Source organism: Streptomyces sp. NPDC006711 (genome assembly GCF_042869775.1).
Classification (GTDB): Bacteria; Actinomycetota; Actinomycetes; order Streptomycetales; family Streptomycetaceae; genus Streptomyces.
The window spans coordinates 171037-213499 of the sequence record NZ_JBIAGO010000014.1; the positions used below are offsets into that span (position 1 = coordinate 171037).

General features: G+C 69.7%; 36 protein-coding genes and 4 pseudogenes (1 of these 40 cut by a window edge). 24 read left to right on the top strand and 16 right to left on the bottom strand.

The features are described 5' to 3' along the window. The 11 genes from ACFYM2_RS25375 to ACFYM2_RS25425 all read left to right on the top strand — a co-directional run. Window positions 1-585: the end of a class I adenylate-forming enzyme family protein gene (locus tag ACFYM2_RS25375; protein WP_388839361.1), read on the top strand. Its footprint begins 960 nt before the window's first position; the window shows 585 of its 1545 coding nt (coding positions 961-1545); its start codon lies beyond the left edge, outside the window; the stop codon is at window positions 583-585. Continuing rightward, window positions 582-1724 carry a beta-ketoacyl-[acyl-carrier-protein] synthase family protein gene (locus tag ACFYM2_RS25380; RefSeq protein WP_388839364.1) on the top strand — a complete coding sequence of 381 codons (1143 nt, stop codon included), beginning with the start codon at window positions 582-584 and terminating at the stop codon, window positions 1722-1724. Before ACFYM2_RS25375 ends, ACFYM2_RS25380 begins: the two co-directional genes overlap by 4 nt. Beyond that, window positions 1721-2695 (top strand): beta-ketoacyl synthase N-terminal-like domain-containing protein, encoded by a 975-nt coding sequence (locus ACFYM2_RS25385; RefSeq protein ID WP_388839367.1) that lies wholly within the window; start codon window positions 1721-1723, stop codon window positions 2693-2695. The genes ACFYM2_RS25380 and ACFYM2_RS25385 overlap by 4 nt, the downstream gene beginning before the upstream one ends. Beyond that, window positions 2692-3984, top strand: a complete 1293-nt coding sequence (locus tag ACFYM2_RS25390; RefSeq protein ID WP_358996910.1) for a beta-ketoacyl-[acyl-carrier-protein] synthase family protein — start codon at window positions 2692-2694, stop codon at window positions 3982-3984. The genes ACFYM2_RS25385 and ACFYM2_RS25390 overlap by 4 nt, the downstream gene beginning before the upstream one ends. After that, the gene (locus ACFYM2_RS25395) at window positions 3981-5003 is read left to right on the top strand and encodes a beta-ketoacyl synthase N-terminal-like domain-containing protein (RefSeq protein ID WP_388839371.1); all 1023 of its coding nucleotides are present in this window, start codon (window positions 3981-3983) and stop codon (window positions 5001-5003) included. Before ACFYM2_RS25390 ends, ACFYM2_RS25395 begins: the two co-directional genes overlap by 4 nt. Beyond that, entirely contained in the window at window positions 5000-5806 is an 807-nt protein-coding gene (locus ACFYM2_RS25400; protein ID WP_358996904.1) for an SDR family oxidoreductase, read from the top strand. Before ACFYM2_RS25395 ends, ACFYM2_RS25400 begins: the two co-directional genes overlap by 4 nt. A gap of 68 nt (window positions 5807-5874) precedes the next feature. Then, the gene (locus tag ACFYM2_RS25405; protein WP_350228281.1) at window positions 5875-6129 is read left to right on the top strand and encodes an acyl carrier protein; all 255 of its coding nucleotides are present in this window, start codon (window positions 5875-5877) and stop codon (window positions 6127-6129) included. Between the two features lie 138 nt (window positions 6130-6267). Beyond that, a complete protein-coding gene (fabG, locus tag ACFYM2_RS25410; RefSeq protein WP_388839374.1) occupies window positions 6268-7014 on the top strand; it encodes a 3-oxoacyl-[acyl-carrier-protein] reductase in 747 nt (248 codons plus the stop codon). Window positions 7015-7093: 79 nt separating this feature from the next. Next, entirely contained in the window at window positions 7094-8092 is a 999-nt protein-coding gene (locus tag ACFYM2_RS25415; RefSeq protein WP_388461698.1) for an alpha/beta hydrolase, read from the top strand. Then, window positions 8089-9147 (top strand): LLM class F420-dependent oxidoreductase, encoded by a 1059-nt coding sequence (locus tag ACFYM2_RS25420; protein WP_388839377.1) that lies wholly within the window; start codon window positions 8089-8091, stop codon window positions 9145-9147. Before ACFYM2_RS25415 ends, ACFYM2_RS25420 begins: the two co-directional genes overlap by 4 nt. A gap of 136 nt (window positions 9148-9283) precedes the next feature. Further along, window positions 9284-10465 carry an NAD(P)/FAD-dependent oxidoreductase gene (locus ACFYM2_RS25425; RefSeq protein WP_358996892.1) on the top strand — a complete coding sequence of 394 codons (1182 nt, stop codon included), beginning with the start codon at window positions 9284-9286 and terminating at the stop codon, window positions 10463-10465. Window positions 10466-10535: 70 nt separating this feature from the next. Here ACFYM2_RS25425 and ACFYM2_RS25430 read toward each other — a convergent pair whose 3' ends face one another. The 4 genes from ACFYM2_RS25430 to ACFYM2_RS25445 all read right to left on the bottom strand — a co-directional run bounded on the left by ACFYM2_RS25430 (window position 10536) and on the right by ACFYM2_RS25445 (window position 15881). After that, window positions 10536-10958 carry an acyl-CoA thioesterase gene (locus ACFYM2_RS25430; protein WP_350228276.1) on the bottom strand — a complete coding sequence of 141 codons (423 nt, stop codon included), beginning with the start codon at window positions 10956-10958 and terminating at the stop codon, window positions 10536-10538. A 29-nt stretch (window positions 10959-10987) separates the two neighbouring features. Further along, window positions 10988-13480: a LuxR C-terminal-related transcriptional regulator gene (locus tag ACFYM2_RS25435; protein WP_388839380.1), complete on the bottom strand. Its 2493-nt coding sequence runs from the start codon at window positions 13478-13480 to the stop codon at window positions 10988-10990. 1298 nt (window positions 13481-14778) lie between these two features. Then, the gene (locus ACFYM2_RS25440; RefSeq protein WP_358996886.1) at window positions 14779-15195 is read right to left on the bottom strand and encodes a hypothetical protein; all 417 of its coding nucleotides are present in this window, start codon (window positions 15193-15195) and stop codon (window positions 14779-14781) included. 92 nt (window positions 15196-15287) lie between these two features. Continuing rightward, window positions 15288-15881: a TetR/AcrR family transcriptional regulator gene (locus tag ACFYM2_RS25445; RefSeq protein WP_388839383.1), complete on the bottom strand. Its 594-nt coding sequence runs from the start codon at window positions 15879-15881 to the stop codon at window positions 15288-15290. A 161-nt stretch (window positions 15882-16042) separates the two neighbouring features. Here ACFYM2_RS25445 and ACFYM2_RS25450 point away from each other — a divergent pair, with 161 nt between their 5' ends. Further along, the gene (locus ACFYM2_RS25450) at window positions 16043-16723 is read left to right on the top strand and encodes a nitroreductase (protein WP_388461779.1); all 681 of its coding nucleotides are present in this window, start codon (window positions 16043-16045) and stop codon (window positions 16721-16723) included. A gap of 21 nt (window positions 16724-16744) precedes the next feature. Here the strand turns inward: ACFYM2_RS25450 and ACFYM2_RS25455 are convergent. After that, window positions 16745-17629 (bottom strand): annotated as a pseudogene (locus tag ACFYM2_RS25455) (IS5 family transposase). Between the two features lie 222 nt (window positions 17630-17851). Continuing rightward, complete coding sequence (locus ACFYM2_RS25460; RefSeq protein ID WP_358996882.1) at window positions 17852-19018, bottom strand: serine hydrolase domain-containing protein; 1167 nt, start codon at window positions 19016-19018, stop codon at window positions 17852-17854. 334 nt (window positions 19019-19352) lie between these two features. Between ACFYM2_RS25460 and ACFYM2_RS25465 the strand changes: the two genes are divergently transcribed. Further along, complete coding sequence (locus ACFYM2_RS25465; RefSeq protein WP_388839386.1) at window positions 19353-20015, top strand: restriction endonuclease; 663 nt, start codon at window positions 19353-19355, stop codon at window positions 20013-20015. 20 nt (window positions 20016-20035) lie between these two features. Further along, window positions 20036-20269 (top strand): hypothetical protein, encoded by a 234-nt coding sequence (locus ACFYM2_RS25470; protein WP_388839388.1) that lies wholly within the window; start codon window positions 20036-20038, stop codon window positions 20267-20269. Between the two features lie 88 nt (window positions 20270-20357). Here ACFYM2_RS25470 and ACFYM2_RS25475 read toward each other — a convergent pair. Further along, window positions 20358-21013: pseudogene (locus ACFYM2_RS25475) on the bottom strand (TetR/AcrR family transcriptional regulator). A gap of 138 nt (window positions 21014-21151) precedes the next feature. On the opposite strand from ACFYM2_RS25475, the gene ACFYM2_RS25480 reads away from it, so the two are divergent. After that, on the top strand, window positions 21152-21991 hold the full coding sequence (locus tag ACFYM2_RS25480; RefSeq protein ID WP_388839391.1) for a patatin-like phospholipase family protein: 840 nt from the start codon (window positions 21152-21154) through the stop codon (window positions 21989-21991). Window positions 21992-22119: 128 nt separating this feature from the next. Continuing rightward, window positions 22120-22413, top strand: a pseudogene (locus tag ACFYM2_RS25485) (transposase family protein); the annotation flags it as partial. 408 nt (window positions 22414-22821) lie between these two features. On the opposite strand, the gene ACFYM2_RS25490 reads toward ACFYM2_RS25485, so the two are convergent. Beyond that, window positions 22822-23373: an EF-hand domain-containing protein gene (locus tag ACFYM2_RS25490; protein ID WP_358996877.1), complete on the bottom strand. Its 552-nt coding sequence runs from the start codon at window positions 23371-23373 to the stop codon at window positions 22822-22824. A 134-nt stretch (window positions 23374-23507) separates the two neighbouring features. Further along, window positions 23508-25820: a molybdopterin-dependent oxidoreductase gene (locus ACFYM2_RS25495; protein ID WP_388839394.1), complete on the bottom strand. Its 2313-nt coding sequence runs from the start codon at window positions 25818-25820 to the stop codon at window positions 23508-23510. A 746-nt stretch (window positions 25821-26566) separates the two neighbouring features. Here ACFYM2_RS25495 and ACFYM2_RS25500 point away from each other — a divergent pair. Beyond that, a complete protein-coding gene (locus ACFYM2_RS25500; RefSeq protein ID WP_358996875.1) occupies window positions 26567-26761 on the top strand; it encodes a hypothetical protein in 195 nt (64 codons plus the stop codon). Between the two features lie 597 nt (window positions 26762-27358). Here the strand turns inward: ACFYM2_RS25500 and ACFYM2_RS25505 are convergent. Beyond that, entirely contained in the window at window positions 27359-28657 is a 1299-nt protein-coding gene (locus ACFYM2_RS25505) for an amidohydrolase family protein (RefSeq protein WP_358996872.1), read from the bottom strand. Between the two features lie 139 nt (window positions 28658-28796). On the opposite strand from ACFYM2_RS25505, the gene ACFYM2_RS25510 reads away from it, so the two are divergent. Then, complete coding sequence (locus tag ACFYM2_RS25510; RefSeq protein ID WP_358996869.1) at window positions 28797-29237, top strand: MarR family transcriptional regulator; 441 nt, start codon at window positions 28797-28799, stop codon at window positions 29235-29237. Window positions 29238-29658: 421 nt separating this feature from the next. Here the strand turns inward: ACFYM2_RS25510 and ACFYM2_RS25515 are convergent, their stop codons facing one another. Further along, a complete protein-coding gene (locus tag ACFYM2_RS25515; protein ID WP_388839399.1) occupies window positions 29659-30219 on the bottom strand; it encodes a TetR/AcrR family transcriptional regulator in 561 nt (186 codons plus the stop codon). 37 nt (window positions 30220-30256) lie between these two features. On the opposite strand from ACFYM2_RS25515, the gene ACFYM2_RS25520 reads away from it, so the two are divergent. Together ACFYM2_RS25520 and ACFYM2_RS25525 are read left to right on the top strand one after the other, a co-directional pair. Beyond that, a complete protein-coding gene (locus tag ACFYM2_RS25520) occupies window positions 30257-31288 on the top strand; it encodes an epoxide hydrolase family protein (protein WP_388839402.1) in 1032 nt (343 codons plus the stop codon). Window positions 31289-33246: 1958 nt separating this feature from the next. Next, entirely contained in the window at window positions 33247-33882 is a 636-nt protein-coding gene (locus ACFYM2_RS25525; protein WP_388461674.1) for an FMN-dependent NADH-azoreductase, read from the top strand. 89 nt (window positions 33883-33971) lie between these two features. Here ACFYM2_RS25525 and ACFYM2_RS25530 read toward each other — a convergent pair whose 3' ends face one another. The 3 genes and pseudogenes from ACFYM2_RS25530 to ACFYM2_RS25540 all read right to left on the bottom strand — a co-directional run bounded on the left by ACFYM2_RS25530 (window position 33972) and on the right by ACFYM2_RS25540 (window position 36071). After that, window positions 33972-34568, bottom strand: coding sequence for a TetR/AcrR family transcriptional regulator (locus ACFYM2_RS25530; protein WP_388839405.1), 597 nt, complete (start codon window positions 34566-34568; stop codon window positions 33972-33974). 108 nt (window positions 34569-34676) lie between these two features. After that, window positions 34677-35015: pseudogene (locus ACFYM2_RS25535) on the bottom strand (alkaline phosphatase); the annotation flags it as partial. A gap of 609 nt (window positions 35016-35624) precedes the next feature. After that, a complete protein-coding gene (locus ACFYM2_RS25540; protein ID WP_358996842.1) occupies window positions 35625-36071 on the bottom strand; it encodes a helix-turn-helix domain-containing protein in 447 nt (148 codons plus the stop codon). Between the two features lie 130 nt (window positions 36072-36201). Here ACFYM2_RS25540 and ACFYM2_RS25545 point away from each other — a divergent pair, with 130 nt between their 5' ends. From ACFYM2_RS25545 to ACFYM2_RS25560, 4 genes are all read left to right on the top strand, one after another. Then, window positions 36202-37074 (top strand): aldo/keto reductase family oxidoreductase, encoded by an 873-nt coding sequence (locus ACFYM2_RS25545; protein ID WP_388839408.1) that lies wholly within the window; start codon window positions 36202-36204, stop codon window positions 37072-37074. Window positions 37075-37302: 228 nt separating this feature from the next. After that, on the top strand, window positions 37303-38193 hold the full coding sequence (gene sigJ, locus ACFYM2_RS25550; RefSeq protein ID WP_358997075.1) for an RNA polymerase sigma factor SigJ: 891 nt from the start codon (window positions 37303-37305) through the stop codon (window positions 38191-38193). A gap of 70 nt (window positions 38194-38263) precedes the next feature. Then, complete coding sequence (locus ACFYM2_RS25555; protein WP_388839411.1) at window positions 38264-38722, top strand: carboxymuconolactone decarboxylase family protein; 459 nt, start codon at window positions 38264-38266, stop codon at window positions 38720-38722. A 104-nt stretch (window positions 38723-38826) separates the two neighbouring features. Further along, a complete protein-coding gene (locus ACFYM2_RS25560) occupies window positions 38827-39453 on the top strand; it encodes a flavodoxin family protein (protein WP_358996833.1) in 627 nt (208 codons plus the stop codon). Window positions 39454-40284: 831 nt separating this feature from the next. Here ACFYM2_RS25560 and ACFYM2_RS25565 read toward each other — a convergent pair. Continuing rightward, a complete protein-coding gene (locus ACFYM2_RS25565) occupies window positions 40285-40425 on the bottom strand; it encodes a hypothetical protein (protein ID WP_388839415.1) in 141 nt (46 codons plus the stop codon). Between the two features lie 920 nt (window positions 40426-41345). Beyond that, the gene (locus tag ACFYM2_RS25570; protein ID WP_388839418.1) at window positions 41346-41810 is read right to left on the bottom strand and encodes a hypothetical protein; all 465 of its coding nucleotides are present in this window, start codon (window positions 41808-41810) and stop codon (window positions 41346-41348) included. Between the last annotated feature and the right edge of the window lie 653 nt (window positions 41811-42463).

Here is a 42463-nt window from a genome sequence, read left to right on the forward strand (position 1 = left end):
CCGCCCGCAGCCGCCACCGCGGGAGCGACGGGCCGTCCGGTCACGGGCGTCAGCGCGACCGTCAGGGACAAGGACGGCGCACCGCTCCCGGACGGCGCCGAAGGCGTGCTGCACGTGGCCGGGCCCTGCGTGGCGCTCGGTTACCTCAACCGGACCGAGGCCACCCGCCGCACCTTCGCCGACGGCGGCGCGTACACTGGCGACATCGTGCGACGCGACGAGGCGGGCGACTTCTGGTACCTGTGCCGCGCGGACGACCTGCTGAACATGGGCGGCTACAAGGTGGCTCCCAGCGAGATAGAGGCGGTCGTGCGCGAGGCCGTCGAGGTGGCGGAGTGCGCGGTCGTGGCCGTGAGCGACGAGAACGGACTCGACCAGGCGGTGGCCTACGCCGTTCCCGCGCCGGGCGTCGACCCCAGCGTCGTCCGCAAGGCGATCCTCACCCTCCTGCGCTCCCGCCTCGCGCCCTTCAAGCGCCCGGCCAGGGTCGAGGTGATCGACGTCCTGCCCACCACGTCCACCGGAAAGCTCGCCCGCAACCGTTTGCGGGAGTCCGCGGGCCGGGCGGCGGGGGAGGGACGATGAGCTGGGACATCACGGGCCTGGGCGCCGTGGCGAGCATCGGCGACAACCCGCGCGCCGTCTACGACGCGCTGTGCGCGGGCCGCAGCGGCCTCGCCGGCCTGCGCGCCTTCGACCGGGAGAAGTACCGGGCGAAGCAGGCGTACGAGATCGACGACCGCGGCCGGGACGGCGCCGACCGTCCGCTGCGTGCCACCCGATGGCTGGAGACCGCGGTCGAACAGGCCCTCACCGACGCTGGCCTGGACTCCGTGGACGGCGACATTCCCGTCCTCGTGGGGACGACCCTGAGGGAACAGCGCTCGGCGGAACTGTGGTGGCGCGACGGGGCACCGCTGACCATGCGGGACCTGCACTTCGGCAGCGCGCTGCGGGACCGGTTCGCCACCGTGCGCAGCTACACGTTCGCCAACGCCTGCGCGGCCACGCTGTACACACTCGGCATGGCCACCGACATGATCGAGCTCGGGCAGGCGGACACCGTCGTGGTGGCGGGCAGCGACTCGATCGCGGAGAGCGCCTTCGGGACGCTCGACCGGGTGCAGAACGAGACGCCGCGCGCCCTGCGGCCGTTCGACCGGGCTCGGGCGGGCATGCTGATGGGTGAGGGCTCGGCCGCCGTGGTCGTGCAACGAACGGGCTTGTCCCGCAAGGGAGTTCACGCCGTCGTGCGCGGGGTCAGCATGAACTGCGACGCCTCGCACCCCACCGCGCCCGACGCGACGGCCATCTCCTGGGCCATCAAGGACGCGCACCGCAGGGCCGGACTCAAGGCGGACGAGATCGACCTGGTCATGCTGCACGGCAGCGGCACCCAGCTCAACGACTCGGCCGAGGCGACCGCGCTGTCGCGGGTTTTCGAAGGCGCCGGCGCAGGTCCCCTGCTGACCGCCGTCAAATCCATGACCGGGCACACCCTGGGCGGCTCCGGGCTCCTCAGCCTGATCACCGCGGCCTTCGCCCTGCGCGAGGGCGTGGTCCCGGCCGTGCTGGGACTGACCGACCCGATCGAGGAGGCGGCCGGCCTGCGGCTGGTCCGCGACACGGCCGCCACCGCCCGGATGTCCACCGCACAGATCAACGCGTTCGGCTTCGGCGGCATCAACGCCGTGGCCGTCCTGGAGAAGGGGGACCGCCCGTGACCGCGCGCCATGAAGTGGGCGGGGTGAAATCCGTCGTGATCACCGGCGTGGGCACCGCCATCCCAGGTGTGCGGGAAGCCGCCGACCTCCTCGCTCCCGGCGCCCACGACGGGGGATTCGACCCCGACACCGGCCTCAAAGGCCGGGAGATGCGGCACAAGGACCGTGCCTCGCGCCTCGCCCTTCGGGCCGTCGCCCCCGCGCTGCGCCAGGCCGGCCTGCTGTCCGACGACGGCGAGAGGTACACCGGGCCCGGTGACACCACAGCCGTGGTGATCTCCACCAACCTCGGCAACCTCGACAGCGTCTGCGACTTCGTCGACACCATTGCCGCGCACACGGTCACCGGACTGAGCCCGCTCGGCCTGCCGCACACGTCGTCCAACGTGATCGCGGGATGGATCGCCATCCGGTACGGGATGCGCGGGCCCAACCTCACCGTCTGCAACGGGGCCACCAGCGGGGCCGACGCCCTGCACTGGGCGCACAACCTGCTCGCCGCGCGCAGGGCCGACACGGTCGTCGTCATCGGCGTCGAGCCGCACACCGAACCCGCCGCCAGGCTGCTGGACGACGGCTCCGGGCGCAGTCCGCTCGACGGGGCGGTGGCGCTCGTCCTGGAGTCCTCCGAACGCGTCGCGGCACGCGGCGCCCGCCCGCTGGCCGTACTGGAGCGCAGCGTACGAGCCGCGGACTCCGCCACCGCCCGCGCCCACGCGCTGCACGGCGAGAGCGCCCTCGCGGCAGGACTGTGGCTGGGGTTGGCCGAGGACGCCGCGACGGCCTCCGCGGTCGACCTCACCGCACGGCTCGGCCACTGCTCGGGGGCGCTCGGCGTCCTCCAAGCCGCTGCCGGCGTCGCCCATCTCGCCGCGGGAGGCCCCGGACCCGTACTGGCCACCAGCGGCGGAGGAGCCACGGACGATGCGGCTGCCGCACTGGTGCTCACCGGAGCCGGTGAGGTGCCGTGAGCCGGCGTGCAGGGTCGGGCCGCCGAGTGGTCGTCACCGGCCTCGGAGCGATCTCCCCTCTGGGCTCGGGCGTGTCCGCCTTCTGGAAGGGGCTCGCCTCCAAAGGCGCCGCGCCGAGGCCCGTTGTGGACCCGGACGCCCGGATGGCCAACCGGCTGATGTACCTGGTGCCCGCGGCCGACGTGCCCGAAGGTCCCGAGCGGCACGCTCACGTCGAGCTCGCCGCGGGCCCCCGCATGGCGATCGCCGCCGCTCGCGAAGCGGTGGCGGACGCCGGCCTCGACGAGGCGCAGCGCGAACGTCTCAGCGTGGTGCTCGGCGTGGAGATGGGCAACGCAGGACAGCACGAGGCCCGGCGGTCCGCCGAGCGGGGCGCGCCGTCGCGCCGGGCCGCCGGCAGGTGGTCGCCGATGACGGTGACCTGCGCCGCCGTATCGGCCGCGATCGGTGCCACCGGCGGCAGCACCAGCTTCGGCAATGCCTGCGCGGCCAGCGGCTACGCGGCGGCCGTCGCCGCGGACATGATCCGCGCGGGCGAGGCGGACGTGGTCCTGACCGGCGGCGCCGAAGGCCCGACCCGGGTGGGCATGGGCGTCTTCAACCGCATCGGCGCGGCCGACCCGGTCGCCTGCCGGCCCTTCGCGACGGACCGGCAGGGAACCCTCTTCGGTGACGGCGCGGCGATGCTGGTGCTCGAAGCGGCCGAGCACGCCGAGGCCCGGGGGGCGAAGGTGTACGCGGAACTGTCGGCCGCCGCGTTCAGCTGCGACGCCCACCACCCCACCGCACCCGACCCCGGCGGAGTCCAGGCCGTGCGCGGCATGCGCGGGGCCCTCGCCGAGGCGGGCCTGCGGCCCGACCAGGTAGGGGGAGTGGTACCGCACGGAACGGGGACACCGCTCAACGACGTCGTGGAGAGCGAGGCACTGCGCGAGGTGTTCGGTGCGCACTGCGACGAACTCCCCCTGTTCAGCCTCAAGGCGATGATCGGGCACACGGCGGGAGTCGCGGGCGCGTTCGGTGTGCTGACGGCGGCACTGATGCTGCACCACGGGCAGGTCCCGGCCAACGCGCCCGTCTCCGCGCAGGATCCGCGCTGCGCGGTATGGCTGCCGCAGGACGGGCCGGTGCCGTTGAGCGCGCCCTCGGTGCTGGTCAACGCCTACGCCTTCGGCGGCAACAACGTGTCGCTTGTCCTGTCGGCCGCGCCGGGAGCGGACGCGGGGCACCGGGACCGAGAGGTCAGGGCCCTACGGGAGAGGCCTGCGGAAGGGATGGTCCTGTCATGAGCACCTTGAACGTGCTCGGAGTGGGCGTCTGCCTGCCGGGCACCGACAAACCCACCGAGGCGCTGTCCTCCGTCATCACTGGCGGTCCCGGCCCCGGCTGGCTCGACGTGGCCGCCGCGCTGCCGGGCCGAGGCTACAAGCGGCTGCCCCCGGGCTGCCAGTACCTGCTCGCGGCCACCGCCAACGCGCAGGCGGACGCCGACGGGGCGCTGTTCGCCGTGCCCGCCGACCGCCGTGGGATCGTCGTGGGCACGAACAACGCGGGCATGGCGCTGCTGGACGAGCAAGACCGGACGATCATCGACGCGGGGGCGGACGCCATCGCCCCGCTGAGCGCGCCGTACTTCGCGATGAGTCTGTTCGCGTCCCGGCTCGCCACGGAGCACCAGGTCAACGGCTTCACACTCACCGTCAACTCGCCGCGCACCGCGGCCCTGGACGCGCTCGCCGCCGGCGCGAGGGCGCTGGCCGCCGGCCGGGCCGACGCCCTGGTCGTCGGCGCGACCGAGGAGACGCTGCCGGACTGCGAACCGGGCGCCGACAGCAGTGACACCGGAGCCGTCGCGTTGATCTGCGCCCGCCCGGACGCGCGGTCCCCAGCACCCTCGTACGGGACCGTGCGGGTCCGCACCGCCTTCCTGGCACCCGGCGCCACCGCGCACCGCGCACTGGAGAACGCGTGGCGCGACCTCACCGCGGACACCGACGGGCCCCCGAGGGTCGATGCGATCGTCGACGATTCGCCCGTGGGGGAAGCCGTCCTGGCCTGGCTCGGCAACCGGTGCGCGGACCTCGCGTCCTTCCCGGCGGGCGTCGGAGCGCTCACCCCGATGCGCCACCTCGTTGCGGCGCTCGCCGCCCGCGAGGGACGACACAGGATCCTCGTGACGGCCGCGGCGGAGGGCAACGTGGCATTCGCCCGGCTGGACGCCCCCCTGCCCACAACCCCCCTCCACCCCCAGCAGAACCCCCAGCAGAACCCCCAGCAGAACCCCCAGCAGAAAGGGAACCGGACATGATCACGGATATCCAGGGATCCTGGTCCCTCGTCCTGGGCGTCTCCAGCGGCTTCGGCCGGGCCGTCGCCGCAGCGCTCGCGGAACGCGGCGGCAACGTCATAGGTGTCCACTTCGACACCGCCGACGGTGCGGAGGCCGCCGCCAAATTCGAGGCCGAACTGCGCGAAACCGGAGTGTCCGCGCACTTCTTCAACCTCAACGCGGCGAGCGCGAGTACCCGCAGGGAGGTGGTCGCGCGGGCCGTCGAACTCACCGGCGGCAAGGGCATCCGCATCCTGCTGCACTCGCTGGCGTTCGGCTCGCTGCTACCGTTCGCGACCGCTCCGGACGGTCCGCAGGACCAGGAGACGGTCAACTCGCGGCAGTTGGCGATGACCCTCGACGTCATGGCCAACAGCCTCGTCTACTGGACCCAGGACCTGCTCGCCGCGGACCTGCTCGGCCGAGGCGCGAAGATCTACGGCATGACCAGCGCGGGCAGCACCCGGGTCCTGGACAGCTACGGTCCGGTGTCCGCGGCCAAGGCGGCCCTGGAAGCCCATCTGCGTCAGCTGGCCGTGGAACTGGCACCACGTGGCATCGCGGCCAACGCCCTGCGTGCGGGCACCACGCTCACGCCGGCTCTGGAGAAGATCCCCGGCAGCGCCGCGTACGCCGAGGTGTGCCGCACCCGCAACCCGCACCAGCGGCTGACGGAGCCCGAGGACGTCGCCGAGGCGATCGTCTTGCTCTCGATGTCCGACTCGTCGTGGCTCACCGGCAACGTCATCGGCATCGACGGCGGAGAAATCCTCACCGCCTGACCATCCGTCACCCATCCCTCAGCGACACCCCCAGCATCCAGTACATCCCTACGTAAGGAAGTCACCACATGTCCGAGAACACCGCTGTCGCCGTCGACACCGAGGAACTGCGTTCGCTCGTCGCCGACGCCCTGGAGCTCCCCGCCGAAGAGGTGACCGACGAGGCTCATTTCGTCGAGGACCTTCAGGTCGACTCGCTGATGGCCCTGGAGATCGTCGTCAACCTGGAGAAGAAGTACGGCATCAAGGTGGACGAGTCCGACTTCAAGCAGGTCTCCAATTTGCTCCAGGTGCGCGCGCTGGTCGACTCCAAGCGCAAGTAGCCGTCGCAGGCCCGTGCTCGTGGGGCCCCGCGCCTTTCCGCGAGGCCCCACGAGCACGGCCCGCACCCTTCGTCTCCGACTGCCCCGCAGAGGCACCCGGGAGACCGATCCGCAAGTCCATCGAAAGGCAGCAGCATCATGACTGACGGCGCACGACCGGTCGCTCTCGTCACCGGAGGCTCCCGCGGCATAGGACGAGCGGTGGCCACCCGGCTCGCCCGCGACGGCTTCGACGTGGCCCTGTGCTACCGCTTTGACACCGACGCGGCCGAGCAGGTCGCCAAGGAGGTCACCGAACTGGGCGCACGGGTCCTGACCGGGGCGCTCGACGTCGCCGACCCGGCCGCGGCCCGCGCGTTCGTCACCCGGGCCGAGGAAGAGCTCGGCCCGTTGGACGCGGTGGTCACCAGCGCCGGCATCGTGCGCGACAACCCGCTGGTCCTCATGGAGGACGATCAATGGCGTGACGTCATCGGCACCAACCTGGACGGCACGTACAGCATCTGCCGCGCCTCGGTCTTCTCCTTCATGAAGCGGCGCACCGGCACCATCGTGACGATGTCCTCCGTGGCGGGGGTGTACGGCAACGCCACCCAGACCAACTACGCGGCGTCCAAGGCCGGCATCATCGGCTTCTCGCGCTCGCTCGCCAAGGAGGTGGGCCGGTACGGGATCCGGGTCAACTCCGTCGCTCCCGGCCTCATCGAGACCGACATGACCGCCGACATGTCCGACGCCGCCAAGAAGCAGATCCTGGACAGGATTCCGCTGCGTCGCTTCGGGACGGCCGACGAGGTCGCCGACCTGGTCTCCTTCCTGGTGTCGCCGCGGGCCGCGTACATCAGCGGCCAGGTGTTCGGCATCGACGGAGGGCTGGTGGTGTGAGCGGCAGCAGCGTTACGAACCCCCGCGACGCGGCCCACCGAGGGCCCGTGGCGTGCGACCGGGCGCCACGCGCGGGGACATGGAGTCCAAGGACGCCCCGATCGGCGCCGTGGCGCTCAGGGACGTGGGCATGAGCGACCGGACGGGCGCGGTGCTCGCCGCCCCCCTCGACGCCCTGCGCGCCGCGTACACCGCGTTCCACCCGCCCCGAACCGAACGCCGCCGCCGCCCCGAACAGTTCGGACTGAAGGCGCGGGAGGTGGCCATCCCCGCGGGCAGGGGCGGCCGGACCCTCGCGGGCTGGTACTGCCCGGGAGAGCGCACGGACCGGGTGGCGCTGCTCGGCCACGGGCTCGGTCTGGACAAGTCCCGCAGCCTGCCCTACGCACGGGCCCTGCACCAGTCCGGTCATTCGGTGCTGCTGTTCGACTACCGCAACCACGGCGACAGCTTCCGGGACCGCGGATTCACCGGCTTCGACCGGAAGTTCGCCCAGGACACCGTCGCCGCCGCCCGCTGCACCGCTGCCCTGACCGGCGGCGCCCGCCCCCGGCTCATCCTGTACGGCTTCTCGCTGTCCTCGTTCGCCATGTTGCGCGCGCTGCGGACGCTGCACCGGGACGTCGACGCGGTGGTCTGCGACAGCGGCCCCGCCTGCGACCCCCCGGCGATCTCTCCCAACCTGCTGCGCGAGGGCCTGCTGACGCTGCCGGAGCGTTCCCGTGACGGAAGGGCGGCCACCGTCGCCGAACGGTCCTTCGAACTGTTCAACCACCTCACCATCGGCGGCACCCAGTGGCCGCCCGCGCCGACCGCGCCCGGGTACGCCACCACCCCGATGCTGTTCATCGGTGGCGGCGCGGACACCGTGGTACCCGCCGGTGAGATCCTGGCTCTCGCGCGCCGATACCCGCACGCCCGGACTCTCGTGCTCCCCGAGGCCCGTCATCTGCGCGGCCTGTGGACCGACAAGGAGCGCTACACCTCGACCGTCCTGGAATTCCTGGACAGCGCACGCGCCCGGACCGGGAGCTCCCCGCAGGCGGTCACCGAACCCACCAGGACGGTGCACCGATGAGACTCGGACTGAACCTGCGCTACCTAGGCCCCCTCGGCGCGGGCGCCGACCCCAGGACCTCCGCCCGCTACGTACAGGAGGCGGAACGACTCGACTACGCGGTGGCCTGGACGGCCGAGGCCTTCAGCTCGGACGCCGTGTCCCTGCTCGGCTACCTCGCCGCGCAGACCAGCCGCATCGGCCTCGGCACGGCCGCCATGCAGATTCCGGCCCGCAGCCCCGCCATGACCGCGATGACCGCGACCACCCTCGACATCCTCTCCGAGGGCCGCTTCCGGCTCGGCCTCGGCGTTTCGGGACCCCAGGTCGCCGAGGGCTGGCACGGCGCCCGCTTCGACAGGCCGCTGGCGCGCACCCGCGAGTACCTGGACATCGTCCGCATGGCGCTGCGCAGGGAGGACGTCGTGTACGACGGCGCCCATTACCAGCTCCCGCTGCCCGACGGGCCGGGCAAACCGCTGCGCCTGGGCACCCGGCCGCGCCGCAAGGACGTGCCGCTCTACCTGGCGGCCGTCGGCCCGCGCAACGTAGAGCTGGCAGGAGAGGTCGCCGACGGCTGGCTCTCGGTCTTCTTCCAGCCCGAGACCATCGCCGAGCATCTGCCGCTGCTCCGGGCGGGGGGTGCGCGGGCGGGCCGGGATCTGACGGGGTTCGACGTCGTGTCCTCGATGCCCGCCGTGGTCGGCGACGACGTCGCCGACTGCGCCGACCGGGTCCGCATGTACACCGCGCACTATCTGGGCGGCATGGGCTCGCGCAAGGAGAACTTCTACAACCGTCTTGCCGCCCGCATGGGTTACCCGGATGCCGCGCGCCGCGTCCAGGAGCTGTACCTGGAGGGCCGTCCGCGCGAGGCCGCCGCTGCGATACCCCAGGAGTTCCTGGAACGCACGTGTCTGCTGGGCCCCGTCGAGCGGATAGCCGATCTCCTGCGGGAGCACGCCGAGGCGGGAGTCACCACGCTCTCCGCGATGATCTTCCCCACGGACCCGGAGGACGGCCTGCGGACCCTGCGCTCACTCGCCGACGCCCTGAGCAAGGCAGGCGTCGGCTGACCCCGTACGGCCGGCGCCCCGTGCCGCCGGACACCGTACGCCGCGCTTCCCCGCGCGGACTCCCGACGTCCGACCCGGACCTCCGCCGGACCCCGGCCCCCGTACCTCCGACCCTCAGGAAAGGCATGGTCGTCCCGTGTACGACGTCATAGTGGTGGGAGCGCGGGCCGCGGGCTCCCCGACCGCGATGCTCTTCGCCCGTGCCGGATACCGCGTGCTGCTGCTGGACCGCATCCGCCATCCCCGCGACACCCTCTCGACCCTCTACATCCATCAACCAGGTGTCGCCCATCTGAAGCGCTGGGGGCTGTTGGAGTCCGTCGCGGCCACCGGCTGCCCGCCGATCGAACGCATCCGTCACCAGGTCAAGGACGTGGCCCTCGAAGGCTGTTCGTGGCCTGCCGACGGTGTCACCGCCGCGTACGCCCCGCGCCGCTACCTCCTGGACCGCATCCTCACCGAAGGGGCGGTCGCCTCGGGGGCGGAGTTCCGTGAGCAGTCGGCGGTCGACGAGCTGGTGTTCGAGAAAGGCCGGGTGGTCGGCGTCCGCTACCGCTCGGGCGGGAAGCAGTTCGAGGAGCGGGCTCATCTGGTGGTGGGAGCGGACGGCATGCGCTCGAAGGTCGCCGGCCTCGCGGGCGCCCGCACCGAGCTGGAGGACCCCATGCTGACCTGCGTGTACTACTCGTTCTGGTCGGGCATCGACGCCGGCTTCGAAGTGTACGAGAGCTCCCGCAGATGGGCGGGGTTCGTTCCGACCAACGACGGCCTGACCCTGGTCGCCACCTACTTCCCGATGGCGCAGTACGAGCGGGTGCGCGCCGACGCCCGTACCGCCTACCTGGAGAACATCTCCGCCATCACACCCGCGCTCGCCGACCGGATGGCGGGTGCGACGCAGGAGGACCGGCTCTTCGGCACCGGGGACCAGCGCAACTTCTTCCGCCAGGCCGCCGGCCCCGGCTGGGCGCTGGTGGGTGACGCGGGCCACCACAAGGACTCGCTCACCGGAAAAGGCATCACCGACGCCTTCCGGCAGGCCGTCGCGCTAGTCGAGTCGGTCAGCGACGGGCTGCGGGACGATTCGAGGCTGGACAAGTCGCTGCGCCAGTACGCTGAGCGACGCGACGACCTGGTCATGGACGGCTACCGGGACACCCTGGCGGCGGCGGAGCTGCGGCCGGGCCGTCGACTGCCGCTGATGCGCGCCATCGTGGGCCATCCGCAGCTGACCGCGCGGTTCTTCTCCACGATCTCCGGCGTACTGCCCTCCGAGGAACTGATGACGCCGGAGCTGCGGGAACGTGTCGGCGTGTGACGCGCGTCGGCCCTCCCCAGCCGACGAGGAGCGGGGGAGGGCCGATGCCGTCCGTGTCCGTACGGTGCGGTCAGAGACCGGCCACCTCGGGATTGGCCGCCACCGAGCGGAAGTACTCGCGGGGATCGGAGACGAGTTTGCGCGCGTCCAGGTCGAGGATGCCGCCCACGTTGAAGACCTCCGCCACGAGGGTGCCGTCGGCCTTGGTCATGGTCTGCTCCACCCGGAAGCTCTTGCCCTCGCCGAAGACGAAGGCGCAGCTGATGTCCACCTCGTCGCCGGCGACCACCTCGCGGTGGTACCGGATGGTCGTCTCCAGGTTGACCGGACTGACCCGCTTCTTGAGCAGATCCCCCTGGTTGATCCCGGCCGCGTTCAACAGCTCCCAGCGTGCGTGCTCGGCGTGCTGGAGGTAGACGTTTCCGTTGAGGTGTCCTTGCGCGTCGGTCTCGTACACGCGGACGGTGACCCGGACGCTGAAGGGCTCGGCCATAACTGATCTTCCTTTCGACGGTGCGCGTTTCAAGCGCCGTGCGTGATGTGACGGGCGACTTCCACCCGGGAACTGATGTCAAGCTTCCGGAAGATCGCTCTGAGGTGGTAATTGACGGTGTGCGGGGACAGGCTGACCCGTCGCGCCACCTGACGGTTGGTCAGCCCGTCGCTGACCAGCAGGGCGATGGACCGCTCGGTCTCCGAAAGCGCCTCCCAGCCCGTGGTTGCGGCCTCGGCCTGGCGAGGAGCGTTCGTGAGGGGTGCCTGTCGTTCCTCGATGAAGGCACGGATGCGCGCGATGTCGCCCTGCGAGCCGATCTGCGCGAAGCGCCCCTCCGCGGACCGCAGTGCCGATGCGCCAAGAGCGCCGGTCTCCTCCTGCGCGCTCAGGAGCATCCCCAGGTCCTCCTCGGCGAGCGCGCCCGCGCAGGGGCTGACGTGCTCACGTGCGGCTTGGCGCAGTGCTTCGGAGTTCCGTTCCAGCAACCCCCTGGCATGCAGCGCGCCGACCGCCAGGGTGGGGTGCCCGGCGTTGGCTGCCGCGAACCTCTCGGCGGCCGTCACGACGGTCGAGGCGAGCGGGATGTCGTCCGCGGCCAGAGCGAGCCTGACGAGCCAGGCAGCCGCGGCCGCCTCCTCCACGAACAGCTGGGGGGAGGTGAGGAGATGGGCGTACGTCGTCGTCAGGACTTCAGCCGTACGCTGCGGGCCGAGTTGCACCGTGGCCACCAGGCACTCGCCCCAGTCGAAGTGGATGGAGGGGAAGACCGTGCTGTCGGCGCCCACGGCCGCCCGGCACCGCCATACGTAGTCGGAGGCCGACGCCAGGTCGCCGCGGCGCAGGGCGACCAGGATCAGCACCGCCTGCCCCACCGGTACGACCCAGCCGCCGCCGGTCCGCGCCGCGATCTCAAGCCCGGACTGGGCGCACGCCTGCGCCTCCTGGAGCCGACTGGACTGGAGCAGCACCCTGGCCCGGGCGATCAACGGAGTGGCCGTGTGCGGGTGTCCAAGTGCCTCGGCCTCCGCGCGCGCGGTGTCGATCAGTTCCTCGGCCTCCTCGAACCGGCCGGTGTCGGACAGTTTGGTGGCCAGCGCCATTTTGACGTACGGGGACCACATGGGCGGGGTGGCCGGACCCAGGCTCTCGACGGCGCGCTGTGCCCACTTGAGCCCTTCGGCCAGGTTTCCCTGCGCCCACTCCAGGTTGGACACGACCACGGTGGCCGCCACCACGTCCGCCTCGTCCGGTCGGCCCTGATGGCCGGCGAGCACGGCCCGCGCACGAGCGGCGGTGCGGTCCGTGCCGTTGGAGAAGAGCGAGACCGTGTTCCGGGTGATCCGGTCGGTGCGCTCGGTGAGCGGGGGGTGGGCCGTGGTGGGTTCCACGAGGGCGTAATGAGCCTCCAGTACGGCGGTCAGGCCGCTGCGCAGGGCCTCGGTGAGTCCCAGCGGCAGAGGCTCCGTGCGGGTGCTGCGGGCCATCAGCAGGGCGGGCAGCAGCCGGTGGACCACTCCGGGCCCGTCGGACGGTAGCGGGGGAGGGGCCGATACCGGCGGCGGGGAGGGCGTGTCCGTGGACGCGGGCAGGCGGGCGGGGGGAGAGGCGGCCACCGGGCCGCCGGTGACCAGGAACTCCGGCGGTATCGGCACCTGGAGGCAGCGCTGGCTGCTCAAGGCGGCGATGTCCTGGCGCAGCGCCTGCCGGACCGCGGCGGGGAGCGCGTCGGCGATGGCGCGCCGTATCAACTCGTGCTGGAACAGGGTCTGTTCGCCGGGGCATATCAACAGGCCCGAATCTAGGGCCTCATTCAGAGCGGGAAGCATCGATGCGGTGGTCTCCCGCAGCATCGACGCGACTTCGACGACCATGAAGGATCCACCGACGGCCGCGGCCACCTGGACGAGTTGGCGGGTCTTGTCCGACAGGGAGCCCAGCCAGTGCTGTGCGAGGTCGCGCACGCGTCGCGGAACGCGCTCGTCCAGCAGTCGGGCTCGGTCGCGGGAGATCTCCACCAAGCCCTCTTCGCGCAATCCGTGGATCAGCTCCACGGTCAGTAGGGGGTTCCCTCCCGCGCCCGAGATCGCGGCGGCGAGCCGTGGGTCGGGTGTCGCGCCCAGGAGGCCGGCGGCAAGTTCCGTGGAGGTGGCGTCGGAGAGTCTGCCGAGTTCTATCCGGTTGTCTCCGGTGAACTCATGGGAAAGGCGGCGCATCGAGGGGTCTTGCAATCCGGTGCGGATTCCGATTATCCGCACCAGCGGGGCTTCGCGGGAATGCTCCGGGAGCCTGTAACGGGCAAGTGACGCCACGGCCTCCGTCAATTCCCTGGGCGCGTCGTGCAGGTGGTCCACGATGACAAGGCGTGGTTTGGCGCTCGGAGCAGCGGGCGCAAGCATGGCTCGCAGGGATGCGGTCTCCTCGCGTCCCGCCGTCCTCCCCGCGGCAAGCGTCAGGAAGGAGGAGACGGTGTAGCCGCCCTGTTCGGCGGCCTGTTGGGCTTCCAGGAGCAGCCTCGTCATGCCGATCCCAGGAGGTCCCTGGACGGTGAGGGTGCCGCTGTACCCGGCCCTCCCGTCGGCAAGTAACTGCTCTATTCGCTCGATTTCTGCCGTCCGGCCTAAAGGCGGAAGTAATCCAGTGCGATCCGTCATGTCGTCTTAGGGGTTGCGGTTCCAGTCAGGGCCCGGGCGTCAGGTCGGACAAACGCCGGATATGCCGGACATGTGGACAGGCCGACGTATTCTGCCCAAGTCCGTCGTAGGTTCGCCATGGTGTCCTCATTCCCTTCGCGGCGGGTCAAGTGCCGGCCCGCCCCTCATTAAGACTGTCATAATCGCAATCCGTTCAAGATGTGACCTTCGTCTCGGTTTCGAGTTTTCTTGACACAAAATTGACACGCCGGACAGGTCGCTCCCGCGACCGTCGCGGCAGCTGGAGTTCTTGATCGGTGGATATCTTCACCGGTCAAGTCGTTGCGGCGGCGGTGACGTTGTTCCAGCGGCGCTGGGCTTCGGCGGCCTGGTGCCGACGGCGGCGGCGCGGCGGCGCCAGGCGGACCAGCGCCGAGGGTGCTCGATTACGGGCGGCGCGGCTGACATTCCAAAAGGGGAGTCGGACGATCCGGATCCGCCGACGAGTTGGGGCCGTTGTTCGCGGACGAGGAATTTCGCGAATTTGTTCCCGCCATGGGGCAAGCCTGCCTAATTGCCGGGCGGCTCGCGATGGTGGTGGTCTCACAGTCCGTCGATGCCTGACCGGCCGGAAGGCCACGGGGGCGGTGCGGGGCAGGATCGACTGGTGAAAGCGGAGTCGACTTCCTCGACGGAGGCGAAGGACCGTCCGGCCAGGACGTTGTCGCGAACGATCAGGACCTGCTGCCGGCCCGGCACCTCCCGGTGGGCGGTAGGCGGCCAGGACGGCGCCGGGACCGAGCGGGCAAGTTCACAAGCCAACTGGTTCCGTGCCGGTCAGCCCCGGCAGACCAATCGCCGCAACGGGCCGCAGGGTCGAAACAGACCGCCAGTCACGGTGTGGCCGGACTGCGTACGCAGGGGTTCGGGACGGCCGGGTGATGGCGAGGAGGTGGCTGGGGTCAGAGGGAGCGCAGAGCGTCAGTCGGCCGCCAGCAGGCGGGGCCGTGGATTGTCATGATTCCCCCGCGGGTTGGCGCGAAGGGAGTTCGCTGGATGTGGGATTGGAACGTAAGGGATCCAGGGTACGGGGATTCCTGGTCTTCAATCCAGGGCGCCGCAATGGCTCGCCGCCCAGCCCCGCCGGCCCATGGCCCCTGGCACCGCGCGGCGGAACGCTCGCACCCTTACCGAGCAGGTGCCCACGGTTGCGGTAGAGGTTCCGGGCCCTTGAGTGAGCTGCGGAACTTCTCCTTCATGCTCTTGGGCGGCGCTTCCGTCTCCGTCCGCGCGTGCATGAGCCGAGCGGCGGTCACCCGGAAATGGCACTCACGCAGACGCTGCCTCACCAGGACGACCCATGTACCGTCCGGCGCGAGAAACGCCTCGCGGCCCGGCTCGTCCCCCGGCCGGGCGTGCCGGGCCAGTACGGACGGTATGTGACGCAGGGCCGCGTCCTCGGCCGCGGCGACAGCCTGCTCCCGGTCCTGGCCGATGCGGTGCTTACCCACCAGCATCCACCGGTGCAGCCTCAGCTCCACACCGTCGGCGCGCTTGGTCGTCCGGGTGTCCTCCTCGATGAGGACATACCAATCGTCGGTCACAGCCACTGCCTTCCTTGTTTGTCCGCCCCGCACGCCCATACTCGACCACGCCCCCGCGCCGACGCGGCTTCCGGGCAACCCGGCGGGGCCGGTCAGATCGTGGTCGGCAGCGCGTTGTCCAGGAGGATCTTCGCCGCTGTCCGCGCGTGCCGACCGTAGTTCGGGTCGCCCAGCACCATGGCGCGGCTGGCGGCGCCGTCCGCGAGGGTCACGAGTTGCTCGGCGAGGACGGAGGGCTCGCGGCAGCCCAGTTCCGTCACCAGGTCGGCGACCAGGCGGACCATCAGCAGTTTCTGTTCGCGGGCATAGGAGTGGACCGCGTTCTGCGGGTCAGGAAACTCCACGGCGGCATCGATGAACGGGCATCCGCGAACCGGATCCGTGCCGACCGGGGGCGGTTCGAACAGTGCGAGGATTCGCTCTCTGGGCGGGATGTCCTTCCGTGCCAGCGAGCCCTCCAGCGTGCGCCCCGTCGAGGCGAGGTCCTTGAGGTGGGCGAGGACCAGCTCGTCCTTGGTCCTGAAGTGCGCGTAGAGGGTGCGCTTGGACACCGGCGCCCGCTCGGCGATCTGCTCCATGCCGGTCGCGTTGATCCCCTGGGCTGCGAACAGTCCGGCTGCGGCGGCCAGGATGCGCTCCCGTCCTCCGCGTCCCTGCCGTCGAGACGCTGTCGTCACCGTGGTCATGACGTAAGTATACGTTCTCGTTTACTTGGGAGGGGTGGCTGGCTATAGTGGGTTTCCATGTAAACGCTCCCGTTTACTTTGTTGGATCGAAGGAGAGTTCCATGAGCGGACCGGTCTGCACCCGGACGCGCACGAGCGAGGCGCCCACCGGCGGAACACGGATGGGCGGGACACGAGCGTGGGAGTACGCCGAGCAGTTGATCCGCGGGCGCCACGCGACTCGCGCCTTCCGTCCCGACCCGGTGCCCGAGGACACTCTGCGCGGGATCTTCTCCCTGGCCGGCGCCGCGCCGTCCAACTCCAACGCGCAGCCGTGGCGGGTGGAGGTAGTCGGCGGCGCGCGGCGAGACCGGCTGGCCGACGCCCTGCGAACGGCTCATACCGAGCACCGCGTCACGGCCGACTACCCGTACTCCGAGGACATGTACGCGCCCGTACACCAGGAGCGGCGGGCCGCCTTCGGCGCCGATCTGTACGGAGCGCTGGGCATCGGCCCCGAGGACCACACGGCCCGCGCGGCCTACGACGCGGAGAGCCTGGGCTTCTACGGGGCGCCCCATGCCGCGTTCCTGTTCGTCACCGGCGACGGCGGGCCGCGACTGGCCGCCGACGCCGGCGCCTACCTGCAGACGCTGCTGCTGGCCATGACCGCCTATGGCGTGGCCAGTTGCCCGCAGGGTCTGCTCGGCTTCTACGCCGACACCGTCCGCGACCAACTTGGAGTGGACGAGGGGAAGCTGCTCGTGGGGATCTCTTTCGGTTACGCCGATGAGAACGCGCCGGTGAACCGGGTCACGACCGGCCGGGCGGCTCTGGAGGCAACCACCACATTCCACATCTAGAGCCGGTCGCGAAGGTACTGGTCACCGCCACTCGTTGAGGCAGGCAACCAGCACGGTCGCCGCGTATCGGACGGCGAGCTTGTCGTATCTCGCGGCCACTGCGCGGTGCCGTTTCAGCCGGTTGATCCGGCACTCCACCGCGTGGCGTTCCTTGTAGTCGTCCTCGTAGTCGTCCTTGTCGAAGGCGGGTGGCCGACCGCCCCGGGACCCGAGCTTCTCGCGGTTGCGGACCTGGTCGGCCATCTCCGGGATGGTGCACCCGGTCCTGCGCCCGCGCAGGTAGGAGCGGTCCAAGCGGGATCCATAGGCTTTGTCGGCACGGCCCCTGTCCGGCGTGGTGCGTGACCGTCCGGGACCGGTGCGAGGCACGCGGATGCGTTCGAGGACGGGCTGGAACTGCGGGCCGGGTGGCGATGGCCCGCAGTAATCAGCAGGGACAGTGCCTTCTGCCCCTGCTCGGCCGCGAGGTGGCTCTTTGTCGTCAGGCCGCCGCGGGAGCGTCCGAGCCCGTGGCCGTCCGGCTCGGTGTCGACCCCGCCGGGCGGCTCGCGCTGCAGATCCCCCTTTTGCGTGCGCCAGCGGCGTGCTGGTGGGCACGGCGGACGGTCGAGTCCACACTTACGTCCCACGTGATCAGGCCCCGCTCATCGGCTTGGACCTGCAATTGCTCCAGCCGCCGCGTCCACGTGCCGTCACGCTGCCAGCAGGGAACAGGTCGCAGACCTGGCCCCACGGGCCGTACCGCTCGGGAACGTCCCGCCAGGGCGCGCCCGCCCCGGTTCGCCCCCGTATCCCGTCGATCAACTGCCGACGTGTCCACGTCCGCGGCCACCCCGGCCTCTTCCCCGCCGGCAGCAGCGGCTCCAGTCGAGCCCACTGCCAGTCCGTCAAGTCCCCTCGCGCCACACCACGATCACCACAACTCAAGATCCACTTTCGTAACAGGCCTTAGCAGCCGGACTTCCAACGCACCCCATGCGCCGAGAGGGCCGTGCTGATGAGGTCGCGCCCGCGATCCTCATCCTGGCCCGCGGCGACCAGGACCAGTACCGATCATCGGCACGACGTCTACCATCGAGCCCCCGCTCGCCGGGTGGCATCGCGGCGGGAAGCGGGGCCCACGGTGGCTCAAGAGCGGCCTTCGCAGAGTGCTGTCTGGACGGCGGATGCCATGTCGTTGTTCTGGGCGTCGGTGCCGCCGAGGTAGAGGTTCACCATGGCCGTGGCCTGGCTGCCGTCGTCCGTGGCGGCGCCCGTGGTCTGGAAGCCGGGGATGCCTCCGTCGTGACCCCAGGCGAGGCCGCCACAGGGCAGCGGGTGGCTCTCCAGGCCGAGGCCGTAGGCTCCGCCGTCACGGTTGCCCGTCGGACGGGTCTTCATCATCTGTTGGAGCTGGACGGGAGCGAGCAGTTCACCGCCGAGGAGTGCGTCCAGGAAGCGGTTGAAGTCGGCGCCGCTGGAGATCATGGAACCACTCGCGCCCGCGACCGTGGGGTTGAGCGCGGTGATGTCCTGGAGCTGGGCGTCCTTGCCCGGCCGGGCATATCCGCGCGGGTGTGGCCCGCGGATCTGCGAGGCGTCGTCGGGGACGGACGTCTGGCGCAGGGCGAGCGGCTCGATGATGCGCCGGCGGATCTCCTCGCCGTAAGGGTGGCCGGTCACCCGCTCGATGAGCATGCCGGCCAGCAGATAACCCGTGTTGGAGTATTGCCAGCCTGCGCCGGGATCGAAGACCCGGGGCCGGGCGAGCGCTAGCTTCACGAGGTCGTGGGCGTCGTAGTGCGCCAGCGGATTGTCGAGCACGTCCTGCGGCTTGAGGAAGTCCAGATAGTCGGGGATCCCGCTGGTGTGCTGGAGGAGCTGACGCACCGTGATCCTGCGCCCGTCGTTGCCGCCGCCGCGGACGACGCCGGGAAGGTAGCGCTCCACTGGCGCATCCAGGAGCACCCGGCGCTCGCCCACCAGTTGGAGCACGACAGTGGCCACGAACGGCTTGGTCATGCTGCCGATCCGGAACCGGTTGTCCGCGCGCATCGGTGCGTGGCTCTTCACGTCCGCGACGCCGCTGGTCAGTACCGCGCCGCCGGCCCGGCCCCGGAGCGCGACGAGCGCTCCGGGACCCCCGTCCTTCGTCGTCAGCTGGTGCAGGAGTACGCGCACCCCGGAGTGGTCGGAGGTGCCGGCGTTCGCGGTCGTCTGCCACGCCGAGGCGGCGTCGCCCGGGGCACACGCCGTGCCGCCGGCCACAGCGACCAGGGCGAGGAGACCGCCCAAAGCGCGGTGATATCGGATCATGTGTGCATCCTCGGAGATGAGAGCCGTCAGGCCGCTATGGTCGGCGCCACGCACCCAACCCGGGTGTACGCGTCACCCTGTGCCACTCCACCATGTCCGGGCCTGTCGGACAGCACCATGGGGCAACCGCCCGGGTCGGGGTGGGGACAACCTCAGGGCCGAAACCCGCGTCGACGCCGACGGTCCCGTACCTGATCCGGTTCGCGACCCGATGAACACAGCGGACCCCGGGCCGGGCGGGGCCCTCTTGCCGGGGCCGACCGGGGCTTTCACACTGCGATGACGAGCCTAGGGGGATGGGGGAGTGATGGCGGCACGACGACGGCGCCGGCGGATGAGGAAGCAGACGCGTCAGCAGTTACAGGGCTGGGGCGCGGTGGCAGCCCTGGTCGCTGGAGTGTGGGTGGCCGGGAACTGGGCGGTGGTGTGGCCCGTCCTGGGGGCGGCGCTCGCCGTCGCCGTAGTGGGCGGGGCGGGGTGGGGGCTGTGGCGGGCGCACCGGTCAGCGGTCGACCGGGACCGGGAGTGGCGCGTGCGGGAGGAGGCGAAGGCACGGGAGCTGTCGATGGCCGAGGTCGACGCGCTGTCGTGGCAGGACTTCGAGAAGTACGTCGCCGACCTGTGCCGCCGGGACGGCTGCCGAGACGTCATGGTCAGCGGCAGGAGCGGTGACCTGGGCGCGGACGTCGTCGGCTACCTCGCGGACGGCCGCAAGCTCGTGGTCCAGGTGAAGAAGTACGCGCCCGAGCGCAGCGTGTCCTCCCAGGACATGCAGAAGTTCGTCGGCACCGCACGCCTCGAACACGGAGCGGACGTCGCCCTGTTCGTCACCACCTGCCGCACCTTCACCAAGGCCGCGATGGGTCTCGCACTGCGCCAGGACATCGTGGCGCTCCATCGCGACCTGCTGGGGTCCTGGGTCAAGGGCGCGCACCTGGAGACCCTGCTCCCGCTGAACGGCAGCGGCGGAGGCGCAAGGCGGCGACCGCCGGCCTGACCGCCATCACCCCATGCCGCGTGGAACGACAAGTCCTCCTGCACCACCGGACCGTCAACGTGGGCGGCATGTTCTTCAGCGGTCTGCTCGTCCTGGTACATCGTGACCGTTTCCTACCGGCAACCATGCGTAGAGTCCGGCCTCCTTACGAACACGTTTGCACCCGACTCGGACAGGGACGGGCGCGCGTCGGCTTCGAGCCGTACAGCAACGGCACCTGGATCGTGGACCCCGGGACGACGGCACTCACCTGAGCCTTTTTCACCTGGTCGCGATGCCGAGGTGGAGAAGTTTCGGGTGAAGAGTTGGGACACCAGGGCGGCCGTGTGAGTCAGGACCCTCTCAACGCCGCCTGTGCGGGCCCAGATTGCCCAGCACGTTGCCGAGTTGGTCGGAGGTGAGGGCTGGCGCGGGTAGAAGGGGCATGGTCGGGTTGGTGCGAAGTCCGTCGAGGAGCAAGGTGAGCGGACGCAACCAGGCATCCGGGGTGACCGTGGTGAGCGCGGGAACAGCCCTGCCCAGTGCTGCCAGGGTGAAAAGCAGGTCCTCGGTGGTGAGGTCCGGACGGATGACGCCCTGTTCCTGACCGCGCGGGATTAACTCGTTGATGGTTTCGCGGTTGTGGGCGTGGATCGCCGTGAGGGCGGTGACGCCTTCCAGGTTTGTGGTCATGAGGTCGTTGGTGCCGCGGTCTGTGGCCAGGCCCTCGAACACTGTTCGCAGGTAGTGCGTCAGTCCGGTCCATGCGTCCTCGGTCGTTCGTGCCCGTTCGCCTGCCGCAGTGGTCTCCGTGAGCGCATCCCGGAAGACCTCGTCGACAGTGCGGCACGCGTCGGGAAGTGGCGGTAGAGGGTGGCGTTGCCCACGCCCGCTCGCTGGGCGATTTCATCGAGTGGGGCGTCCAGGCCCTGTTCGGCGAAGACCTCACGGGCCTTGTCCGTGAGCCGTTTCCGGTTGCATAGGGCATCGCGGCGCCCTGCCGGCGAGCGGTCGCCCACTGTGTCTCCCTCTGCTTGCCCCGTACCGGGGAGCGCTCCCCGGTTGGGATGTTATCGTCTGCCGAGTAAACGGGGGCTAATCCCCGCTTTGCTTCACGCGGGCGGGATGCCAGCGGTCGTGCACGGAGGGGGAGAAGGATGCCTGGCACTGCGCTCGTGCTCGGGGGCGGCGGACCGGTGGGCGGAGCCTGGTTGGCCGGGGTGCTCGCCGGGCTGACGGAGGCCGGGGTCGACCTCGGCAGCGCCGACGTCGTGATCGGCACTTCCGCCGGTGCGGTGTTCGGATCCCGGCTCCGGTCCGGTGTTTCGGCCGCGGACCTCTACGAGCGTCAGCTTTCTGGAGCGGACTCGGGCCGTCTGCCGGTGACAGTGCGTCAGACGGCGTGCTTCCTCTGGGCGGCGCTGGGGTCCCGCGATCCTCAGCGGTCCATCGAACGCCTTGCCCGGGCAGCGTTGCACGCCCGGACTGGCCCGGAGTCAGATGTTTTCGACACGGTCGGCGCGCTCCTGGGCGACGTGCGCGGCTGGCCCGAGCGGGAGCTGCGGATCGCCGCGGTCGACGCGCAGAGCGGACAGACCGAGGTGTTCGACTCGCGCTCTGGAGTGACACTCTTCGAAGCCGTCGCGGCGAGCTGCGCCGTACCCGTCGTGTGGCCGCCGGTCACCGTAGCGGGCCGGCGCTGGATGGACGGCGGCAGCCGTTCGACCGCCAACCTCCAGCTCGCACGTGGGTGCCGCCGGGTATTGGCGATCGCGCCGGTTCCCCGCGCGGTCGGGCCCCACCCCAGTGCCTCGCAGCAGGCTGCGGAACTGTCTGACGATGGGGCACGTGTCATCCTGCTGTCCCCGGACCGCGCCGCGCGCCGCATGATGGGTCGCAATTTGGCGGACGACACACGCAGGCCGGCTGCCGCCCGCGCGGGCCACGCCCAGGCCAGGGCACTGGCCCCCGCAGTGGCCGACGTCTGGCAGGGGTGAGGTACGTCAAGCGCACATTGCCAAACTCTCCCTGCCCGCGGGCAGCTGAAACCGTCTGCCGCAGGAGACGGCATAGCACTTGGCACGTGGGCTTTCGACGCGAGAACCACCTCTGCCGGAGGCTGCGCATGTTCCTTTATCCGTCGGGCGTTGATGTATCCGGCTCCGCCCTTCGCTTCCTGCCCGCGCGCCTGCGCGTGCGTCGCCGCGTTCTCGGCACCCGATCGCGGCGTCCGAGTGCAGGTCGCCAGGCCCTGCTCGTTCTCGTCCACCTCCGCAACGGGCATACCTACGCCAGCTCGTAGCCGGTTTCGATCTCGGCATCACCACCGTCTACCGCTACGTCACCGAGGCCGTCGAGCTCCTGGTACGCCCTCGCACCTACGCTCGCCGAAGCCATCCGAGCCGATTGGATGAAGGCTTCCCAGCCGAGGTGCTGGGCGACCGCGAGCGCGGCGAGGAAGTCCCCGGCCAGACGGGCGAGTAAGCCAGGCCGCGGCGGACGGCTGCGGCGAGGCGGCCGCCCCCTGCTTCCTGCTGCATGCCGGCGTGGGAAGCGGTGCCGTGATCGAGGTCGCGGTCTGCCTTGGCCCGGTAGTACAGCGCCATCTCCTGCGGTGGGGCGGGCAGCAGGCGGCGTTGAGCACGGCGGTGGGGCGGGCGACGGTGTGTTCACGGTGTTGGTGCTGGCGCCCCGCGAGCGCGCTGAGCAGCTGGGCCGGAGCGCCAGCCGCGGTCTTCGGGTTGGCGCTCCTCACCGCCGATGGTGCCGGCGGGCGGCGGGTTCCCACATGGAGTCGCTGACGTCTCCTGATTCGGGGCCGCCGCTGTCAGACGGTGACCTTGCCGAAGATGTGGTTGGCGGGGGCGTCGGGGTCGTTGCCGTAGAAGAACTCTTCGAGGGCCTGGTGGAACTCGTCGCGGTCCAGTCCGCCGGAAGCGTCGACGTCCAGCGCGGCGAAAACGGCGGCGCTGTCCTCGCCGGGGACGGCGGCGACCGAGTCGAACATCTGCTGGAACTCGGCCTGGTCAATCTTGCCGTCTCCGTTGAGGTCGACGAGGTCGAAGAAGCAGTCGGTGACCGGCGCGATCTGCTGCGGGTAGAGCGCGCGGTCGGTCAGGGCATTCTTGAAGCCTTCGGTCATCTCCCGCACATCGACCTTCCCGTCACCGTCCTGATCCATCGGGGCGATGACGTTCGACCAGAACTGGTCCATCTTCTCGGTGAGTTGGCGGGTGGTTTCGGGATCGGGGGTGGTCTCGCGGGCGCTGATGTAGCGCTCGCTCATGTTGCGGACGTCGTGCTGGGTGATGAACCCGTCGCCGTCGACATCGGCGCCCCTGAACCACTGGCCGTACTTGAGCTCTTGCAGTGCAGTCATGACTGCGGACCGTATTCATGCGGCTACGGCGGAGCAAACGTCCGCGTGGGGGTCCGGCGCCGGTCGGGCTTGCCGGCCGGGCGCCCGACGCGGGTGAACACGGCAGACTCGCCTGCCGTTGATATGGCTTCGTTTCAGTGTTCGAGGGGTGGTGGTGTGAAGGCCAGTACCTCCTCGACCGGCCCGTCGTAGACCTCGACGTCGACGAGCGCACTGTGCGCGCTGGGTCCCTGGGACAGACGCGAGCACCCGCGGTCCCCGGTGAGGGTGTTCGGATTTCCGTGGCGGTCCAGGGTTCCGCTCAGGCCCGGCTGGGCCGGGTCCCACCACGCTCCGGTGGACAGCTGGATGACGCCGGGCATGACGGCGTCCGACAGGATCGCGCCCGCCAGGCAGCTGCCTCGGTCGTTGAAGACGCGCACGATCACGCCGTTCTCGATACCGCGTGATGCCGCGTCTCGCGGGTTGATCGTCACGGGTTCGCGGCCGTGGATCTTTGACTTGAGGCTGTGGCCGCCGTTGTCGTACTGGCTGTGCAGGCGCGAGGCGGGCTGATTCGAGATCAGGTGCAGCGGGAAGCGGTCCGCCAGATCGGCGCGCAGCCACTCCACGGGTTCGAACCACGTCGGATGCCCGGTGCAGTCGTCGTAGCCGAACGAGTCGATCTCCTCGGAGAAGATCTCGATCCGGCCCGACGGCGTCGTCAGGGGGAAGCGCTGCGGATCGGAGCGCAGTACCTCGAAGCTGCCGGGGAACGGCCCGCTGAGGGCGGGCAGTTCGACACCGGAGGCGCGTTGCCAGAAGTCGTCGAAGTCTGGCAGGGCCGCACCGTCGCCAAGGTCGGACTTTGTCTGCTCGTAGAGGTGCCGGACCCATTCGATCTCGGAACGCCCCTGGGTGAACTCGCGCTCATAGCCGAGCCGGGCAGCCAGAGCGGCAAGGATCCGGTGGTCGGTACGTGCCTCGCCGGCCGGCTCCCGGACCTTCGGCATCGCGAGGAGGTAGGGGTCCGAGAAGCCCGCGGCGAAGTCGTCACGCTCCAGGCTGGTCGCGACGGGAAGCACGATGTCGGCGAACTTCGCCGTGGCGTTCCACCAGGCTTCATGGACCACCACCGTGTCCGGGCGCTGCCAGGCCCGGGTGAGGCGGTGGAGGTCCTGATGGTGGTGGAAGGGGTTGCCTCCGCACCAGTAGATCAGGCGCAGGTCCGGCAGGGTCAGGCGCCGGCCGTCGTAGTCGATGGTCGTGCCTGGTTCCAGCAGGGTGTCGGCTATTCGGGCGACCGGAATGAAATCCTCGACGGGGTTGGCCACCCGCGGCATCGACGCCACAGACGGGCGGCCCGGGGCGACACCGGTCGCGTCCATCGTCGCGTAACCCGCGCCCCAGCCGCAGCCGGGCCGGCCCAGCGAACCCGCCATGGCCGCCAGCACGACCGACATCCAGATCGGCTGCTCACCGTGGTCCGCCCGCTGTATCGCGTAGTTGACCATGATGACGGAGCGCTGCGCGGACAGACGGCGGGCGAGATCGGTGATCGTGTCGCGGCCGATGCCCGTGATCCTCGCCGCCCAGCCGGCGTCCTTGACGACGCCGTCCACGTCGCCGGTCAGGTAGGCGGCGAAGCGGTCGAATCCCACGCAGCACCGGGTGAGGAAGTCCTGGTCGTGCCAGTCGTTGACCAGCATCGTGTGCGCGATGCCGAGCATCAGGGCGGTGTCGGTGTTGGGGACGACCGGGAGCCACTGGGCGTCGAGGAAGTCGGCGGTGTCACTGCGGATCGGGCTGACGTTCACGAACCGAACCCCGGCCTCCCGGCACTTGCGCTGCAGGTCCCGCGTCTGATGTCGGGCCAGCCCGCCAGGGTTGATCTGGCTGTTCTTCAGAGCCAGGCCCCCGAACGCCACCACCAGCTCACAGTTCTCGGCGATGTCGTCCCACATCGGCATCCGGGACTGGTAGCTCCACGGAGCCCCGCCGATCACATGCGGAAGGACGACCTCCAACGCCGCGCTGCTGTACGTGTTGCGAGAGTCGGTGTAACCGCCGCCCAGCGCCAAGAACCGCTGGAGCTGACCCTGCGCATTGTGGAAGCCGCCCGCACTGGCCCAGCCGTAGGAGCCGCCGAACACCGCGCTGTCCCCGTACTGGGCGCGCACACGGCGCAGCTCCTCGCTCACCAGCGTGAGCGCGTCGTCCCAGCTGACCTCTACGAAGGCGTCCGCACCCCTGGCCGTGTCATCGGCGCGTGGCAAACCATTGAGCCACCCTTTGCGCACCGCGGGACGCAGTACCCGCGCCCTGTCCTCAGCAGCCGCCACCATGCCCGGGCCGATCGGCGAGGGCGCGGGGTCATCTCCCCGGGGTTCAATGCGCAGCAGCCGACCCGAATCGACAACGGCTACGAAACTGCCCCAGTGCGTCGCCACCGGTATGCGTCGTTCCACCGTGCATCAACTCCCTCCCTGAAGCTTCTCCGGCTCTCGAACAACGGCCGCTGCACCACAGGGTTTCCGCGTCAATGAGCGGGACCGCAGCACACAGGCTCCCCCTGGCCGACGCCGCCCAACCCTGCCAGTCCCCGCGGCTTCCGCCGCCACTGCGCAACGGGTCGCCCGGGCCGCGGTGTCGGCTCGCCGGGTGGAAAGGGACTTCGCGACGTGGCAGGCCCCGCAGCTCAGGAGCAGCGCTCCGCTGACCGAGGCGGTGACGGCGCAGGGGCGCCGGGCGCCGGGCGGCGTGGGCCGCGCGGTCGCCGCCGTGGACCTGCTGTATGCCGGCCCGGGGACGCGGTGGAGCGGCCGAGGTCGCGGTTGGCCTCAGCCCCGTAGTACAGGGCCATGTCGTGTGGTTCGGCGGGCAGCAGGGTGTTATCGAGGACGGTGGCCCGGCGCCGGGAACGTGCTGGATGTACGAGCTGTGTCTGCCACCGCGGCCGCTCTGGTGGCCTCCCAGAGGTGATCGTGCAGCGGTGGCTGAGCGATGCGGGGTCGGGCCGGAAGCGGTGGTCGACGGCTCCACGACGGCGTTTGTCGCGCGCGGGTGGCCGGTCAGGAGCGAGGAAGGCCAGACCTGCGAATGCGGCCCGAAGACATTTCGTCGGGCCGCAGTTCGGAATGTGGGTACGCTTTCGCAGCCAGCCCGTGTGCTGGCCTTCCGCCGGGCCTGTCCCGGGATCAAACAGGGGGACGAGATGACCATCACGAAGACCTCGAGCTCAGCAGCATCAGCCGCCGGACGAATGCGGGGCGGCGACCTCTTCAGCGACGAGGCGTCCGCGGTGACGATGGCCGTACCGGGCGCGGTCCGGAACCTGCCGCGGCCACTGGACACCTTGACCTGGCAGGAGCCGCCAGCCCTGGAGGACGCGGACGACGACGCGCGGTGATCACCAAGCAAGATGGCAGCGGGCACGGCTGCCCTTCGGGGTCGCGGAACGTGGAGAAACCCAGGGTCGCGTAGGGCCGTGCCCGTTGCTGCCCGCCCCCAGCCCTTCGGTGTCCATCGCCAGTGGGGCTTGTTCCGGAGGGGGCGGAGGATGCGCTGCGAGCAAGGCTGTAGATACCGCTGGTTGGACCGTCAGGTCAGGACGAGTCAGGGTCAGGTCAGAGGCTGGCCACCTACTATCCGCGCGGGCACACCCTGTCACGGTTGGTGGCTGAAGCATCGGGAGACGGTTCGTTCGTGCCCCGTTGCCTGCACGTGCGATCAGAGGGCCGTTGCCTCAAGTGGCGGGGTGCTGTGGGTGTGTACTCGCGGGCGGGGGTGTGCGCGTCTGCCGGCGGGCGATCACAGGGTTCCCGCTCGAGGTGGAGGGCGGCGAGGCATCGGAGTGGCGGCGGCCCTCGCTCAGCGTCGGGGCCTCCTTGATGAGGCGGTCCACGTGGGCCGCGAGGCCAGGGGCCGGGCAACCGCCATGACGGCGTTTGTGCCGAGTGCTGACGTCGTTGAACCGCGGAATCGGCCCATCGGTCAATCGGCCGCGTCAAGCTCGCGGGTGGCTCTCGTCCCAACTGGGCCGCCCAGCCCGCAATGTTCCGATGTGGTGGGAACGGTCGACCAGGTGAGCGATGTCAGCGTAGGGGTCGGCATCGAGCAGCAGGGCGTCGGCAGGGGCACCGACGGTTATCGTCCCGGGTGTCGTCGCTTCTTGACCGATCTTCTCGGCTGCGTATCGGGTGCCGGCAGCCAGGACCGCGGGCAGCGGCAGGCCTGCTTTTGCCAGCAAGTACAGCTCTCGCAGCAGGGCGACGGGGGGCGCGGGCATCAGCAGGGCCACGTCGCTGCCGGCGGTGATCTTCACCCCCGCGTCGTGCATCAGCGCCAGGGTGCGCATCGCGTAGTCGAACCGGATGTGGGAGTCCTGCGGGGAATGCCGGGGGAACTCGCGGCCGTAGACCGGGCGGCTGGTGATCCGCGGGATATCGTCGAGGGTGGCGTAACCGTCATCGACCAACTGCCGCAAATAGGCGGCCTCGCCGTTGTGCGCGATCTGCTCCCAGGTGACCAGGGTGGGGCAGTAGGCGGTGTTCGTCTCCGCCAGTAGTGCGGCGATGTCGCGGGCCTCCGCGGTGCTGCCGGGGTCCCGTGGTTGGAATGCGTGCTCGATGCCGTCCGCGCCGGATGCCACCGCCTCCTCCAGATCGATGCGTTCGTGGACATGCACGAGCACCTTCTTGCCCTTCTCATGCGCGGCCGCGACGATGGCCTTGAGCGCGTCAAGGGGCAGCTTGTCCGGGGCGCCGGGCTCGCCGTCGTAGATGCACTTGATGAAGTCGACCTGATCGGCCAGCTCGAGTGCTTGACGGTAGGCGACGTCGGCATTGTCGGTCTGGTAGGCGATGGGTGCGCGCGCCGGATCGTCCAGGACGGGCCAGCCCTTGACGCCGGTGAATACCGGCCCGGCGAAGAACAACCTGGCAGCGGCGTCGGTGGCCTTGGCACGGTACTCGCGGGCGGCCAGCTCGAGTTCCAGCGGACCGCCGAGGTCGACGACGCTGGTCACTCCGGCGCTGAGGAAGTCGGTGAGAAGCTGGGAGATGTACTTGGCCCGCTCGTTCTCGGGCTTGGAGTAGGCGAGGCCGCCCAGATGAGTGTGGCTCTCCCACAGGCCCGGCACGAGGTAGCCACCTCGCGCGTCGAGCACGGATGTAACTCCGGCCTCTGCCGGCGCGTCGGCGGCCGGCCGGATGGCGCTGAACCGTCCGTCAGTCACTTCCACTTCGGCATCGGTGATCGGGGCGAACCCCTGCCCATTGATGACGGTCACGTTGCGAATGATCATGGGTGTCTCCCCATTTGAGGCCGCTGGCGGCCGCTGACAGCCAATGGCGGTCACTGAAAACCCAGCTACATAGGAGCCTATGTATTGGACGATATGGCCACCTGGGCAGTTGGTCAATAGGAACCTATATGCTTGCTGGGTGACGCACTCAGAATTCGGATCCGCTCCTGCCGCGTTGGTCAACATCGCCTCGCGTGCGCTGTCCAGGATCAACGACCGGCGACTGCGTCCGCTGGGGCTGACGTTCGCGCAGATGCCCGTGCTTGCGGCGCTCAGCAAGTCCGACGCGCTCTCCCAGAAGGAACTGGCGGCGCTGGCCCGGATCGAGCAGCCGTCCATGGCCCAGCTGCTCGCCCGGATGGACCGCGACGGTCTCATTCGGCGCACCCCTGATCAGCATGATCGACGAGTAAGCCTGATCTCACTGAGCGAGACGGGACTGGCAAAGCTCACACAGGTGCGGTCGGCACTGTTTGAGACCAATGATCAGGCCTTGCGAGGCTTCAGTGCCGAAGAAGTCGACCTTTTGGTGGCCTTGCTGGGAAGGCTGGTCACCAATCTTGAGGAGGATCAGGCCTGACGGCGTGTCGGGGGAGTGGCGGGGGCCGGCCCCCGGCGACCGGCCCCCGCTTCAGCGAAGACCGCGTGCTCGACCGCGGATGTATTGCTGGGGTTGCGGGCCGAGCGGCAGGTTCTGATCAACGCGCATTCGACGTCGGGTGCATTGAGCGCTTGCGCGCCCATTTCGCCATCGCGCCCCGGGTCCGTGAGAGTGCGTGGCAGGCAGCGTTTGACGGCGCCGCCGGCTATATGCGGCAGCCTGTGCCGTCACTTCACTGTTCCAGGGGCCTTCTTGCGCCTGCGTGGAACGCCTGTTTCCGACGCGCCAGGGTCCGGCGATGCGATGCCGGCCCGGTGACACTGAGTGCGGACATCCGTCCAGGACGCCGGGGAGATGCAGGCGGCGGTCGATCACCATCTTGCCGCGGTCGGTGACAGAGTCAGCCGTCGGCGAGGAGCTGGATCACCGTACTCAGCCAGGCTTCGAGTTCAGCGGGGTTGCCGAGTTCGGACCGCAGTACGCGACGGCGGGTCGAGACACCGAGCACGAAGGCGTCGATCGCGGCGGCGCGGCGGCGGGCCTCCGCGTCGTCGAGGCCGCTCTCGCGCAGGTAACGGTGCAATGGTTCCAGCGAGTTCGTGTCGAGGAAGGCAGCGAGGGTTTCCGCCGCCTCCGGGCGTTCGCCCGACGCGCGTTGCAGCACCAGCAGCGGGTCCTCGCCCCGGTCGCCGGACCATCGCCGGACGATGCTCGCCGCGAGCCGCGCACCCAGCTCGGACCGGTCGCCGCCGAAGGAGTCCTCGACCGGGATTTCCACCCGGGTCGCGGCGACGAACAGACCTTCCTTGCCACCGAAGTAACGGGTGATGAGGTTGGGTGACACGCCGGCCGCGTCGGCCACGCCCTTGACCGTGATCGCCGTGTAGCCGTGACGGGCGAACTGGCGCCGGGCCTGCTCGAGGATCCGCTGCCGGGTGGCGGCGGCGTTGCGCGAAGTCATGTGTACGACGATACACATGATGTGTATCGTCGTACACATGATGGACGAATTGAGGGAACGACTGCGGCGCACCCGGCGGGTCGCGACCCCCTGGAGCGCCGACGAAACGCGCGGAATCACCGGCGCCTGGCTGGACGAACTGCTCGCGCACTGGACCAGCGACTACGACTGGGACGTGCACGAGCGGCGTATCCGGGCGCTCCCGTGGGCCACGGTGGGCACCGACCTGCGGGTGATCCACCAGCGGTCCGCGGATCCCGGGGCTCCGGTCGTCGTGCTGCTGCACGGCTGGCCGGATTCGGTGCTGCGCTTCGAACGCGTCCTACCGCTGCTCACGGACGTGCACGTGGTGGTGCCGGCGCTGCCGGGCTTCCCGTTCGCGGGGCCGCTCACCGAGTCCGGGATGTCGGCCGGCCGGATCTCGGAGATCGTCGCGTCCGGTCTCGCCGAACTCGGCTACTCGCGCTACACGCTGTCGGGCGGCGACGTGGGGGGCACGGTCGCGGAAGTCCTCGCGGGCCGCCATCCGGACCGGGTAGCCGCCCTGCACCTTACGAACGTCGCCCCACAGCGGGCGCTGACGGCGGACCCGACGACGCTCGCCCCGGACGCCGTCGCGTATCTGAGCCGGGCGGCGCAGTGGTTCCGGAGCGAGGGCGGTTACATCGTCGAGCAGACAACGCGGCCGAACACCCTCGCCGTGGCGCTCGGCGACTCGCCGGCCGGCCTTGCGGCGTGGCTCGGTGAGAAGCTGGAGTCCTGGTCCGGTGCCCAGGCGTTCACCCTGGACGAGTTGCTGACCTGGATCACGGCGTACTGGGTCACGGGCACGATCGGCACCTCGTTCACGACGTACACCGAACCGGTCACCCTCCCGGACCGGATCGAGACGCCGACTGTGCTGTCGATTTTTTCGGACGATACCAAGCCGGAGCCACGAAGCTACGCGGAAGCGTTCTTGAACGTGCGCGAGTACGTGGAGCACCCGGTCGGAGGCCACTTCGCGGCGTGGGAACAGCCGGAAGCCTATGCCCGCGACCTGCACCGCGCGGTCGAGCTGGGCAACTAGATCGTGTCTTGGGCAGCGGCCCGCCACAGCTGTTGAGCCGCGACGAATCGCGGTGTGGGACGTGGGTATCTCATCTCGCGGACGAGCAGCGGTCGGTGGGTGTTGGAGTCGGTGTTGCCTGCTGCGGGTGTTCGTGCCGGCGCCTGAAGCGATCCGGGTACCCAGGGTCGGCGCAGGCCGTCCCAGGCGAACGTTGCTGCGACTGCGGGCCGACAAGGCGTATTCGTCCAAGGCGTATTCGTCCGCCGTCAACCGTGCACATCTGCGCAGGCGTGGGATCCGGTGCACGATCGCCGAGGCGGCCGCCCAGGTCCGCAACCGCGCGCGGCGGGGCCGTTTCGGTGGCTGTCGGCAGGCCTTCGATCGACAGACTCCAAGGCTCGTCATGCGGTGGAGCGGGGTATAGGCCGTTTCAAGCAGCACCAGGCTGTCGCCACGCGCTATGTGAAGTTGGCCTGTGACTTGAGGCAACTGTCCAAGCCGCGGCGGTGTACCAGTAGCTCTGAACTTGAGTACTCCGAGTCAAGGCCGCCTGGGCACGTCCGAGGGGGCGCGGCCGGTCGGCTCACTGACCCGCAGTTCGGTGTAGATGCTGGTCAGGAGCATGGCGTGGTCACCGGCCCGTCCCAGATTCGCCAGGTTCGAGCCGGTGCGGGATGGGAGGACGCAGCTGCGCCGGTTTCGCGCGTGCTCCTCTCGAACCACAGCACCTCACGGTGCAACCGGGTTCCCGGTAGTGATCAGACACTCATGGGTGAGCCCGCACGTGCTCAGTGAATCTCCATACGCGTCCTGTACAGCGACCGAATCGGGCCTGACGGCCGTGCCGAGTGGATATCGGCTTGGTGGGCCATCTGACCCTCCGGCAGCGGGGGCGCCGGCTCGAAGTGTGAGGTTGGGTGCTGCTCCGGGAGACGGTCGAAGAAGGCCGGTGGCAGGGGGCTGAACGTAGCGGGCTGTTCCAGAGGCGCGAGGTGCCACGCGCCGGGGATGACTACGGCCTGGTCGGCGTCGAGGTCTGAGACACCCCTGCCTCTCGAATGAGTCGGGCGGGTCGGGCATGTCGTGTTCACTGACTCCGATCAGGGCGGGAACGGCCAACGTGCCCAGCGCCGCCGTCCCTTCACCGAGCGGGGGCGCCCCCGGCAGACCGCTACGCAGCGACCGCTCGAAACGCTGCCCGATGGGCGCAGCCCACAGACATTGCCCCGCCCATCACCCCGGCGAACCGTGCCCGTCACGGCACTGGTTATAGCGGGTTGCCGATGCACCGCACAGCTCGGGTTAACGGTTGGACACCCCCAGAAACCGGGCACCCCTTCGTGCATCCCACGCCCGAGCACGGGAACGACGTCCTGCACGAGGACGCCGGACTTCCCGGTCCGGCACGTGAGGGGTTCGCCGAGTCCGCAGGCGACCATCGTGGGCGCCCAGGGCCGAGAAGGCGGCCCGGCGCTGGACCGAGCCGCGCGCGGCCGGCTGACGGGCAGGCCGCTGATCACCAGGGTGCCGTTCGGGCCGGAGTGCTTGCGGAACCGTCGTATCTGGCGACGGAGCGGTAGCGGAAGGTCGTACCCGTCCCGGCCCGCTCCATCCGTTCGGGGCTGCCGTCCTGATCGTTCCCGCCGCCGCATAGGGCGTCGGTCGGCTGCTCCACGCGGCGGTGTCGGCCGGATCGAGTTCAGGCTGGTGACGCCGTCGAGTTCCCTGCTGGTGACGTTGGTGCTGGGGGTGGGGGTGCTGTTGGGCGTCACTTCTGGTGTCGCTTCAGGTGGCCAATTTGCCGTGGCCAGCCGCTTGTTGACCGGACAGCTCTTCCTCGCAGGCTCGTCGACGGAACTTGAACTTGCTCTCAACTTGCCCGTAAAGTTGAGGGCAAGTTCAAGTTACCTGCTGCGCTCCTCCCACCACCTACGGCGGGTGGGACCGCACGCCCCGCCCCCCTTCGGAGTTGCATCATGGCGACACTGCTGCACATCGACTCGTCCGCGTTTGCGGGCCAGGCGTCCACCTCTCGGGCTGTCACCGAGGTCTTCCGTCGTACGTGGCTGGAGGAGCACCCGGGTGGTGAGGTGATCTACCGCGACCTGGCCGCCGAGCCGGTCCCGCACATCACCGCGGACGCCCACACCGCCGGGTTGCTCGATCCGGCGGAGCACACCGAGGAGCAGGCTCGGGCCTTCGCTGAGCGCCTGGTCCTGATAGCGGAGCTGGAGGCGGCCGACGCGGTGGTCATCGGCGCGCCGATGTACAACTTCTCGGTGCCCTCCAGCCTCAAGGCGTGGCTCGACCAGGTGATTCTGATGGGCCGCACCGCCGGCTCGCCGGAGTCGAAGGTGAAGGGCACGCCGGTGACAGTGGTGACCAGTCGCGGCGGCTCCTACGCCCCCGGCACGCCCCGGGCGCCGCACGAGCACGTGCTGAACTACCTGGAGTCGGTACTGTCGGTGATCTTCGAGATGGAGGCGACCTTCATCGTCGCGGACCTGACGCTGGCCGCTCACATCCCGGCCCTGGAGCATTTGATCCCACTCGGCGAGCGGTCGCTGGCCGATGCGTTCGAGGCCGCGGAGAAGGCGGCTCGCGCCGCGTAGCCGCGCGCGACGACGGTGTCGGTCCTGCCTCGGCGGGGCCGACGCCGTCGCGTTCCCGCTCGTGCCCAGGCCGCCGTTCCTGGCCGGGCTCAGCCGGGTAGCGGGCGACTGCCGGTGCGGGCGCGCAGGCCTTCGAAGAGCAGGGCCAGGACGCGGCGGCGGCCGGCGTCGTCGCCGGCCCGCACGAGGTCACCGTTGACCTGGAAGAAGCGGGTGATGTCGTCCATCCGGGCGTCCTCGCGCAGGGCCCCTTCGGCGCGGGCGCCGGCGGCCAGATCGGTGGCGAAGGCCAGGGACCGGTCGCAGACGGCCTTGAGGGCTGGGGCGTTGGGGTAGCGGCGGGAGAGCGCGTCGTTGAATGCCGGGTCGTCGGCCTGCGCCTGGCAGATGGCCTCGACGTAGGCCTTCAGCTTGTCCCAGGCGCTGCCCACCGTGCCGTCCGCGATGGCCATCGCCGCACGTACCTGCCGGTCGGCGAGTTCGTTGACGACCTGGTCCAGCAGCGCGTCACGGCTTCCGAAGCGGTTGTAGATCGTGCCGACGCTCACCCCTGCCAGCTTCGCGATCGTCTCCAGCGGTGTGTCGAGCCCGTGCTCGGAGAAGGCGTCCGCCGCGGCCTGGCGCAGCTTCTCGACGTTGCGGCGGGCGTCGGCGCGCAGCGGCGGCCGCTGGGGTGCCTCGGGCACGGTGCTCGTCCCTCCCTGAATTGAGGAATCCATCATGGTGTGGCCCCGTTGGGGGCAGTAAAGTTGAGACTACCTTCACCTTGTGGCCACCGCCCCCGTGAGGTTCGGGGAAGACGCCGCACCGCGTGCCCAGGCGTCCGCCGGGCATGCCGCCATGTCGGCCGGGCCCTTGCAGGAGCGGTCGGTGACATGGGCCGTGAGCGCGGCGGGTGTCGCGTCAACCGTCTTGCGCCCGGTGGCCCACGCCGCGGCGCCGGCTGCGGAGTCGGTGACGTAGTCGGGGTGGCCCCGCTCGTCCACCGCGGAGGTCAGGGACGATCCGGTCATCGGCAGCCGGTCCATCGTGAGCCGGCCCTCGGCACCGACGGCGTAGTTGCGCGCGACGGTGATCTCCGAGTCACCCATGCCGTCGCCTATGAGGAGGATTACGTTCCGAGCCGGGGAGGGCCTGAAATCTCCGGAAACCGGGTCCGGACGGAGGCGCTGCGGAGGAGACGGTCACCGATGCCAGCAGGACAGCGGTGACCGCGCCCCACCACCGCACCCGTCGCTTTCCCTGCCGCACCGCATGGGCCGGCCCTCCGCCTCGTCGGTCCGGAAAGGCTGCCGTCAGCGCTCAACTCCCTTGTGCAAGAGGCCTGGTGAACGGCGGCGACGGTATCGGCCCGTACGGGTGGACGCACCGGCGTGCCCGAAGGCTGGGCACCTGTCGATGTCGGGTAACTTGCATGGTCCCTCCTCGAACACCATCTGCCAACGCAATTTGTCCGCAATGGACTCCTCCGGGCAGTACGACACGGCCCCTGACAGGTGCCGCAGTTGGGATCGTCCTGGCGGCCGTCGACAGCGCGACAGTCTTCGTGCTGACGGCGGCCGCTCCCACCGCCGGCGTCTGCTCGCTGAAGCCGTCGGCACCTCGCTCTTGTCGTGCACGGCCGCCTGGCGCGTGCTACAGAAGATCCGCCGGTGTAGCACCAACCGGAGCCCCGATCTCGTCAAAGCGGCTCTTCGCAGTTGAGGGTGTAGCACCGAGAGCACAGAGTTGGTGGACGGTCGTCAGGAGGTGCGAGCGTCGTGGTTCTCACGGTTTGCGATGACTTCGGTCATGTGTGTTTGTGCCCAGTTTCTGAGCCCGCGCGTCATGTGGTGGAGCGAGAGGCCGAGGTCGGTCAGCTCGTAGGAGACGGTGACGGGGACGGTTGGTGTCACGGTACGGGTGAGCAGGCCATCGTGCTCCAGCGACCGTAGCGTCTGGGTCAGCATCTTCTGGCTGACCCCTGCCAGAAGACGAGAGATCTCGGAGTAACGCATCGCCTTCGGGGCGTCTGCGGGTGCTGTATCGGGCTGGCCGGAGCTGGTGTCGCCGCCCAGCGCACAGAGGATCAGGACGACCCACTTGTTCGAGATGCGGTCGAGCAGCTGCCGGCTGGGGCACTCTGCCAGGAACGCGTCGTACTCCACCTTGGCCTGGGCTCTCTTCTGGGCCGCCTTCGTCGTCGTCACTGATCGAACCTCTTACCGATGGGTGGGTTACGCACTCTGAAGTGCCTACTTCCCGACAGGAAGTTTCTCTCCAATGCTGATGCAGGGAGGCAGCAGGCGCCACCCCCAGTGCACGACGAAAGGCAACAGGATGAGCACACCTTCCCTCTCTCTTCCCGGCGGCACCTGGACTCTGGGTGACTTGACCGTCACCCGGTTCGGCTACGGCGCCATGCAACTGGCCGGCCCGTGGGTCATGGGGCCGCCCACCGATCGCGAGGGTGCCCTGGCCGTTCTGCGTGAAGCGGTCGACCTCGGTATCACCCACATCGACACCAGCGACGCCTACGGGCCGCGCGTCACCAACGAGTTGATCCGCGAGGCGCTGCACCCCTATCCCGAGTCGCTGCACATCGTGACCAAGGTGGGCGCGACCCGCGACGAACAGGGTGGCTGGCCCACGGCCCGGCGACCCGAAGATCTGCGCCGCCAGGTCCACGACAACCTCAAGTCCCTCCGGGTCGACGTACTCGACGTGGTCAACCTCCGACTCGGCAACGCCGAAGGTCCCCAGCCCGGCTCGCTCGCCGAGGCGTTCGAGACGCTCGTGGAACTCCAGCAGCAGGGCCTGATCCGGCATCTCGGGGTCAGCAACGCCACCGAGGAGCAGGTCACCGAGGCACAGAGCATCGCGCCGATCGTGTGCGTGCAGAACATGTACAACCTCGCCCACCGCCACGACGACAAGCTCATCGACCGGCTCGCCACCGAAGGCGTCGCATACGTGCCCTTCTTCCCTCTCGGGGGCTTTACCCCGCTTCAGTCCTCGGCGCTCTCGGCAGTCGCCGCTCGATTGAAGGCGACACGGATGTCCGTCGCACTGGCCTGGCTGCTGCAGCGGTCCCCGAACATCCTGCTCATCCCCGGCACGTCATCGACAGCGCACCTGCGCGAGAACATCGCCGGCGCGGGACTCTCCCTCTCGCATGAGGACGTGACCGAGCTGGACGACATCGGCCGCTGAATCCCTCGTAGCTGAACGGCCTGCAAGCCGCGGCCGAAGCCGCCGTTCAGGTTTCGGTCCCGGTCGCCTTCACGCGACCGGGACCGAAGCGGGACGATTTACCCTCACCTGGTTGACTTCAGATCATCATGCTTCGGCCACGCTGGATCCGGCTCACACACGGGTGCTCAGAGATCCTGAGTTCGGGTGGCTACGCTGGTCGGCACGGTGGAGGAGGTCGCGATCGGTATGGGTGACGGGCACGCGTCCGGACGGTCTGAGCGGGAGGATGCGCTCGGGGCCGGTTGGGAGAGTCACCGGCCTGCGGTGTTCGGTGTGGCCTACCGGCTGCTGGGGAGTGTGGCCGATGCCGAGGACGTGGCCCAGGACGTGTGGTTGCGGGCAGCCGGAGCGGATCTGCGGGACGTCACCGACCTGGGGGCCTGGCTGGTGACGGTGGCCGCGCGGCGCTCGTACGACATTCTCAAAAGTGCCCGTTACCGTCGGGAGAGCTATGTCGGGCCGTGGCTGCCGGAGCCGCTGCTGACGGGGCCGGACGCCTCACAGCCGGTGCTCGTCGATGAGTCCGTCGGTTCGGCAATGCTGCTGATCATGGAAGAGCTGAGCCCGCCGGAGCGGGTGGCTTTCGTCCTGCACGATGTCTTCGGTGTCGAGTTCGCCAGGATCGCCGACGTGCTGGACGTCTCGGTGCCGGCGGCCAGGCAGCACGCCTCGCGGGCGCGACGACGGGTCGCCAAGGCCAAGCAGTCCGTGCCGCAGGCGTCGAAGGCGGAGCGCGAACGTGTTCTTGAGGTTTTCCGCGCCGCGTACGAGGCCGGGGACCTGGCCGGCCTGATCAGGCTCCTGCACCCGGACGCGGTCTTCGTCACCGACGGTGGCGGCAAGGTTTTCGCGGCGCGCAAGCCCATTCACGGCGGTGAGCGTGTCGCCGAGGTCATGGCGCGGGTGGGGCGCCAGTGGCATCTGGACCGCATCGCCTTCGCCGAGGTCGGCGGCGAGCTCGCCATGGTGTTCTACCGCGAGGACCGGGTCCACTGCGTGGACACGGTCCAGATCACCGACGGTCTGATCACCGCCTTCCACAGGGTCATCAATCCCGACAAACTCGCGCGGCTCTGAGCTGTCACACCCACGGGGGCTGCCTCGTCTTCCTGATGAGAAGGCACACGAGCGACGAATCGAAGGAACGATGAACGACCCCCGGCGCGTGATCATCAGCAAGCAGCACCCGGCCTCCTACAAGGCCCTCATCATCCTGTCCCAGGAGGTGGAAGAGTCCGCGGCCGCGGCGGGCCTCGGTCCTCTCCTGATCGAGCTGCCGAAGATCCGCGCCTCCCAGATCAACGGCTGCGCGTTCTGCCTGCGCATGCACACCCGCGACGCCCTCAAGAAGGGCGAGAACCCCGACCGGATCGCCGTCCTGCCCGGATGGGAGGAGACCGGCTGCTTCTCCGAGACCGAGCGCGCCGCCCTCCGTCTCACCGAGGCGGTCACCCGGGTGTCGGACGGACACGTCAGCGACGAGGACTACAACGCCGCCGCAGCCCTACTCACCGAAGACCAGATCTCCGCCGTCTCCTGGCTGGCCATCCTGATGAACGCGTTCAACCGCGTCGCGGTCACCAGCCGGTACCCCGTCAACGGCTGACCTCGACGCTGACACCGACGGTGATACAGGCCGGCGAGGAGCCTTCACCGTCATGGTCATGAAATCGACCGCCTCGCGCCAACGATCTGAAGGGCCCTTCCAACATGACCACGCCTGCCCCCGCCCCAGTTGCTTCGTCTGCCGCCGCCGTCCCGCCGCTTGTCGCCATCGCCTATCACTCAGGCTTCGGCCACACCGCCGTGCTGGCCGAAGCGGTGCGCGAGGGCGCCGCCGGCCACGGAGCGGATGCCCACCTGGTCAAGGTCGACGAGATCACCCAGGAGCAGTGGGCGCTGCTCGACGCCGCCGACGCGATCGTCTTCGGCTCGCCGACCTACATGGGCACCGCGTCCGGCGCCTTCCACGTCTTCGCCGAGGCCACCTCGAAACGCTGGGCGACCCAAGCCTGGCAGGACAAGCTGGCGGCGGGCTTCACCAACTCCGGTGCGAAGAGCGGCGACAAGCTGAACACCCTGCAGTTCTTCTCCGTGCTGGCCGCCCAGCACGGCATGCACTGGATCAACCTCGGCCTGATGTCCGGCTGGCACTCCACCACCGCCTCCGAGAACGACCTCAACCGCCTCGGCATCTACCTGGGCGCCGGCGCGCAGACCGACACCGACCGGGGCCCGGACGGCGTCCACAAGGCCGACATAGCCACCGCCGAACACCTCGGCCGGCGAGTCGCCGCTCAGGCCGCGGTGTACGCCGCCGGCCGACGTGTGATGTGACGAGTTCCCAAACGGCCAGAAGCACTGGGTCGGCAACCCGGCTGCCCCGTTTGGGATCAGCTGCGCATCCCCCATCTGCGTCACGGCCCCGCGCCGCTCGTATCCGCTCCAGGCCAGGCTCGACGGCGGCGCTGCCCGAGGCCGTCGTCTGGGGCGCCACGAGCGTGGTCCTGCGCCTGGAACCGGTCATGGGGCCGGGGGGTGGCTCGGCGGTGGCGGATATGGGGGCGTCCGGTCGGGCTTGGACAGCGCCAGCCGCAGCAAGGCGGCGACAGCCCCAGGTCCCACGATTATCGCCGCGAAGACGACGGGCATCCACCGAGGCGGGATCGCATCGTTGTTGCTGTACGCCTCGGCGGCGTTGCTTGTGATGACCCCCGGGGGTCGCTCGGCATCCGATGCGAAATCCTCGGCGTGCTGCACTCCGTAGTAGGCCGCGAACGCGACGGTCAGGATCGAGACGCACAGTACGATCCCGAGCCAAAGGCGTCGCGCGGACGGGTTCCGCATGGGAATCAGGGCAAGCAACAACCATGGGACAGTCAGAAAGACAACAGCGGTCAGGGCCATGGGTTCCCCAAATGGTCATAGCCGTAAAGGAGTTGGCTACCCCATACTGAGGCAGTGGCCGTCCTGAGTCACCGCGTTGGGGGATACCGCATGTGGAGCAGCAGGTAGGGCTTCGCTGTGCTCCCTTCGCCCTCCCCCTCCTCCGCATCGACGCGCCCCCGAGGCGGGCCTGGAGGTCCTCGGCCCATCCGGCGGATCCTGCGCGAAGGACCCGCGCTGCACCGCCATGGCCGAGGTCCTCGTGCCCTTGCTGGCCCGCGTCTACCCGGGGGCGCCGGCGGGTTCGGCGGCTCGTACCAGATGGATTTGGGTGACGAAGAAGGTGGTCGGGCTGGGCGGGGTGGAGCTGATCCGCGCCGCGATCCGCAAAGCGGCCCGGCAGTACGGCCGGAGGGTCAGCACGATCGGAATGATCGGCACCCGCCGGTACCACGGTCGTGGTCCAGGACGTGCGCGAGGTGCCCGAGGAACATCAGGGCGTCATCAATGACGCCCTGAACGACCGGATGGAAGCCGCGCTGCACAAGGTAGTTGTACTGCGGTGGCTGCGCGCGGTGCCCACTGGGTGGTCGTCGTCACCGCTGCCGCGGCGCCTCTGGACGCTGGCTGACCGCGCCGCAGCGGCCTTAACGGCCGGCGGTGGCCCCGCCCATTGCATGCCCAGCGCGGCGAGTGCGGAGCGTTGCTCCCAGCTTGTCGTACCTCGTTTTGGTGTCCGAGACCCATACCCCCAGTCGTACCGGCACCGGCTCCGCCTCGCCGTCGACGGTGATCTCCACGACCGCCCCACGAGGCACTGGCCGCGGCCCCTCCCGCTCCACCCACTGGGTGAGGGCCGCCAGGTCACGTTGGAACGCCGCCTCCTCTTTGCTCCCGGCCTTCAACCGTCCGACTACGGTCGTCCTTCCCCGGCGGCGATCGCCCGCGCCGACTGCGGCCACGCCCGCTTCGTCGCCGTCCAGGCCCCGGTCGCCGAAACCGGCTACCCGCGACCAGGGCGACGAAGCGGCGGGCATCCGATGAGTGACACTCACGCCGTGCTCTACGGCCCCCAGGGCCTGATCGAGGCCGAACTCCCCTGGAGCGCGCCCCGCAGGCACTCGTCACCGCCGTCCTCGCGTGGAAGGACCCGGACCTCGCCCCCCCCTCGCGACTACGAGCGGATTGCCCTCCAGCTCACCGGCGCCGCTGACCACATCGAGGGCGTTCGCGAGCGGCTTCCTGCCTTGGCTGCCGCCCGCGACATCCTCGGCCTCGATGGTTCTCCTGGAGTTCAGGGCGTCATCCGCAACAGAAATGGGCAGGGTGGTGACCCTGGTCCGTCAAAGCCCCGAGGGGCTGCTGGAGAGCCAGTGGGTATGCCGCTCGCGCGTGAGACCTCGTTCCTCAGACGTGGCGAGGAAGACGTCAGCGCCCCCGTCGTAAGGGTGGCAGATGCGTCGCATCTGAACGTCGGTGACGAGGACTCCCGCCACCTTGTCGTCCGCAATGTCACGGAGCAGCGCGTCAGGGCAGCCATGTCGCCAGGGCCGGCGGGCGGCGAAGAAATGGCAGTAGGTGCGGAACTGGGGGTCAGGATCGTCCTGCACCAGCAGGCTCTGCCAGTACGCAGCGTCAGGCCGCACCGGCGGAACGTCGGCTTCGGCCGTCCAGACCGGCGTGATCACGTACACATCCCCACCAGCGAACAACTCATCGAGGACTGTGTTGTACCGCTCCAGGGCGACGGCGTACTCGCCCTCGTCCTCTGCGTATCGCTTCGACTCCGGCAGGCTATGGAAGCGCACCCAGGCATTGCGGTACGGGTCGCGGAGCTTGTAACCAACCGGCGGGCAGCGGCCAATGCCGCTGCCACAGGTCCGTCAAGACCGTCCGTACGTCCCCGAACACCTGCCGCACTCGTCCTCTCGGGCATGGGCTGCCGTCGATGACCATGATGCCCGGCACCAGTAGTCCGGAAAAGCTCAGTCGCGGTCGCTGAGGAGGTGACCGAAGGGCTGCGCGCCGCCAGATGCGGAGTGGAGTGCGAGCACCGGCACATCGACTGGCCCCCTCCTGCCATGAGGTGGCGGCCGTCCCTCACCGCGCACGAGCTGGCCGCACCTGCGGCTGCTCGCATGGGGGCTACACCATGCGGAGATCGCCACGGTGCTCGGCGTGCGTCCGCAGACAGCGGGCCAAGTGCAGCGCACCGTCGCCGCCCGGCCGTAGTGGGGCAGGCCCCAGTGCCTGGGTGAAGAGGTGGCTACCTGCTCCCCGATGATGGTGAAGGGGCCCACCACCACTCTCTCCGGAGCCCCCCCCTGGCTCCCTCCGCTTCCTGGGAGCTCTTGCGGGATAGTGGTGGGGGGGTGTCTCTATGTCCTTCGTCAAGGACGTGGTGCCGGGTATGGGGCTGTTTGGGGTGGTTATGCGGCGATGGTGATGGCGGGGGTTCGGG

Bases quoted from the DNA above. Each gene is read 5' to 3' on its own strand.
- ACFYM2_RS25405 (WP_350228281.1), top strand. From the start codon at position 5,875: ATGTCCGAGAACACCGCTGTCGCCGTCGACACCGAGGAACTGCGTTCG.
- ACFYM2_RS25480 (WP_388839391.1), top strand. From the start codon at position 21,152: ATGCCTGGCACTGCGCTCGTGCTCGGGGGCGGCGGACCGGTGGGCGGA.
- ACFYM2_RS25490 (WP_358996877.1), bottom strand. From the start codon at position 23,373: ATGACTGCACTGCAAGAGCTCAAGTACGGCCAGTGGTTCAGGGGCGCC.
- ACFYM2_RS25435 (WP_388839380.1), bottom strand. From the start codon at position 13,480: ATGACGAGGCTGCTCCTGGAAGCCCAACAGGCCGCCGAACAGGGCGGC.
- ACFYM2_RS25505 (WP_358996872.1), bottom strand. From the start codon at position 28,657: ATGATCATTCGCAACGTGACCGTCATCAATGGGCAGGGGTTCGCCCCG.
- ACFYM2_RS25400 (WP_358996904.1), top strand. From the start codon at position 5,000: ATGATCACGGATATCCAGGGATCCTGGTCCCTCGTCCTGGGCGTCTCC.
- ACFYM2_RS25445 (WP_388839383.1), bottom strand. From the start codon at position 15,881: ATGACCACGGTGACGACAGCGTCTCGACGGCAGGGACGCGGAGGACGG.
- ACFYM2_RS25465 (WP_388839386.1), top strand. From the start codon at position 19,353: ATGAGGAAGCAGACGCGTCAGCAGTTACAGGGCTGGGGCGCGGTGGCA.
- ACFYM2_RS25545 (WP_388839408.1), top strand. From the start codon at position 36,202: ATGAGCACACCTTCCCTCTCTCTTCCCGGCGGCACCTGGACTCTGGGT.
- ACFYM2_RS25555 (WP_388839411.1), top strand. From the start codon at position 38,264: ATGAACGACCCCCGGCGCGTGATCATCAGCAAGCAGCACCCGGCCTCC.
- ACFYM2_RS25520 (WP_388839402.1), top strand. From the start codon at position 30,257: ATGATGGACGAATTGAGGGAACGACTGCGGCGCACCCGGCGGGTCGCG.
- ACFYM2_RS25380 (WP_388839364.1), top strand. From the start codon at position 582: ATGAGCTGGGACATCACGGGCCTGGGCGCCGTGGCGAGCATCGGCGAC.
- fabG (WP_388839374.1), top strand. From the start codon at position 6,268: ATGACTGACGGCGCACGACCGGTCGCTCTCGTCACCGGAGGCTCCCGC.
- ACFYM2_RS25500 (WP_358996875.1), top strand. From the start codon at position 26,567: ATGACCATCACGAAGACCTCGAGCTCAGCAGCATCAGCCGCCGGACGA.
- ACFYM2_RS25420 (WP_388839377.1), top strand. From the start codon at position 8,089: ATGAGACTCGGACTGAACCTGCGCTACCTAGGCCCCCTCGGCGCGGGC.
- sigJ (WP_358997075.1), top strand. From the start codon at position 37,303: ATGGGTGACGGGCACGCGTCCGGACGGTCTGAGCGGGAGGATGCGCTC.
- ACFYM2_RS25430 (WP_350228276.1), bottom strand. From the start codon at position 10,958: ATGGCCGAGCCCTTCAGCGTCCGGGTCACCGTCCGCGTGTACGAGACC.
- ACFYM2_RS25515 (WP_388839399.1), bottom strand. From the start codon at position 30,219: ATGACTTCGCGCAACGCCGCCGCCACCCGGCAGCGGATCCTCGAGCAG.
- ACFYM2_RS25450 (WP_388461779.1), top strand. From the start codon at position 16,043: ATGGGCGGGACACGAGCGTGGGAGTACGCCGAGCAGTTGATCCGCGGG.
- ACFYM2_RS25395 (WP_388839371.1), top strand. From the start codon at position 3,981: ATGAGCACCTTGAACGTGCTCGGAGTGGGCGTCTGCCTGCCGGGCACC.
- ACFYM2_RS25415 (WP_388461698.1), top strand. From the start codon at position 7,094: ATGGAGTCCAAGGACGCCCCGATCGGCGCCGTGGCGCTCAGGGACGTG.
- ACFYM2_RS25460 (WP_358996882.1), bottom strand. From the start codon at position 19,018: ATGATCCGATATCACCGCGCTTTGGGCGGTCTCCTCGCCCTGGTCGCT.
- ACFYM2_RS25525 (WP_388461674.1), top strand. From the start codon at position 33,247: ATGGCGACACTGCTGCACATCGACTCGTCCGCGTTTGCGGGCCAGGCG.
- ACFYM2_RS25560 (WP_358996833.1), top strand. From the start codon at position 38,827: ATGACCACGCCTGCCCCCGCCCCAGTTGCTTCGTCTGCCGCCGCCGTC.